General features: G+C 65.0%; 58 protein-coding genes and 1 tRNA gene (2 of these 59 cut by a window edge). 33 read left to right on the top strand and 26 right to left on the bottom strand.

Annotation, left to right across the window (positions count from 1 at the left end; translation table 11 throughout):
• On the top strand, positions 1-2,108 hold the 3' portion of the coding sequence (locus CXR43_RS10495; protein ID WP_246831339.1) for a ComEC/Rec2 family competence protein. Its footprint begins 10 nt before the window's first position; the window shows 2,108 of its 2,118 coding nt (coding positions 11-2,118); its start codon lies beyond the left edge, outside the window; it ends in the stop codon at positions 2,106-2,108.
• Here CXR43_RS10495 and lexA read toward each other — a convergent pair.
• From lexA to CXR43_RS10465, 6 genes are all read right to left on the bottom strand, one after another.
• Positions 2,102-2,791 carry a transcriptional repressor LexA gene (lexA, locus tag CXR43_RS10490; RefSeq protein ID WP_103333877.1) on the bottom strand — a complete coding sequence of 230 codons (690 nt, stop codon included), beginning with the start codon at positions 2,789-2,791 and terminating at the stop codon, positions 2,102-2,104. The two genes, CXR43_RS10495 and lexA, sit on opposite strands and share 7 nt — an antisense overlap.
• 89 nt (positions 2,792-2,880) lie before the next feature.
• Complete coding sequence (locus tag CXR43_RS10485) at positions 2,881-4,065, bottom strand: molybdopterin molybdotransferase MoeA (protein WP_103333876.1); 1,185 nt, start codon at positions 4,063-4,065, stop codon at positions 2,881-2,883.
• Entirely contained in the window at positions 4,062-4,559 is a 498-nt protein-coding gene (gene moaC, locus CXR43_RS10480; RefSeq protein ID WP_103333875.1) for a cyclic pyranopterin monophosphate synthase MoaC, read from the bottom strand. Before moaC ends, CXR43_RS10485 begins: the two co-directional genes overlap by 4 nt.
• Entirely contained in the window at positions 4,556-5,368 is an 813-nt protein-coding gene (trpC, locus tag CXR43_RS10475) for an indole-3-glycerol phosphate synthase TrpC (protein ID WP_103333874.1), read from the bottom strand. Before trpC ends, moaC begins: the two co-directional genes overlap by 4 nt.
• A 26-nt stretch (positions 5,369-5,394) precedes the next feature.
• Complete coding sequence (gene trpD, locus CXR43_RS10470) at positions 5,395-6,408, bottom strand: anthranilate phosphoribosyltransferase (protein WP_103333873.1); 1,014 nt, start codon at positions 6,406-6,408, stop codon at positions 5,395-5,397.
• Entirely contained in the window at positions 6,405-7,004 is a 600-nt protein-coding gene (locus CXR43_RS10465) for an anthranilate synthase component II (protein WP_103333872.1), read from the bottom strand. The genes trpD and CXR43_RS10465 overlap by 4 nt, the downstream gene beginning before the upstream one ends.
• A 142-nt stretch (positions 7,005-7,146) precedes the next feature.
• On the opposite strand from CXR43_RS10465, the gene CXR43_RS10460 reads away from it, so the two are divergent.
• Positions 7,147-8,805 carry a divergent polysaccharide deacetylase family protein gene (locus CXR43_RS10460; RefSeq protein WP_246831338.1) on the top strand — a complete coding sequence of 553 codons (1,659 nt, stop codon included), beginning with the start codon at positions 7,147-7,149 and terminating at the stop codon, positions 8,803-8,805.
• Positions 8,806-8,808: 3 nt separating this feature from the next.
• Here CXR43_RS10460 and CXR43_RS10455 read toward each other — a convergent pair whose 3' ends face one another.
• Both CXR43_RS10455 and tldD read right to left on the bottom strand, forming a co-directional pair.
• Positions 8,809-9,234 carry a hypothetical protein gene (locus tag CXR43_RS10455; RefSeq protein WP_103333870.1) on the bottom strand — a complete coding sequence of 142 codons (426 nt, stop codon included), beginning with the start codon at positions 9,232-9,234 and terminating at the stop codon, positions 8,809-8,811.
• Positions 9,231-10,652: a metalloprotease TldD gene (tldD, locus tag CXR43_RS10450; protein WP_103333869.1), complete on the bottom strand. Its 1,422-nt coding sequence runs from the start codon at positions 10,650-10,652 to the stop codon at positions 9,231-9,233. Before tldD ends, CXR43_RS10455 begins: the two co-directional genes overlap by 4 nt.
• 183 nt (positions 10,653-10,835) lie before the next feature.
• On the opposite strand from tldD, the gene coxB reads away from it, so the two are divergent.
• The 11 genes from coxB to CXR43_RS10395 all read left to right on the top strand — a co-directional run bounded on the left by coxB (position 10,836) and on the right by CXR43_RS10395 (position 20,805).
• Positions 10,836-11,783: a cytochrome c oxidase subunit II gene (gene coxB, locus CXR43_RS10445; RefSeq protein ID WP_168219800.1), complete on the top strand. Its 948-nt coding sequence runs from the start codon at positions 10,836-10,838 to the stop codon at positions 11,781-11,783.
• A 72-nt stretch (positions 11,784-11,855) separates the two neighbouring features.
• Entirely contained in the window at positions 11,856-12,791 is a 936-nt protein-coding gene (gene cyoE, locus CXR43_RS10440; protein WP_103333868.1) for a heme o synthase, read from the top strand.
• Entirely contained in the window at positions 12,788-13,003 is a 216-nt protein-coding gene (locus tag CXR43_RS10435; protein WP_103333867.1) for a cytochrome c oxidase system small membrane protein, read from the top strand. Before cyoE ends, CXR43_RS10435 begins: the two co-directional genes overlap by 4 nt.
• Positions 13,000-13,569 carry a cytochrome c oxidase assembly protein gene (locus CXR43_RS10430; RefSeq protein WP_103333866.1) on the top strand — a complete coding sequence of 190 codons (570 nt, stop codon included), beginning with the start codon at positions 13,000-13,002 and terminating at the stop codon, positions 13,567-13,569. Before CXR43_RS10435 ends, CXR43_RS10430 begins: the two co-directional genes overlap by 4 nt.
• 25 nt (positions 13,570-13,594) lie before the next feature.
• Positions 13,595-14,395, top strand: coding sequence for a cytochrome c oxidase subunit 3 (locus CXR43_RS10425; protein ID WP_103333865.1), 801 nt, complete (start codon positions 13,595-13,597; stop codon positions 14,393-14,395).
• 84 nt (positions 14,396-14,479) lie between these two features.
• Positions 14,480-15,157, top strand: coding sequence for an SURF1 family protein (locus tag CXR43_RS10420; protein WP_103333864.1), 678 nt, complete (start codon positions 14,480-14,482; stop codon positions 15,155-15,157).
• A 14-nt stretch (positions 15,158-15,171) separates the two neighbouring features.
• Entirely contained in the window at positions 15,172-16,557 is a 1,386-nt protein-coding gene (thrC, locus tag CXR43_RS10415) for a threonine synthase (protein WP_103334192.1), read from the top strand.
• Positions 16,554-17,813: a M16 family metallopeptidase gene (locus tag CXR43_RS10410; protein ID WP_103333863.1), complete on the top strand. Its 1,260-nt coding sequence runs from the start codon at positions 16,554-16,556 to the stop codon at positions 17,811-17,813. The genes thrC and CXR43_RS10410 overlap by 4 nt, the downstream gene beginning before the upstream one ends.
• Positions 17,813-18,397, top strand: a complete 585-nt coding sequence (locus CXR43_RS10405; protein ID WP_103333862.1) for a GNAT family N-acetyltransferase — start codon at positions 17,813-17,815, stop codon at positions 18,395-18,397. Before CXR43_RS10410 ends, CXR43_RS10405 begins: the two co-directional genes overlap by 1 nt.
• An 85-nt stretch (positions 18,398-18,482) precedes the next feature.
• Complete coding sequence (locus CXR43_RS10400) at positions 18,483-19,292, top strand: MBL fold metallo-hydrolase (RefSeq protein ID WP_103333861.1); 810 nt, start codon at positions 18,483-18,485, stop codon at positions 19,290-19,292.
• Between the two features lie 103 nt (positions 19,293-19,395).
• Positions 19,396-20,805 (top strand): FAD-binding oxidoreductase, encoded by a 1,410-nt coding sequence (locus tag CXR43_RS10395; protein WP_103333860.1) that lies wholly within the window; start codon positions 19,396-19,398, stop codon positions 20,803-20,805.
• A 33-nt stretch (positions 20,806-20,838) separates the two neighbouring features.
• Here the strand turns inward: CXR43_RS10395 and CXR43_RS10390 are convergent, their stop codons facing one another.
• The gene (locus tag CXR43_RS10390) at positions 20,839-22,218 is read right to left on the bottom strand and encodes an L-serine ammonia-lyase (RefSeq protein ID WP_103334191.1); all 1,380 of its coding nucleotides are present in this window, start codon (positions 22,216-22,218) and stop codon (positions 20,839-20,841) included.
• A 244-nt stretch (positions 22,219-22,462) separates the two neighbouring features.
• On the opposite strand from CXR43_RS10390, the gene rpiA reads away from it, so the two are divergent.
• The 5 genes from rpiA (at position 22,463) to CXR43_RS10365 (ending at position 27,054) form a co-directional block, all read left to right on the top strand.
• Positions 22,463-23,248 (top strand): ribose-5-phosphate isomerase RpiA, encoded by a 786-nt coding sequence (gene rpiA / locus CXR43_RS10385; RefSeq protein WP_103333859.1) that lies wholly within the window; start codon positions 22,463-22,465, stop codon positions 23,246-23,248.
• Entirely contained in the window at positions 23,248-24,684 is a 1,437-nt protein-coding gene (locus CXR43_RS10380; protein WP_210402077.1) for an FAD-dependent oxidoreductase, read from the top strand. Before rpiA ends, CXR43_RS10380 begins: the two co-directional genes overlap by 1 nt.
• 71 nt (positions 24,685-24,755) lie before the next feature.
• Entirely contained in the window at positions 24,756-25,940 is a 1,185-nt protein-coding gene (gene hflK / locus CXR43_RS10375; protein WP_103333857.1) for an FtsH protease activity modulator HflK, read from the top strand.
• Complete coding sequence (gene hflC, locus CXR43_RS10370; RefSeq protein ID WP_103333856.1) at positions 25,937-26,863, top strand: protease modulator HflC; 927 nt, start codon at positions 25,937-25,939, stop codon at positions 26,861-26,863. Before hflK ends, hflC begins: the two co-directional genes overlap by 4 nt.
• Positions 26,860-27,054 carry a DUF2065 family protein gene (locus CXR43_RS10365; protein ID WP_103333855.1) on the top strand — a complete coding sequence of 65 codons (195 nt, stop codon included), beginning with the start codon at positions 26,860-26,862 and terminating at the stop codon, positions 27,052-27,054. Before hflC ends, CXR43_RS10365 begins: the two co-directional genes overlap by 4 nt.
• Here the strand turns inward: CXR43_RS10365 and CXR43_RS10360 are convergent.
• Together CXR43_RS10360 and CXR43_RS10355 are read right to left on the bottom strand one after the other, a co-directional pair.
• On the bottom strand, positions 27,051-27,734 hold the full coding sequence (locus CXR43_RS10360) for an FG-GAP repeat domain-containing protein (RefSeq protein WP_103333854.1): 684 nt from the start codon (positions 27,732-27,734) through the stop codon (positions 27,051-27,053). The two genes, CXR43_RS10365 and CXR43_RS10360, sit on opposite strands and share 4 nt — an antisense overlap.
• Positions 27,734-28,057 carry a 2Fe-2S iron-sulfur cluster-binding protein gene (locus tag CXR43_RS10355; protein ID WP_103333853.1) on the bottom strand — a complete coding sequence of 108 codons (324 nt, stop codon included), beginning with the start codon at positions 28,055-28,057 and terminating at the stop codon, positions 27,734-27,736. The genes CXR43_RS10360 and CXR43_RS10355 overlap by 1 nt, the downstream gene beginning before the upstream one ends.
• 230 nt (positions 28,058-28,287) lie before the next feature.
• Here CXR43_RS10355 and CXR43_RS10350 point away from each other — a divergent pair, with 230 nt between their 5' ends.
• Both CXR43_RS10350 and CXR43_RS10345 read left to right on the top strand, forming a co-directional pair.
• The gene (locus tag CXR43_RS10350) at positions 28,288-28,830 is read left to right on the top strand and encodes a peptidoglycan-binding domain-containing protein (RefSeq protein WP_246831337.1); all 543 of its coding nucleotides are present in this window, start codon (positions 28,288-28,290) and stop codon (positions 28,828-28,830) included.
• Entirely contained in the window at positions 28,827-29,480 is a 654-nt protein-coding gene (locus CXR43_RS10345) for an HD domain-containing protein (RefSeq protein ID WP_103333852.1), read from the top strand. Before CXR43_RS10350 ends, CXR43_RS10345 begins: the two co-directional genes overlap by 4 nt.
• A gap of 100 nt (positions 29,481-29,580) precedes the next feature.
• Here CXR43_RS10345 and CXR43_RS10340 read toward each other — a convergent pair whose 3' ends face one another.
• The 7 genes from CXR43_RS10340 to fabI form a co-directional block, all read right to left on the bottom strand.
• A complete protein-coding gene (locus CXR43_RS10340; protein ID WP_103333851.1) occupies positions 29,581-31,059 on the bottom strand; it encodes a DegQ family serine endoprotease in 1,479 nt (492 codons plus the stop codon).
• A 159-nt stretch (positions 31,060-31,218) separates the two neighbouring features.
• Positions 31,219-32,727 carry an anthranilate synthase component I gene (trpE, locus tag CXR43_RS10335; RefSeq protein ID WP_103333850.1) on the bottom strand — a complete coding sequence of 503 codons (1,509 nt, stop codon included), beginning with the start codon at positions 32,725-32,727 and terminating at the stop codon, positions 31,219-31,221.
• A 43-nt stretch (positions 32,728-32,770) separates the two neighbouring features.
• Positions 32,771-34,639, bottom strand: coding sequence for a peptidylprolyl isomerase (locus tag CXR43_RS10330; RefSeq protein ID WP_103334189.1), 1,869 nt, complete (start codon positions 34,637-34,639; stop codon positions 32,771-32,773).
• Positions 34,640-34,705: 66 nt separating this feature from the next.
• Positions 34,706-35,899, bottom strand: coding sequence for an aminotransferase (locus CXR43_RS10325; RefSeq protein WP_103333849.1), 1,194 nt, complete (start codon positions 35,897-35,899; stop codon positions 34,706-34,708).
• Between the two features lie 98 nt (positions 35,900-35,997).
• Entirely contained in the window at positions 35,998-36,501 is a 504-nt protein-coding gene (gene gpt, locus CXR43_RS10320; RefSeq protein ID WP_103333848.1) for a xanthine phosphoribosyltransferase, read from the bottom strand.
• Positions 36,502-36,512: 11 nt separating this feature from the next.
• On the bottom strand, positions 36,513-37,124 hold the full coding sequence (locus CXR43_RS10315; RefSeq protein WP_103333847.1) for a LysE family translocator: 612 nt from the start codon (positions 37,122-37,124) through the stop codon (positions 36,513-36,515).
• 18 nt (positions 37,125-37,142) lie between these two features.
• Entirely contained in the window at positions 37,143-37,964 is an 822-nt protein-coding gene (gene fabI / locus CXR43_RS10310) for an enoyl-ACP reductase FabI (RefSeq protein ID WP_103334188.1), read from the bottom strand.
• Between the two features lie 110 nt (positions 37,965-38,074).
• Here fabI and pdxH point away from each other — a divergent pair, with 110 nt between their 5' ends.
• From pdxH to CXR43_RS10290, 4 genes are all read left to right on the top strand, one after another.
• Positions 38,075-38,677 (top strand): pyridoxamine 5'-phosphate oxidase, encoded by a 603-nt coding sequence (pdxH, locus tag CXR43_RS10305; RefSeq protein ID WP_103333846.1) that lies wholly within the window; start codon positions 38,075-38,077, stop codon positions 38,675-38,677.
• A 113-nt stretch (positions 38,678-38,790) separates the two neighbouring features.
• Complete coding sequence (locus CXR43_RS10300; RefSeq protein WP_103333845.1) at positions 38,791-39,324, top strand: cold-shock protein; 534 nt, start codon at positions 38,791-38,793, stop codon at positions 39,322-39,324.
• Positions 39,294-39,776 carry a DUF192 domain-containing protein gene (locus CXR43_RS10295; RefSeq protein WP_103333844.1) on the top strand — a complete coding sequence of 161 codons (483 nt, stop codon included), beginning with the start codon at positions 39,294-39,296 and terminating at the stop codon, positions 39,774-39,776. The genes CXR43_RS10300 and CXR43_RS10295 overlap by 31 nt, the downstream gene beginning before the upstream one ends.
• Positions 39,777-39,818: 42 nt before the next feature.
• Positions 39,819-39,895, top strand: a tRNA-Pro gene (locus CXR43_RS10290).
• Between the two features lie 38 nt (positions 39,896-39,933).
• Here CXR43_RS10290 and CXR43_RS10285 read toward each other — a convergent pair.
• Positions 39,934-40,980: a LacI family DNA-binding transcriptional regulator gene (locus tag CXR43_RS10285; protein WP_103333843.1), complete on the bottom strand. Its 1,047-nt coding sequence runs from the start codon at positions 40,978-40,980 to the stop codon at positions 39,934-39,936.
• Positions 40,981-41,092: 112 nt separating this feature from the next.
• Here CXR43_RS10285 and bglB point away from each other — a divergent pair, with 112 nt between their 5' ends.
• The 7 genes from bglB to CXR43_RS10250 are packed head-to-tail and all read left to right on the top strand — an operon-like array spanning position 41,093 to position 49,941.
• On the top strand, positions 41,093-42,193 hold the full coding sequence (gene bglB, locus CXR43_RS10280) for a beta-galactosidase BglB (RefSeq protein WP_103334187.1): 1,101 nt from the start codon (positions 41,093-41,095) through the stop codon (positions 42,191-42,193).
• Positions 42,190-43,023: a 5-dehydro-4-deoxy-D-glucuronate isomerase gene (gene kduI, locus CXR43_RS10275; protein ID WP_103333842.1), complete on the top strand. Its 834-nt coding sequence runs from the start codon at positions 42,190-42,192 to the stop codon at positions 43,021-43,023. Before bglB ends, kduI begins: the two co-directional genes overlap by 4 nt.
• A gap of 9 nt (positions 43,024-43,032) precedes the next feature.
• On the top strand, positions 43,033-45,504 hold the full coding sequence (locus tag CXR43_RS10270; protein WP_103333841.1) for a hypothetical protein: 2,472 nt from the start codon (positions 43,033-43,035) through the stop codon (positions 45,502-45,504).
• Between the two features lie 46 nt (positions 45,505-45,550).
• A complete protein-coding gene (locus CXR43_RS10265) occupies positions 45,551-46,813 on the top strand; it encodes an ABC transporter substrate-binding protein (protein WP_103333840.1) in 1,263 nt (420 codons plus the stop codon).
• Between the two features lie 3 nt (positions 46,814-46,816).
• Positions 46,817-47,830 (top strand): carbohydrate ABC transporter permease, encoded by a 1,014-nt coding sequence (locus tag CXR43_RS10260; protein ID WP_103333839.1) that lies wholly within the window; start codon positions 46,817-46,819, stop codon positions 47,828-47,830.
• The gene (locus CXR43_RS10255) at positions 47,827-48,876 is read left to right on the top strand and encodes a carbohydrate ABC transporter permease (protein ID WP_103333838.1); all 1,050 of its coding nucleotides are present in this window, start codon (positions 47,827-47,829) and stop codon (positions 48,874-48,876) included. Before CXR43_RS10260 ends, CXR43_RS10255 begins: the two co-directional genes overlap by 4 nt.
• Before the next feature lie 9 nt (positions 48,877-48,885).
• The gene (locus CXR43_RS10250) at positions 48,886-49,941 is read left to right on the top strand and encodes an ABC transporter ATP-binding protein (RefSeq protein WP_103333837.1); all 1,056 of its coding nucleotides are present in this window, start codon (positions 48,886-48,888) and stop codon (positions 49,939-49,941) included.
• On the opposite strand, the gene CXR43_RS10245 is transcribed toward CXR43_RS10250, so the two are convergent.
• Positions 49,938-50,834, bottom strand: a complete 897-nt coding sequence (locus CXR43_RS10245; protein WP_103333836.1) for an alpha/beta hydrolase family protein — start codon at positions 50,832-50,834, stop codon at positions 49,938-49,940. The two genes, CXR43_RS10250 and CXR43_RS10245, sit on opposite strands and share 4 nt — an antisense overlap.
• Before the next feature lie 143 nt (positions 50,835-50,977).
• Between CXR43_RS10245 and CXR43_RS17910 the strand changes: the two genes are divergently transcribed.
• Positions 50,978-51,385, top strand: coding sequence for a hypothetical protein (locus tag CXR43_RS17910; protein WP_168219799.1), 408 nt, complete (start codon positions 50,978-50,980; stop codon positions 51,383-51,385).
• Positions 51,386-51,542: 157 nt separating this feature from the next.
• Positions 51,543-52,013 carry a Dps family protein gene (locus CXR43_RS10235; RefSeq protein ID WP_103333834.1) on the top strand — a complete coding sequence of 157 codons (471 nt, stop codon included), beginning with the start codon at positions 51,543-51,545 and terminating at the stop codon, positions 52,011-52,013.
• A gap of 16 nt (positions 52,014-52,029) precedes the next feature.
• Here CXR43_RS10235 and CXR43_RS10230 read toward each other — a convergent pair whose 3' ends face one another.
• The 6 genes from CXR43_RS10230 to CXR43_RS10205 all read right to left on the bottom strand — a co-directional run.
• Complete coding sequence (locus tag CXR43_RS10230) at positions 52,030-52,269, bottom strand: DUF1289 domain-containing protein (protein WP_103333833.1); 240 nt, start codon at positions 52,267-52,269, stop codon at positions 52,030-52,032.
• 37 nt (positions 52,270-52,306) lie between these two features.
• On the bottom strand, positions 52,307-52,486 hold the full coding sequence (gene hemP / locus CXR43_RS10225) for a hemin uptake protein HemP (RefSeq protein WP_435530796.1): 180 nt from the start codon (positions 52,484-52,486) through the stop codon (positions 52,307-52,309).
• 128 nt (positions 52,487-52,614) lie between these two features.
• Positions 52,615-53,535, bottom strand: coding sequence for an energy transducer TonB family protein (locus CXR43_RS10220; RefSeq protein ID WP_103333831.1), 921 nt, complete (start codon positions 53,533-53,535; stop codon positions 52,615-52,617).
• Entirely contained in the window at positions 53,532-53,924 is a 393-nt protein-coding gene (locus CXR43_RS10215) for an ExbD/TolR family protein (RefSeq protein ID WP_354001009.1), read from the bottom strand. Before CXR43_RS10215 ends, CXR43_RS10220 begins: the two co-directional genes overlap by 4 nt.
• A complete protein-coding gene (locus CXR43_RS10210; protein WP_246831336.1) occupies positions 53,921-54,295 on the bottom strand; it encodes a biopolymer transporter ExbD in 375 nt (124 codons plus the stop codon). The genes CXR43_RS10215 and CXR43_RS10210 overlap by 4 nt, the downstream gene beginning before the upstream one ends.
• A protein-coding gene (locus tag CXR43_RS10205) for a MotA/TolQ/ExbB proton channel family protein (protein ID WP_103333828.1) crosses the window boundary here: on the bottom strand, positions 54,282-54,918 show its 3' portion. The gene runs 35 nt beyond the window's last position; the window shows 637 of its 672 coding nt (coding positions 36-672); the start codon falls outside the window, past its right edge; the stop codon is at positions 54,282-54,284. Before CXR43_RS10205 ends, CXR43_RS10210 begins: the two co-directional genes overlap by 14 nt.

The raw sequence follows: 54,918 nt of genomic DNA, 5'->3' as shown, positions 1-54,918 counted from the left end.
TGACTGGCTGGCTGGCCCGGCCTTTTGTGGCGGTGGCCATGGCGCGCGGCACGCTGTTTCCCTGGGTGCCACTGTTCATGGGGCTGGGCATCTGGGGCTGGTTTTCGCTGCCATGGGAGCCGGGGGCGCCGGTTTACATCGGGGCGGCGGCGGTGCTTGCGCTGGCCGCCGGTGTGCGGATGCTGGCGCCGGAGGTGCTGCACCCTTGGGCAATCGCGCTGGGCGCGGTGGCGGTGGGGGTGCTGGCCTGCGGGCTGCGGGTGCAGGCGGTGCAGGCCCCGATGCTGGAGTTTCGCTATTATGGCCCGGTGACCGGCCGGGTGGTCTGGATCGACCGCAGCCAGACCGACGCCTTGCGCATCACGCTGGACCGGGTGCAGCTGGACCGGGTGGCCCCTGCGCGCCTGCCCGAAAAGGTGCGCATTGCCCTGCGGAGCAAAACCCCCGGCCACGCGCCGTTTCCCGGTGAGGTGGTGATGACCACCGCCCATCTGGCCGCCCCCAATGGCCCGGTGGAGCCGGGAAGTTTCGACTTTCGCCGCATGGCCTTCTTTGATGGGCTGGGGGCGGTTGGCTATACCACCGCGCCCATCGTGTTGTGGTCGGCGCCAGAGCCGGGGGCGCGCCCGGTGGATCAGATGCGCAGCGCGCTGGCCAATGCGATGCGCGACGCCATGCCCAGCCAGGCCGGGGCCTATGCGGCGGGGGCGATGACCGGTGACCGGTCGGGCATCACCGAAGAGACGGTCAAGGCGCTGCGCGACAGTTCGCTGGCGCATCTGCTGGCGATTTCGGGGATGAATCTGGCCTTTCTGATCGCCTTTGTCTTCGGGCTGTTCCGCTATGGGCTGGCGCTGATTCCCTATGTGGCGCTGCGGGTGAACAGCAAGAAGGTGGCGGCGCTGGCCTCGCTGGGGGTGGCGGCCTTCTATCTGGCGCTGTCGGGGGCCAATGTGGCGACGGAACGCGCCTTTATCATGGTGGCGGTCATGCTGGGGGCGGTGCTTCTGGACCGCAAGGCCCTGACCCTGCGCTCGGTGGCGATTGCCGGGGTGATCTTGCTGGCCTGGAAGCCTGAAAGCCTGATGGAGCCGGGATTCCAGATGTCTTTTGCCGCGACGGTGGCCCTGATTGCGGGCTTTCGCGAGGTGGACCGGCGGGTGGTGGCCGGCCGGCTGCCGCGCTGGGCGATGCCGCTGTTCACGCTGCTGTTGTCGAGCGTGATCGGGGGTCTTGCCACGGCACCCTATGCGGCGGCGACGTTCAACCGCTATGCCGATTACGGGCTGATCGCCAATCTGCTGACGGTGCCGGTAATGGGGTCTGTGGTGATGCCGGCCGGGGCCATGGCGGCGCTGCTGGCCCCGTTCGGGCTGGCCGCGCCGGCCCTGTGGGTGATGGAACGGGGCAGCGCCTGGATCCTGTGGGTCGCGCATTGGGTGGCCGGGTGGGACGGATCGGTGACCGCGATCCCCGCTCCGGGGCCATGGGTTATTCCTTTGATCACGCTGGCCGGGGCCTGGGTGATCCTGTGGCGCGGCTGGGTGCGGGCGGTGTCGCTGGGGCCTGCGGTGCTGGCCCTGGCGCTGTGGGTCGGGGTGGAGCGGCCGCTGGTGCTGATCTCGTCTGATGGCGGGCTGGTGGGTGTGCTGGGGCCAGAGGGGCGGGCGCTGTCAGCCCCGCGCGGGGCGGGGTTTGCCGCGCAGAACTGGCTGGCCAATGATGGCGATCTGGCCGCGCAAGAGGCGGCGGCGGCGCGGCCCGGCATGTCAGGTGACGCGGGGGCGCGGCAGTTTCAGGCGGGAGGCGTGACCGGCGTGGCGCTCAAGGGCAAGGGCGCGGCTGACCGGCTGGCCGCGGCCTGCGCGCAGGCCGATCTGGTGGTGATTTCGGTGCCGGTGGATCAGCCCCCCGCTGGCTGTGTGGTGCTGGATGAGGCGCTGCTGAGCCGTGCGGGCGGGCTTGCGCTTTATCCCGAGGGGCAGGGGCTGCGGGTGGTGGCCACCTCGGCCACCCGGCGGGTCTGGTCTTCACCGCGCCGGGCCGAGGATCTGGTGGCCGTCATCCGGCCGCGCGCGCCGCAAGGGGCGGTGGCGGCGCGTCAGTAGCTGCGGATCAACCCCACGAGCCGGCCCTGCACCTTGACCTGATGATCGGGCAGCATGCGGGTTTCATAGGCCGGATTTGCCGCCTCAAGCGCGATCATATTGCCCTTGCGGCGGAAGCGTTTCAGCGTGGCTTCGGCATCATCCACCAGCGCCACCACGATATCGCCATTCTCGGCCGTGGATTGTTCGCGGATCACCACGATATCGCCGTCGTTGATCCCGGCCTCGATCATCGAGTCGCCCTTGACCTCCAGCGCGTAGTGGTTGCCCTGACCCGAGAGCATCGAGCCGGGGACGGCGACGTGATGCGACACTTCGGAAATCGCCTCGATCGGGACACCGGCGGCGATGCGGCCCATGACCGGCAGTTCCATCGCATGCACGGCCTCGAGCGGCATGGCACCGCGCGGCGGGGCTGCGGGCCGGTCCCCTTCGATCACGCGGGGGGTGAAGGCGGGCTTTTCCGCCACATCCGGCATCTTGATGATGTCCAGCGCGCGGGCGCGATGCGCCAGACGGCGGATGAAGCCACGTTCTTCCAGCGCGGTGATCAGCCGGTGAATGCCGGATTTCGACCGCAGGTCCAGCGCATCCTTCATCTCGTCAAAGGACGGTGGAACGCCGTCCACATCCATGCGGGCCTTGATGAACGTCAGAAGTTCCAGCTGTTTGCGCGTAAGCATGCCCCACCCTGATCTGCCTTCGTTAGCGCTATGTTCTGCCCGTGTTCCCTTTTTGTGTCAAGGGCAAAGCGCCGCAGAGGTGAGGCATCTCAGAGCGGCAGATAGGTGACGCTGTCGCCGGCACGGCGCGGGCCATCGCCTGCGGGGCGGATCAGCAGGGCATCCGCCGAGGACAGGATCGACAGCAGCGAGCTGTCCTGCCGGTCAAACGGGGTGATCTGCGGCAGGCTGCCGGTCTGGGTCAGCCGCGCGCGCATGTAATGGGCGCGCGGGCCGGTCGGGCCGGTGTCTTGTGTCAGAATGGCCGGGCGGGGTTTGGGGGCGATGGCGTCTTCAGGCAGGCCCAGGCTTGCGCGGATCATCGGCAGCAGGAACAGATGCGCACAGACCACCGCAGACACCGGGTTGCCGGGCAAGCCCAGCAGGGCAGCCCTGCCCAGACGACCGGCCATCAGCGGCTTGCCGGGGCGCATGGCGATTTTCCAGAACGCGCGCTGCAGGCCCAGATTTCCTGCGACCTGCGCCACAAGGTCATGGTCGCCCACCGAGGCGCCGCCCGTGGTGACGATGATCTCGGCATCCTGTGCCAGACCCAGAACATAGGTGAGCGAGTCCACACTGTCCCGCGCGATGGGCAGCAGGCGAACCTCTGCACCAGCTTCTTCGGCCAAGGCCTTGAGCGTAAAGGAGTTCGAGGCAATGATCTGATCGGGGCCGGGGGTGTCTCCCGGCATCACCAGTTCGTCCCCGGTGGCGATGATCGCCACCACCGGGCGGCGGGTGACGGGGACTTTGGCGATGTTCATTGCGGCCAGCAGCGCCAGATCGTTCGGGCGCAGGAGGCGCGGCGACAGCGTGTCACCGGCGCGGAAATCCTGCCCGGCGGGGCGGATATGGGTATTGGTATCGGCCCCTTCGGACAGGGTGATGATGTCACCGTCGCGCGTGACATCTTCCTGAAGGAGGACGCGCGTGGCCCCTGCGGGCAGCGGTGCCCCGGTGAAGATGCGCGCGGCCTGCAACGGGCCGAGGGTGCCCTGCCAGGCATGGCCTGCCCCCGCTTCGCCCACCACGGTAAAGCGGTCCCCGGGGGCTGGGTCGCCCTGGACCGCATAGCCATCCATGGCCGAGGCGGCAAAGGGCGGCTGGTCGCGCATGGCGCGGGCGGGCTGCGGCATGTAGCGCCCGCAGGCCTGTGCGAAGGGCACGTTTTCCACCGGCAAGGGGGCGACGAGGGCAAGGCATTCGGCCAGGGCCTGTTCGACCGAAATCATGCCCGCTCACCCGGTGCTGTATAGCGGCCCGATTTGCCACCTTCTTTAAGAACCAGATGTATCCCCTCGATCCGCATGGATTTTTCGACGGCTTTCACCATGTCATAGATCGTGAGGCAAGCCACCGATACGGCGGTCAGCGCCTCCATCTCTACCCCGGTCTGGCCGCCGGTCTTGACCGTCGCCTCGACCACCACGCCGGGCAGGGCCGGGTCTGGGGTCAGAGTCAGCGCGACCTTGGTGATCGGCAAAGGGTGGCACAGCGGGATCAGATCGGCGGTCTTCTTGGCCGCCATGATCCCCGCCAGCCGCGCCACGCCCAGCACATCGCCCTTGGTCGCCTGACCAGAGGTGATCAGTGCCAGTGTCTGGGCCGTCATCACCACCGATCCGCGCGCCACGGCCACGCGATGCGTCACCGGCTTGTCCGACACATCGACCATATGGGCGGCACCGGACGCGTCAAAGTGGGTCAGGCCAGAGGGGTCGGTCATACGCCACCCTGCGCCGTCAGCGGGCGGGACAGGATGGCGCGGGTGGCGGCGGCCACATCTTCCTGCCGCATCAGCGCTTCGCCGATCAGAAAGCAGCGCGCGCCATATTGCGCCAGATCGGCCAGATCGGCGGGGGTGTGAAGCCCGGATTCCGACACGATCAGCCGGTCTTCTGGCACGCGGCGGGCCAGATCGCGGGTGGTGTCGAGCGAGACATCAAAGGTGTGCAGGCTGCGGTTGTTGATGCCCAGAAGGGGCGATTTGAGCAGGGTCGCCCGCTCCAGCTCTGCCCGGTCATGCACTTCGATCAGCACATCCATGCCCCAGTCGGTCGCTGCGGCCTCCAGCTCGGCGGCCTGTTCATCCGACAGGCTGGCCATGATCAGCAGGATGCAATCGGCCTGCAGGGCGCGGGCCTCGGCCACCTGATAGGGATCATACATGAAATCCTTGCGCAGGCAGGGCAGGTCGGTGGCCTGTGCGGCCTGCGTCAGAAACGCGTCTTCCCCCTGAAACGAGGGGGTATCGGTCAGCACCGACAGGCAGGTGGCGCCGCCTTCGGCATAGGCCCTGGCCAGCTCTGGCGGGTCGAAATCGGCGCGGATCAGGCCTTTGGAGGGGCTGGCCTTCTTGATCTCGGCAATCAGCCCATAGCCGGTGCCCGCCGCCACCGACAGCGCCTTGGCAAAGCCGCGCGGGGCGGGGGCGACGCGGGCCGCAGCCTCGACCTCGGCCAGCGGGCGGGCGGCCTTGCGGGCGGCGATCTCTTCCAGCTTGTAGGTTTTGATGCGGTCGAGGATCGTGGTCATGCGTGTTTTCCTTGCCCCATGGGCTGTCAGGCGTTGGTCAGGCGGGCCAGGGCCGTGATCTTGCCCTTGGCGGCACCGGAATCGATGGACTGGCGGGCCATCTCGACCCCTTCGGTCAGGCTGGTGGCCTTGTCAGCCACAACCAGAGCGGCGGCCGAATTGAGCAGCACCGCATCGCGGTAAGCCCCCGGCGCACCCTCCAGCAGCGCGCGCAGGGCCGCGGCGTTTTCCGCCGGCGTGCCGCCCATGATGGTCTCGAACGGGTGATAGGGCAGGCCCGCATCTTCGGGATGCAGGGTGAATTCGCGGATATGGCCATGTTCGACCGCCGCCACCTGGGTGGGGGCGGCGATGGAAATTTCATCGGTGCCGTCGCCGCCATGCACCAGCCAAGCCTTGATGGAGCCAAGCGCCAGCAGGGTTTCGGCCATCGGGCGGATCAGGTCGGCGGAAAACGCACCGGTCAACTGGCGTTTCACCCCCGCCGGGTTGGTCAGCGGACCAAGGATGTTGAAGATGGTGCGCGTGCCCAGTTCCTGCCGGACCGGCATGACATGGCGGATCGCGGGGTGGTGCATCGGCGCCATCATGAAGCCGATGCCCGCTTCGGCCAGGCATTTTTCCACCAGGGCCGGGCCGACCATCACGTTCAGGCCGATTTCGGTCAGCGCATCGGCGGCCCCCGATTTGGATGACAGGTTGCGGTTGCCGTGCTTGGCCACCACCACACCCGCCCCCGCCACCACAAAGGCCGTGGCGGTCGAGATGTTGAGCGTGCCCTTGCCATCGCCGCCGGTGCCGACGATGTCCATGGCCCCCTCTGGCGCCCTGACCTTGTGGCATTTGGCGCGCATCACGGTGGCGGCGGCGGCGTATTCATCCACCGTTTCGCCACGCGTGCGCAGCGCCATAAGAAAGCCCCCCATCTGGGCCGGGGTGCCCTGACCTTCAAACAGCGCGCCGAAGGCCGCTTCGGCCTCGGCCCGGGTCAGCGGGCGCGTCGCGGCAAGGCCGATCAGCGGGCGGAGGATTTCGCTCATGCGGGCACCGTGGCGGGCACCCTGACGCCGGCCTCATCGAGAAAATTGCGCAAAAGCTGGTGGCCATGTTCGGAGGCGATGGATTCGGGGTGGAACTGCACACCCTCGATCAGATGGGTCTTGTGGCGCAGGCCCATGATGGTGCCATCCTCCAGCCAGGCGGTTACGTCCAGACAGTCGGGCAGGGTGTCGCGCTCGACGATCAGAGAGTGATAGCGGGTGGCGAGGAAAGGTGAGGGCAGGTCACGGAACACGCCCGCGCCCGCATGATGCATGGCGCCCATCTTGCCATGCACGATTTCATGGCAGCGGATCACCTTGCCACCGAACGCCTCACCAATGGTCTGATGGCCAAGGCAGACACCCAGCAGCGGAATCTTCGCCTCATAGGCGGCTGTAGTCAGTGGCAGGCAGATGCCCGCAGCTGCCGGATCGCAGGGGCCGGGCGACAGGATGATGGCCTGCGGGGCCATGGCCAGCACATCCTGCACCGTCAGCGCATCATTGCGTTTTACAACGACATCTGCCCCCAATTCGCCAAAGTAATGCACGAGATTGTAAGTAAAGCTGTCGTAGTTGTCGATCAGAAGCAGCATCTTGCTTGGGCCTGTCGGATAGGGGATGAAGCCCGGAGCGGGTCGGGCTATAGATGGTCAGACCGGGGCAGGGGCGTCAAGACCGCTTGATCACATGGCCGGGACGGGCACAATGTCCGGCAACGAAAAAAGGGGCAAGGCAGTGCGCGGGTTCTTTCGGGGCGTTTTGTGGGGAAGTCTGGCGGCCGCAGGCGGTCTGGTCGTGGTGTCGCAGGTTGCAGGACCAGTGGGGCCAGAGCGCGCCGATCTGGGGCCAGGCAACATGCAGCCCGTGGCGGTGCCCGCGGAGCCTGCGGCAGAGGGCGCGGCCCCGGTGGCGGTTGAGACTGGGCCGGTTGAGACTGGGCCGGTGGAGCCCGAGCCGTCGGACCCTGAACTGGCGGAAACCCCGATGATCTCTGACCCCGTGACTTTGCCGCCTGAGCCGGAGCCTGATGCGGCGGCGGGTTTGGAGGAAGCGCCCACGCCCGATACCCCGGCCAGTGCCGGTACGGCCCAAGCCCCCTCGGCCCCCGTGGTGATGCCGGGCGCGGCGGATGCGCCCCTGGCGGAGCTGTCCGACCCAGGTGACGTTGCGGCCCAGCCCGGGGCAGCCCCTCCGGCCGAGACGCCCGCCCTGCCGCAAGCGGAGTCTGTAACGGCGCCCGCCCCATCAGCGCCACCCGCCCCTCCGCCGACAGAGGCCCCGACCGAACGGATGGCCGGTTTGGGGCAGGTCAATCCCTTGCCGGAGGCCCCTGCACCGGGTGATGGGCCGATGACGACTGTTCCACCCGTGGCACCCGGCCTGCCGCTGGCCGAGGGGGCTCCGCTGCCTGCCGATCTGCCGCCGCCCCCACCGCTGACGCCGCAGGAAGAGGCCTTGTTGCTGCCGCTGCCGGAGGCGGCAGAGAGCGGGGAAGGGGCCGCCTTGAGCGACCCGACACCCGAGCCGATGCCGATGCCGATGCCAGAGGCGAACCCCACACCGGCAACGCCGCCACAGGGCAGCCTGACCCCGTCGCAAGCGCTTGAAGATCAGGCCACGGGCGTGGTGACCGGGCGATTGCCCCGCATCGGGGCCGAGCCTGCGCCGGGCGCTGCCAGTGACCCTGAAGCGCAGACGGATGCGGCGGGCGTGGAGGACGCCACACCGCTGCGTCTTTATGCGCGGCCCTTTGACAATGCGGCGCAAAAGCCGCTGTTCGCGATTCTGTTGCAGGATGATGGCGACACGGCTGTGAATCGTGCCGAACTGGCCGCCCTCGACATGCCGCTGTCCATCGTGATCGATCCGCTGTCCGAGGGGGCGGCGGCGCGCGCCGCGATCTGGCGGGCGGGCGGTCAGGAGGTGGTGATGGCGGGCACCGGCATTCCGGAAGGGGCCGGACCCGGTGATCTGGAACAGAGCTTTCAGGTGCTGGCCAGCCGCCTGCCCGAAGCGGTGGCGGTGATCGATGCCGATGGCACGGCGTTTCAGAATGACCGCCCTCGGGCGGCACAGGTGGTGCCGATCCTGGCCGAACAGGGCCGGGGGCTGGTGACATTCGACCAAGGGCTGAATGCCGCCGATCAGGTCGCCCGGCGCGAGGGGCTGCCGGCGGCCATGATCTTTCGTCGCATTGATGGGGAGGGCGAGGACAGCCCGGTGATCCGCCGCTATCTGGACCGGGCGGCGTTCAAGGCGGCGCAGGAAGGCCGGGTGATTGTGATCGGCACGCTGCGACCCGAAACGGTGGCAGGCGTGATGGAATGGGCGATTGAGGGGCGGGCGTCCACCGTGACGCTGGCACCGATTTCCGCGATGCTGCAGGTGAACTGAGGGCTACGGCCCTGCCTGCGGCGCGCCCATCGGGCGCAGCAGGCCAAGGGTGGCGCGCAGGATCAGCACGATTGCGGCCCCGGCCAGGGCACCGGGCGCAAAATCCATCATCGCGCCGATGACCGCGCCCAGCACCGCGCCGGTGGCGGCAGCGGGCAGCCAGCCGAACCAGCCCAGCCGGATCAGCAAAGATGCCACCGGCAGGGTCAGGATCATCCCTGCAAGGCTGAGGAGCGGCGACAGCAGGAATGCGGTGCCGATCACCCAGAGCGAAACCCCGGCGCCAGCGGGCAGATAGGGTTGCGCAAGCCTGACCAGCCCAAGACACAGCAGGCCCAAGGCCGAAGGCAGGATCACTGCCACCACCGCCGCCGCAAGCAGATCGCGCCAAGGCGTCTGCATCTGCTCGGGCGAGCGGATCAGGCTCATGCCGCCGAACCGCCCACCGTCAGCCCGCCGATCATCAGCGTGGGCTGGCCGACGCCGACCGGCACCCACTGCCCGGCCTTGCCGCAATTGCCGATGCCGGGATCGAGCGCCAGATCATTGCCGATGGCGCGGATCTGTTTCAGCGCGGTGGCCCCGTCGCCGATCAGCGTGGCTCCTTTGACAGGCGCGCCGACCACGCCGTTCTGCACCCGGTAGGCCTCGGTGCAGGAGAACACGAATTTGCCGTTGGTGATATCGACCTGCCCGCCTCCGAAGCCCACGGCATAGATACCATCCTTGAGACCCGCCAGAATATCCTTCGGGTCATCCGGGCCCGCCAGCATATAGGTATTGGTCATGCGCGGCATCGGGATATGGGCATGGCTTTCGCGCCGACCATTGCCGGTGGGGGCCACGCCCATCAGCCGCGCATTCTGGCGGTCTTGCATGTAGCCCACCAGAATTCCGTCCTCGATCAGCACGTTGCGGGCCGAGGCTGTGCCTTCGTCATCAATGGAAATGCTGCCGCGACGGTCTGGAATCGTGCCGTCATCCAGCACCGTGACCCCGCGCGCCGCGATCTGCTGGCCCATCAACCCGGCGAAGGCAGAGGTTTTTTTGCGGTTGAAATCGCCCTCCAGCCCGTGGCCAATCGCCTCGTGCAGCAAGATGCCCGGCCAGCCGGGGCCGAGGACCACATCCATCACGCCCGCCGGGGCCGCGACGGCATCAAGGTTGACCAGCGCAATCCGCAGCGCCTCGCGCACCATGGGTTGCCAGCGGCCGGGTTGCATCAGCGCGGCCAGACCGTGCCGCCCGCCGCCGCCCATGCCGCCCTGTTCGCGCCGCCCGTTCTGTTCCACGATCACCGAGACGTTCAGCCGCGCCATCGGGCGGATGTCGCGCAGGCGCAGCCCTTCGGGGCGCAGGATCTCTACCTCCTGATAGGACGCCGATACGGTGGCCGAGACCTGGATCACCCGAGGGTCAAGGTCGCGGGCAAAGGCATCAATCTCGCGCAGCATGTCGATCTTGATGGCAAACGTGGCATCGGCCATCGGATCGGCGTCGCCATAGAGCCTTGCATTGGTGCCCTGCGGCGGGGCCGCCATCACGCCGCCGCCGCTGCCCACCGCCAGCCGAGCGGTTTCCGACGCGCGGATCAGGGCCTGTTCGCTGATCTCGGTCGCATGGGCATAGCCTGCCACCTCCCCGCGCACCGCGCGCAGGCCGAAACCTTCGGAGGCATCGTAAGAGGCGGTCTTGATGCGCCCGTCATCCAGCACGATCGCCTCGGAGCGGCGGCGTTCCAGATACAGCTCGCCATCATCTGCCCCCAGGGTTGCCGCGCGCAGGACCGCCAGTGCCGCCGCCTCGTCCAGATGGGTTTCAAACGGGCGGAAGGGCTGATCGGTCATGGAAGATGTCCTTGATCTGAGTCAAATGGCGCTGCTTTGTCGCAACGGTTTCTCTTGTGGCAGAGGCCCTAATATGGTTTCAAGACAGCCGGAAACAACGGGATTCTGCCGCGTGCGCACCATGCGATACGGGCGGGACTCTGACAAGCGGCACCCAAGCCGTAAGGATAACGGGAACAGAACATGCGTCTTTGGAACCAAATCGGCGGGTTTGCCGCCAGTGTTGCGGGCTTGATGTCAGGCAGTGCTGCGCTTGCGCAAGGTCTTGAAATTGTCGGAAGACCTGTTGACGGGGGGACCGGTTTCCAGCCCGCGGCGACCGAATTGGCCCGCGATCTGCAGGGACTTGACTGGATGCTTCTGGTGATCATCACCGTGATCACCATCTTTGTGACCGGCCTGCTGATCTGGGTGATCATCCGCTACAACGAAAAGCGAAACGCCAAACCGGCGACCTTTACCCATAATTCGCCGCTGGAAGTGGGCTGGACCGTGGTGCCGATCCTGATCCTGGTGTTCATCGGCGCGTTCTCGCTGCCGGTGTTGTTCAAGCAACAGGAAATTCCGGTGGGCGACATCACCATCAAGGTGACCGGATACCAGTGGTACTGGGGCTATGAATATGTGGACGACGGCATCAACGAGCCGAATGCCGAAGGGGCAACCCCGGTGGCGTTTGACAGCTTCATGATCGGTGCCCCGGCCACGGGCGGTGACAACCGCCTGACGCCGGAAGTGTCGGCGCAACTGGCGGCCGCCGGGTACACGGATCAGGATTTCCTGCTGGCGACCGACACTGCGGTGGTCGTGCCGGTTGGCCGCACGGTGGTGATGCAGGTCACCGCTGCCGATGTGATCCACTCCTGGACGATCCCGGCCTTCGGGGTGAAGCAGGACGCCGTGCCAGGCCGTCTGGCGCAGCTGTGGTTCAACGCCGAGCGGGAAGGCATCTATTTCGGCCAGTGTTCGGAACTTTGTGGCATTGCCCATGCTTATATGCCCATCACGGTCAAGGTCGTGTCGGAAGAGGTGTATGCCCAATGGCTGGCCGCCGCGCAGGCCGGGGACGTGGTGTTGTCTGACGCCGATATCGAGGCCTATTCGGCAACCCGTCTGGCCGCGAACAACTGATCCCGTTCCGACGGGAAAGCGATGTGGATGGCCCCGTGTCCCGGGGCCATTTCCCTAAGCCAAGGAAATACAATGAGCGATGTTCAGGCCTACCCCGACAGCGGAGAGGCGCAGTTTGGCGATTACGTCGCGCTGCTGAAGCCGCGTGTGATGTCGCTGGTTGTGTTCACGGCGCTGGTGGGGCTGCTGGTGGCACCGGTGGGCGTGCATCCGGTGGTGGGCTTTGCCGCGATCCTGTTCATCGCGCTTGGGGCGGGGGCCTCGGGTGCCTTGAACATGTGGTGGGACGCCGATATCGACGCGGTGATGAAGCGCACCCAAAGCCGCCCGGTGCCTGCCGGCAAGGTGCAGGCGGGGGAGGCTCTGGGTCTGGGGCTGGCCCTGTCCGGCATTGCCGTGGTGATGCTCGCGCTTTCGGCCAATCTGGTGGCGGCCGGGCTGCTGGCGTTCACGATCTTTTTCTATGCCGTGGTCTATTCGATGTGGCTCAAGCGCCTGACGCCGCAGAACATCGTGATCGGCGGGGCGGCGGGGGCCTTTCCGCCGATGATCGGCTGGGCGGTGGCCACGGGTGGCGTATCGCTGGAATCGGCGCTGATGTTCGGGCTGATCTTCATGTGGACCCCGCCGCATTTCTGGGCGTTGGCTCTGTTCATGAAGGAAGATTACCACAAGGCCGGGGTGCCGATGCTGACGGTCACGCATGGCCGCAAGGAAACCCGGCGGCAGATCTTGATCTACACGGTGCTGCTGGCTCCGGTGTCGATCTGGTCGGCGCTGACATCCATCGGCGGGCCGGTCACGCTGGCGACCGCCCTGGTGCTGAACGCGATCTTCCTGAAAGGTGCCTATGACATCTGGAAACGCCCCGAGGCGCAGGCAGAGGGTGACAAATATGCGGTTGAAAAGCGGGTGTTCAAATTCTCGCTCGCCTATCTGTTCCTGCACTTTGCCGCGTTTCTGGTGGAAGCGTTGCTGAAGGTTTACGGGCTGGGGGGCTGGGCATGAGCTTTCGCCCGGACCATGAGCTGCACCGCCGTCGCTTTTCGCGCAACGTGGGCCTTGGCGTGACGCTGGTGGCCTTTGTGGCGCTGGTGTTTGCGCTGACCGTGGTGAAGGTCACGCGCGGCGACCCGATGCAGGGCTTTGACCATACCGTGCGGCCTGAACTTCTGCCTGCACAGACCGCAGTTGAACAAACCGGGGGAACGCAGCCATGAACAGCAGCGTAAAGACTGCAGCCAAGCTGGTGGGGGTGGCGGTGACCATGGCGTCGCTGTCCTTTGCCGCCGTGCCGTTCTACGACTGGTTCTGCCGGGTCACCGGCTTTGGCGGCACCACCGCTGTCGCCTCGGCAGCCCCTGACACGATTCTGGACCAGACCATCCAGATCCGGTTCGACGGGTCGACCTCGGGCGGGATGGCCTGGGAGTTCAAGCCGATGCAGCGCACCATGACGGTGCGGATCGGCGAGAATGCCCTTGCGTTCTATGAGGCGCATAATCCGACTGACCAGGTGATCGCGGGCACCGCAAGCTATAATGTGACACCGGATGCCGCGGGCGGGTTTTTCGCCAAGATCGCCTGTTTCTGCTTTACCGAACAGGTGCTGCAGCCAGGGGAAACCGTGCAGATGCCGGTGAGCTTTTTCGTCGACCCTGCCATCGTGACCGACCGCGAAGGCAAGTTCGTCAAAGAGATCACCCTGTCCTACACCTTTTACGAAACAGAGCTGACGTCAGAGCAGGCAGCCCTTGCTGTCGCCCCGGCTGACACTGTAAACTGACAAAAAAGAACCGAGGGAACCGACCATGGCCCACGCCAAGAACCACGATTACCACATCCTGCCGCCGTCGATCTGGCCGTTTCTGGCCGCGCTTGCCGCCTTTGTCATGCTTTACGGCGCTGTGCTGTGGATGCACGGATCGGGCCCCTGGTTGGGTCTGATCGGCTTTGTCGCCGTTTTGTATGTCATGTTCGGCTGGTGGGCGGATGTGGTGAAGGAAAGCCAGGACGGCGATCACACCCCCGTGGTGGTGATCGGCCTGCGCTATGGCTTCATCATGTTCATCATGTCGGAAGTGATGTTCTTCGCGGCATGGTTCTGGTCCTTCTTCAAACACGCCATGTATCCGATGGGGCCGCTGTCGCCCATTCAGGATGGCGTCTGGCCGCCGGCGGGGATTGAAACCTTTGACCCGTGGCACCTGCCGCTGATCAACACGCTGATCCTGCTGTGCTCGGGGGCTGCTGCCACCTGGGCGCACCATGCCCTGGTGCATGAAAACAACCGCAAGGATCTGGTGAACGGGTTGATCCTTGCCATCGTGCTGGGCGTGTTCTTCACCATCCTGCAGGTTTACGAATACACCCACGCCGCCTTTGGCTTTGCCGGCAACATCTATGGCGCGAATTTCTTCATGGCGACCGGCTTTCACGGCTTTCACGTGGTGGTTGGCACCATTTTCCTCGGCGTCTGCCTGATCCGCGCGCTGAAAGGCCATTTCACGCCCGAGCGTCACGTGGGCTTTGAGGCGGCGGCCTGGTACTGGCATTTTGTGGACGTGGTCTGGCTGTTCCTGTTCGCGTCGATCTACGTCTGGGGTCAGTAAGCCCCCGGGGCCTTCTGGCCCCTTCACGGCATCACCGGGCGCGGGCCACTGGGTCCGCGCCTTTCGTTTGGAGAGCTCTTGTCGATGACCACGCTTGCGCGCCGCATGATCCTTCCCCTGCTGTTCGGCCTGATCGGGGCGGCGGTTCTGGCGGGCCTTGGCCTGTGGCAACTGGACCGGCTGGCGTGGAAAGAGGCGGCGCTGGCGGATATTTCGGCCCGGATCGTGGCCGAGCCGGTGCCGCTGCCCGCCGCGCCCCGCCCCGAAGCGGACCGTTATCTGCCGGTCACCGCAACGGGCCGCTACACCGGGGAGTCGCTGGATGTGCTGGTCAGCCGCCGCGAGATCGGGGCGGGCGTGCGGGTGATCGCGGTGTTCGAGACCGCAGGCCGTCGGGTGCTGGTGGACCGCGGCTTCGTCCGAGAGGCCGACCGCGCCGCCCCGCGCGGGGCGGATGCGGCCATGGTGACCGGCAACCTGCATTGGCCCGATGAGGTGGACAGCTTCACCCCAACGCCCGATGCCAGCACTGGCCTGTGGTTCGCCCGCGACGTGCCCGCGATGGCCGCTGCCTTGGGTTCAGAGCCGCTGCTGATTGTGGCCCGCGCCACAACAGCCCCCGGCATAGAACCGATGCCGGTCGATATTTCCGGCATTCCGAACAACCATCTGGGCTATGCCGTGCAATGGTTCGGCCTCGCTTTGGTGTGGTTGGGGATGACAGCGTATCTTCTGTGGCGTATCAGGCGCAGGACAGTGTGAAGACAGGCTTTGTGATGCAATACATCTCTACGCGCGGCTCCGCCCCGGTTCTTGGCTTTGGCGAAGCGATGATGACCGGCCTTGCCCGCGATGGGGGCCTTTATGTGCCGCAGACCATTCCGACCATGAGCCATGACGAGATCGCGGCGCTTGCGGGTCTGTCCTATGAGGAGATCGCCTTCCGGGTGATGCGCCCCTATCTGGGCGATACCTTTGGGGATGATGAATTCCGTGGCCTGCTGGCGGCGGCCTACAAGCCGTTCGGCCACCTGGCCCGCGCGCCGCTGGTGCAGATGGGGCCGAACCATTTCCTGCTGGAGCTGTTTCACGGCCCGACGCTGGCGTTCAAGGATTTCGCCATGCAGCTGATCGGCCAGATGATGCAGGCGGCATTGGCGAAAACTGGCGCGCGGATCACCATTGTGGGGGCCACATCAGGTGATACCGGATCGGCGGCGATGGAGGCGTTTCGCGGGCTGGCCAATGTGGATCTGTTCATCCTTTACCCGCATGGCCGGGTGTCAGAGGTGCAGCGCCGCCAGATGACCACGGCGGTGGAAGACAATGTGCATGCACTGGCCATGGACGGCGATTTCGATGATTGCCAGGCCCGTGTGAAGGATATGTTCAACGATTTCGCCTTCCGTGATGGCGTGCGGCTGGCGGGGGTGAACAGCATCAACTGGGCGCGGGTTCTGGCGCAGGTGGTCTATTACTTCTCCTCTGCCGTGTCCTTGGGCGCGCCGCACCGCGCTGTCAGCTTTACCGTGCCCACCGGCAATTTCGGCGATATTTTCGCCGGATACATCGCGCGCCAGATGGGCCTGCCGATCGAGCGGCTGGTGGTCGCCACCAACCACAATGACATCCTGCACCGCGCACTGACCTCGGGTGACTACACCAAAGACGGGGTGAAACCCTCGATCAGCCCGTCGATGGACATTCAGGTCAGCTCCAACTTCGAACGCGCGCTGTTTGATGCTTACGGTCGCGATGGCAATGCCGTGGCGCAGCTGATGGACGAATTGAAAGCGGGCGGCTTCCATATTAGCCAAGGGGCGTTGGAAAGCTTGCGTTCCACCTTTGCCTCGGGCCGCTGTTCCGAGGAAGAAACCACCGCCACCATCACCCGCGAATATGTGCGCACCGGCGAGGTGCTTTGCCCGCATTCGGCCGTTGGCGTGAAGGTGGCGAATGACTATCTGGGCAGCACGCCGATGATCACGCTGGCCACGGCGCATCCGGCCAAGTTCCCCGATGCGGTGCTAGATGCCATTGGCCAACGCCCCGCCTTGCCCGCCCGCATGGCCGACCTGTTCGACCGGCGCGAGCGGTTGACCCGTGTGCCCAATGATCTGGCACGTCTTCAATCCCTGATCCGCGAAAGGATCGCATCTTGAGTCTGCAAATCTCGACCCTGCCCAATGGCCTGAAGATCGTCACCGAACATATGCCGGGGCTGCAATCTGCCTCGGTCGGGATCTGGGTCATGGCAGGCGGGCGGCATGAGACCGCCGCCCAGAACGGTATCGCGCATTTTCTGGAACACATGGCATTCAAGGGCACGGCAAAGCGCACGTCCCTGCAGATTGCCGAGGAAATCGAGGATGTGGGCGGCTATATCAATGCCTATACGTCCAAGGAAATGACCGCCTATTACGCCCGCTGTCTGGTGGCCGATGTGCCGCTGGCGCTGGATGTGATTTCCGACATCGTGCTGAATCCGGTGTTTGACCCCAAGGAAATCGAGACCGAACGCCATGTGATCTTGCAGGAAATCGGGCAGGCGCTGGACACGCCCGATGACATCATCTTCGACTGGTTGCAGGAGGTGAGCTACCCTGATCAGCCGTTCGGCCGCACGATTCTGGGGCCGTCCGAGCGGGTGAGCAGCTTTACTGCCGAAGATCTGCGCGGCTTTGTCGGCCAGCATTACGCGCCCGATCAGATGATCTTGTCGGCTTCGGGCGGGGTGGATCACGAGTCGATCGTGCATCAGGCGCGTGAGATTTTCGGCCATCTGGCGGCCCGCGGCATCAGCGTGGTGGAACCCGCCGCCTTTATCGGCGGCGAGCGGCGCGAGGTGAAAAAACTGGAACAGGTGCATTTCGCCCTGTCGCTGGAAGCGCCTGGCTATCGCCACCCTGACGTTTATACCGCGCAGGTCTATGCGATGACGATGGGGGGGGGCATGTCCAGCCGCCTGTTCCAGAAGATCCGCGAAGAGCGGGGGTTGTGCTATTCGATCTTTGCGCAATCGGGGGCCTATGAAGATACCGGGTCGATCACGATCTATGCCGGGACCTCAAAGGAGGAGATCGCGGCGCTGACCCAGCTGACCGTGGATGAGATGAAGCGCGCCGCCGAAGACATGACCGAGGCCGAGGTGGCCCGCGCCCGCGCGCAGCTGAAAGCCGGGTTGCTGATGGGGCTGGAGAGCCCGTCGAACCGGGCCGAGCGCAATGCGCGGCTGCTGGCGGTCTGGGGCCGGGTGCCGACGCCCGAAGAGGCGGTGGCCAGGATCGACGCGGTCAACATGGCCGATGTGCGCCGCTTTGCCGCCGAGTTGGCGGGCGCGAAGACGGCGCTGGCCATGTATGGTCCGGTGGCAAAGGCCCCCGGTCTGGAGGCCCTGCGCGACCGGCTTGCCGCCTGATGTTGCCGTTCCGCCGGCGCCCCAAGCTGGAGACAGAGCGCATGACCCTGCGCCTGCCCGCGCATGGCGATTGGCGGGCCTGGGCGGACCTGCGCGAAAGCAGTGCGGGGTTCCTGACCCCGTGGGAGCCGGTCTGGTCCGCCGACCATCTGTCGCGGCGGTCGTTCACCAACCGGGTCTACTGGGCGCAGCGGGCCGAGGCGCAGGGCACGGCGGTGCCCTTCCTGCTGATCCGGCGCCAGGACCAGCAATTGCTGGGCGCAATCACGCTGGACAATATCCGGCGCGGCCCGGCGCAATGCGCCACCATCGGCTATTGGGTGGGCGAGCCGTTCAGCCGCCGCGGCTATATGCGCGAAGCGATTCTGGCGGTGGTGCACCATGCCTTTGCCACGCTGGACCTGAGCCGGGTGGAAGCCGCCTGCCTGCCGGAAAATGCGGCCTCGCGCGGGGTGCTGGAAAAGACCGGCTTCAAATATGAGGGCGTCGCGCAAAGCTATCTGCAGATCAACGGGCGCTGGCGCAATCATGTGCTGTATTCGGCCCTGCGCGCTGACCGGCGCGGCCGGACCGATGTGGGCTGACCGCCTGACGAAAGCGTGAACATGCGCCAAGGCTGACGCAGCGGCAAGCCGTGCTACCATTAGGGTTCAACCCCGGAGGTGCCCGATGCGTTTGCCGATCCTGCCCGCCTTGCTGTTGGTGACGACCGCTGTGCCCGCGCTGGCACAAGAGCGCATCCCGTCGCATTGCTTTGCCGTGGCGCAAGGGATTGCCCAGGTGATGCCCGCCAGCTTTGCCCCCGATCTGGCGCAGGATCAGGTGCGCATTCATTACATCGCCCATTCCAGTTTCGCGATTGCCTCGGGCGGCAAGACGGCGGTGACCGATTTCACCGGCTACACCGGCATGGCCGATTGGGTGCCTGATGTGGTGACGATGAACAATGCCCATTCCAGCCATTGGACCGCCAACCCCGATCCGCGCATTCCCAACGTGTTGCAGGGCTGGGCCGATGCAGCGGGACCGGCGCAGCACGAGCTGGATCTGGGGGCCATGCTGGTGCGCAATGTGCCCACCGATGTGCGGTCGCGCTGGGGCGACGGCGCGCGGGCGAATGGCAATTCGATCTTTGTGTTCGAGGCCGGGGGGCTGTGCATCGGCCATCTGGGCCATCTGCACCATGCCCCTGACGAGGCGCAATACGCCAGCATCGGGCGGTTGGATGTGGTGATGGTGCCAGTGGATGGTGGCTATACCATGGCCGTGTCGGAGATGAGCGAAGTGGTGCGGCGCTTGCGCTCGTCCATCGTGATTCCGATGCACTGGTTTTCGGGGGCCTCGCTGGCGGGGTTTCTGGACACGATGAAAACCGAATTCGAGGTTGTGGAAACCGGGATGTCCTCGCTGGACGTGTCGCTGCGCAATCTGCCGGGGCGGCCCACGATCATGGTTCTGTTGCCCGAGGGGATCAACTGACGCGCCGCGGTGCGGGCGGCGGTCATGAGGGTGGCGCGCTGGCGGCAAGAGCGGGTTTTCTTGCGCCGCGCGCTGTCGTAGACCGGGGGCAAAGGAGCCGTCCATGCTGAACCCCTGCACCCCCGATCTGTTGTCTGCGCTGGACATGGCGCATCCCGGCCTGCTGCGCGCCGTGGCCCCGCAGGATGTGGAAGAACCGCGCGGGCGCTGGCGTGGGCAGGCGGGGGCGGTGGCCTGCCCCCGCAGCACCAGCGAAGTGGCTGCCATTGTGGCCGCTTGCGCGCAGGCCCGCATCGGCATTGTTCCCATGGGCGGCGGCACCGGGCTGGTGGGCGGGCAGGTGATGGCGCAGGGCCCCGCCCCGCTAATCCTGTCGCTGGAGCGGATGAACCGGGTGCGGGGGGCTTATGGCGCCGAAAATGTGCTGGTGGTCGAGGCCGGGATGATCCTTGCGGAGGTTCAGGCACAGGCCGACCGGCTGGGCCGGATCTTTCCTTTGTCGCTGGCATCGGAAGGCTCGGCCCGGATTGGCGGCAATCTGGCGGCAAATGCGGGCGGGCTGAACGTCTTGCGCTACGGCAATGCGCGCGACCTGTGTCTGGGGCTGGAGGCGGTGCTGCCCGATGGCAGTGTTTTCAACGGCTTGAAGCGGCTGCGCAAGGACAACACCGGCTATGACCTGCGCCATCTGCTGATCGGGTCCGAGGGGACTTTGGGTGTGATCACCGCCGCCAGCTTGCGCCTGTTTCCCAAACCCGCCGCCTGCGTGGTGGCGCTGCTGGCGGTGCCCTCGCCGCAGGCGGCGCTGGAGTTGCTGGCCTTGGCCGAAGGCGAGCTGGCGGGGCTGATCTCGGCCTTCGAGCTGATCCACCGGATGGGCTATGATTTTCTGGCGCAGACACTGCCCGAGGTGACGGTGCCGCTCTCACCCATTCCGGACTGGTCAGTGCTGATCGAGCTGGGCCTGCCGCAGGGCGTGGCCCCGGAAGAGGCGATGGCGGGCCTTTACGCGCAGGCGGCAGAGGCGGGGCTGGTGCTGGACGGGGTGATCGCCACATCGGCGGCGCAGGCCGCCAGCCTATGGCGCATCCGCGAAAGCATTCCCGAAGCCAACCGCCGCATTGGGGCCGTGTCGAGCCATGACATCAGCCTGCCGCTGTCGGAGGTTCCCGGCTTCATCCCACGCGCACACGCGGCCCTGGCAAAGCTGGGCGACTGGCGGATCAACTGCTTTGGCCATCTGGGCGATGGCAACCTGCATTTCAACGTCTTCCCGATGCCGGGCCGTACGCGGCGCGACCATGATCATCAGCGTGACGCGATCAAGGCCTGCGTGCATGACATCGTGCATGACCTTGGCGGATCGGTCAGCGCCGAACATGGCATCGGGCGGCTGAAGGTCGCTGATCTGGAACGCTATGGCGATCCGGCCAAGCTGGCGGCAATGCGGGCGATCAAGGCTGCGCTGGACCCTCTGGGCATCATGAACCCCGGCGCAGTGCTGCGCGGCTGAGGGCAGAGGGGGGCGAGGCCCCCCGCGCCCCGCCTAGCAGTTGGGCACGTTCACCGCCAGCCCGCCCAGCGAGGTTTCCTTGTACTTCTCATGCATGTCGCGGCCGGTCTGGCGCATGGTCTCGATACAGGCATCAAGGCTGACCAGATGCTGCCCGTCGCCGCGCATCGACAGCGAGGCGGCAGAGACCGCCTTGATGGCACCCAGCCCATTGCGTTCGATGCAGGGCACCTGCACCAGCCCCTTGACCGGGTCACAGGTCATGCCAAGGTGATGTTCCAGCGCGATTTCGGCCGCGTTTTCCACCTGTTCCGGGGTGCCGCCCAGCACGGCGCACAGGCCGGCCGCGCCCATGGCGGCGGCGCTGCCCACCTCGGCCTGACAGCCGCATTCCGCGCCCGAGATGCTGGCGTTGTGCTTGCAGAGGCCACCGATGGCGGCGGCGGTCAGCAGGAAATCGGCGATGCGCGACGGGGATGCCCCCGGCACATGGTCCAGCCAGTAGCGGATCACCGCAGGCACCACGCCTGCCGCGCCATTGGTGGGGGCGGTGACCACCTGGCCCCCGGCGGCGTTTTCCTCATTCACCGCCATGGCGTACAGGCTCATCCAGTCGTTGATCGTGTGCGGGGCCTGCATGTTCAGCCCGCGTTCGGCCAGAAGCTGGTCATGGATGCCCTTGGCGCGGCGGCGCACCTTGAGCCCGCCGGGCAGAATGCCGCTGCCTGCCATGCCGCGGTCGATACAGGCACTCATCACCTCCCACAGTCGGACGATGCCACGGTCAAGCTCTGCGGCGGAGCGGAAACGCAGCTCATTGGCGCGTTTCATCCCGGCGATGGACAGACCGCTGTCCTTGGCCATGGCCAGCATTTCGGCGGCGGTCTCGAACGGGTAGGGCACGTCGGCACGGGGCTTTTTCTTGTCAGAGGCATTGGCGGCAAGTTCCTCTGCCGTCAGGACAAAGCCGCCGCCGATGGAATAATAGGTTTCCTGCAGGATCACATCGCCTTGCGCATCGGTGGCGCGCAGGATCAGGCCATTGGCATGGCCGGGCAGGGCAGGGCCGTAGTCGAAGGCCAGATCCGCGCCAGGGTCGAAGTGCAGCGCCGTCAGGCCGGGCGGGGTGATCTGGTGGCTTTGCCTGATCGCGTCCAGCGTGGCGTCAGCCCGTTCTGCATCATAGGTTTCGGGCACAAACCCCGCGAGGCCCAGGATGGTGGCGCGATCTGTCGCATGGCCCACGCCGGTAAAGGCCAGACTGCCATGCAGCGAGGCGCGCAGCCCATGTGCCTGAAACGGCGAGGCGCGCAAACGGTCCAGAAACCGCGCCGCCGCCACCATCGGGCCCATGGTATGGCTGCTGGACGGGCCGATCCCCACCTTGAACATATCAAAGACCGACAAGAACATGCGCCATCCCTTTGCACTGATGCGGCATTGTGCGCCGGAATGCCCGCGTTTCACCAGACGAAAGCGACATTGCGCGCGCGTCTGCGGCATGGGCCAGCGGTGGTGGCGGCAGGGTGATGCGCGCGGGATCTGCGCCGCCTGCGCCGGGATTGTGGCAGGCTGGCGGGCAATTCACCCTCGCACCTGCGGGCCGCTTTCCCTATAACGCGGGCAGTTGCCCCGCTTCATTCACAGGGAATCGCCCATGGCTGCCGACCTCTCGCCCATTGACAAGGCCAAATTTCTGGCCGCCAAGCGCGCCACCGATTTTGTCGAGGACGGGATGAAACTGGGGCTTGGCACCGGGTCGACCGCGGCCTGGATGGTGCGCTGCCTGGCCGAACGCATCCGCGAAGAAGGCTTGCGCGTGGTGGGTGTGCCGACATCCAGCCGGACGGCGCAGCTTGCCACGCAGCTGGGCGTGCCGATCACCACGCTGGATGAGGCGAAGTGGCTGGATCTGACCATTGACGGCGCGGATGAATTTGACGGCAATCTGAACCTGATCAAGGGTGGCGGGGCGGCGCTGTTGCAGGAAAAGATCGTCGCCACCGCGTCGGATCAGATGATCGTCATTGCGGATGCCGCCAAGGATGTCACCCAGCTGGGCGCCTTTCCCCTGCCGGTCGAGGTGATCCCGTTCGGCTGGCAGACCACCAAGGCCTTGGTCGAAGAAACCCTGGTCTCGCTCGATGTGCTGAACCGCGACGTGACCTTGCGGATGAACGGGGCGGCACCGCTGGTGACGGATGAGTCGAATTACATTCTTGACCTGCATCTGAAACGGATCGGCAATCCGCGCCAGTTGGCGCTGGTGTTGAATCAGATCCCGGGTGTCGTGGAAAATGGGTTGTTCATCGACATCTGCGACATCGTGGTGATCGGCCATGCCGATGGCCGGGTGACGGTGCGCGACGTCAACTCGGGAGAGATCGAGGAAGATCGCGTGGAATTCGTGCCAACCTCAAACATATTCGCGGATCTCGACTGATGGCTTTTGATGTAGACCTGTTTGTCATTGGCGGGGGCTCTGGCGGCGTGCGCGCGGCGCGGATGGCAGCGGCCACCGGGGCATCGGTCGCGCTGGCCGAGGACAGCCGCCTTGGCGGCACTTGCGTGATCCGGGGCTGTGTGCCCAAAAAGCTGATGGTTTTTGCCTCCGGCTTCCGGGAGATGCCGGCTGAAGCGCGGGCCTATGGCTGGGATATTGCCGATGGCACCTTTGACTGGTCCATGTTCCGCACAACCCTGCACACGGAGCTTGACCGGCTGGAAGGCGTGTATCGCCGGTTGCTGGAAGGGTCGGGCGTGCGGGTGCATGATGCCCGGGCCCGGCTGACCGACGCGCATAGCGTTGTGCTGTCCAGCGGTGAAACGGTCACCGCCAGGCATATTCTGGTCGCCACGGGTGGCTGGCCCGAGCGGCCGGACCTGCCCAATGCGCAGCTTGGGCTGGTGTCGGATGACATTTTCGAACTGGAGACCTTGCCCAAGTCCATGCTGATCGTCGGCGGGGGTTTCATCGCCTGCGAGATGGCCTGCATTCTGGCCGGTCTGGGCGTCAAGGTGACGCAATTCTATCGCGGGGCGCAGATCCTGCGCGGCTTTGACGATGAAGCGCGCGGGCTGATTGCTGAATCGATGAAGGCGCAGGGGATCGAGCTGCATCTGGGTACCAATGTGGTGGAAATGGCCGAAGCTTCGGCGATGACCGATGAGGCCAGCAAGATGGGGGCAGGCGTGGAGTCGGCTGCGGATCTGTTGCCACAGTCGGGCAAGCGCGGCTGTCCGGTCTGGGTCAAGGCCACGAATGGCATGGAACAGACCTTCGACTCGGTGCTGTTTGCCACCGGGCGCCGCCCGACCACAGCTGATATGGGGCTTGAAGATCTTGGCGTAACCCTTGGGCGGCGCGGGGAAATCGTGGTGGATGACTACAGCCAGACCGCGGTGCCTTCGATCTATGCCATTGGCGATGTGACCAACCGTGTCAACCTGACCCCGGTCGCGATCCGCGAAGGCATGGCCTTTGTGCGCACCGTGTTTGAGGGGGAGCCGACGGCGGTGGATCATGATCTGATCCCCAGTGCGGTGTTCACCCAGCCGGAACTGGGCACCGTGGGCCTGACCGAAGAGGCCGCGCGCGAGCAGGAACCGATCGAGGTCTATTGCACCAGCTTTCGCCCGATGCGCAGCGCCTTTGCTGGCAGCGATGCAAGGGTGCTGATGAAGTTGATTGTCAGTCAGGCGACGCGCAAGGTTCTGGGATGTCACATCGTCGCACCCGACGCCGGCGAAATGATCCAGTTGGCGGCAATTGCCGTCAAAATGGGGGCCACGAAGGAAGATTTTGACCGAACAGTGGCGGTTCACCCGACAATGGCCGAAGAACTGGTCACGATGCGGACAGCAACGCGCAAGGCATGACCGGATTTGCTTGATTTTCGGGCCGGAATGACCAGTTAAAAGACACAAGCGAACAAGAAGGGTTTCAGCGAATGGCAAGTGGAGGTCCCTGGGGGGGCGGTGGCGGATCGGGCGGCGATGATCGTGGCAATGGACGGGATGATGAGCGCAAGACGCCGGGCCGCAGGCCGGAAAACGCGGGACCACAAATTCCCGAAATCGACCAGATCGTCAAAAAGGGCCAGGAACAGCTGCGTGTTCTGATGGGCGGACGCGGCAAGGGTGGCGCGAATGGCGGTGGCGGCGGTCGTGGCCCGTCTTCGCCACGGGTGACCAAGCAGGGGATCGTGCTGGGTGGGCTGGCTCTTGTCGCGCTTTGGTCCTACATGTCATTTTACACGGTGCGGCCGGAAGAACGCTCGGTCGAGCTGTTTTTGGGTGAATTTTCCACCGTGGGTGGCCCCGGTCTTAACTTTGCGCCTTGGCCTATCGTAACGGCCGAGATCGTGCAGGTCACCAACGAACGGACGACCGATGTCGGTGTCGGCCGGACCGGTGAAGACGCCAGCCTGATGCTGACCCGTGACCAGAACATCGTCGACATCGGTTTTCAGGTGGTCTGGAACATCCAGGACCCCGCGAAATACCTGTTCAACCTGGCCGACCCGGCGGACACAATCCGCGCGGTGTCTGAATCGGCGATGCGCGACATCATCGCGCGGTCGGAACTGGCCCCTGTGCTGAACCGGGACCGCGGCCTGATTGCAAGCGACCTTCTGGCGGCGGTGCAGGGCACGTTGGACAGTTATGATGCGGGCTTGAATGTGGTCCGGGTCAACTTTGAAAAAGCCGATCCCCCGCGTGAGGTGATTGATGCCTTCCGCTCGGTCCAGGCCGCCCAGCAGGAACGCGAACGGCTGCAGAATGAGGCTGATGCCTATGCCAACCGTGTCACCGCCGGAGCCCGCGGTGAAGCGGCGCGTCTGGTCGAGGAGGCCGAAGCCTATCGCGCGCAGGTCGTCAACGACGCCTCGGGTGAGGCAAGCCGTTTCCTGTCGGTCTATGAGGAATATGTGAAGGCGCCGGATGTCACCCGCAAGCGGATGTATCTGGAAACCATGGAACGGGTGCTGGGCAGCATGAACAAAGTCATTCTGGACGGCGTTCAGGGCGGCGAGAACGGTCAGGGCGTCGTGCCCTTCCTGCCGTTGAACGAACTGGGTCGCCAGACACCTGTTGCCGCCCCGGCTGCAGCATCGACCGGAGGAAACAACTGATGAAAGCGCAACTTATTCTGCCGGTCGTGGCAGTGATTGCCGTGGCCGCTTTTTCGTCGATCTTTATCGTGGACGAGCGTGAAAAGGCGCTGGTGCTGCAATTCGGTCAGGTCAAGCAGGTCAAGGAAACTCCCGGACTGGGGTTCAAGATCCCGTTGATCCAGGAAGTCGTCACCTATGATGACCGGATTCTGGGCCTGCCGACGCAACCGCTGGAAGTCACCCCGCTGGATGACCGCCGGTTGATCGTGGATGCCTTTGCCCGGTGGCGGATCAATGATCTGATCGAATTCCGCGAAGCCGTGGGCGCGGGTGGGGTCGATTCGGCCCAGACCCGTCTGGACCGGATTTTGAACGCGGCCATCCGGGAAGTGTTGGGTTCGGTTCCTTCGGGCCGGGTGCTGTCAGAAGACCGGACCGTGCTGATGAACCAGATCCGGGACCGGGCACGGGTAGAATCGCGGGCCTTGGGCATTGAGGTGATCGACGTGCGTCTGACGCGCACGGACTTGCCCGAACAGAACCTTGCCGCCACCTTTGCCCGGATGCGGGCAGAACGGGAACGTGAAGCCGCGGATGAAATCGCGCGTGGTGGTGAAGCTGCACAACGGGTGCGGGCTGCCGCAGACCGGACTGTGGTGGAACTGACCTCGGATGCGCGCCGCATGGCCGAGGTGACCCGAGGTGAGGCCGATGCCGAACGCAATGGCATCTATGCCGAGGCCTTTGGCCGCGACCCTGAATTCTTTGCCTTCACCCGCTCGCTGACCTCCTATGAGCGCTCGTTGCAAGCTGGGAATTCGTCGATCGTGATGCAGCCGGACAGCGAGTTCTTTACCTATCTGCGCAGCGATATCGCCCCGGGTGATCGCCCGGGGGTGACAGATCAACCCGTCGGGACCACCGCAGCATCGGCCCCATGATCTGGGTTGTGCTGGCCGTCGGGCTGGTTGCCATTGCCGAGGGGCTGGTGCTTGCACTGGCCCCTTCGCGTCTGGAACAGGTGCTGGCCCTGATGGTGCGCCTGTCGATGGAAACCCGGCGTCTGATGGGATTGGTGTCGGTTGCCTGCGGTGCCACGCTCATCGCATTGGCGCGTTGGATCGGGTTTTAGCGGCAGGTCAGATCTGGGCCCTGTGTCGGCCAGGGGCCGCTGTCGCGCGCCTGCACCCCGTCGGGGCCGAGCGTCACCGTCAGTTTGCGTGACCAGTCTGCCGAGGCAATCACCAGCATGTCGCGCCCCTGACAGCGAAGGGTGCCACCGGCGATGCTGCTGTCCCCGATGCGATGATTGGTGAACCCCTGCGCGCGGGCGCGTTCCACAAGCCGGTCGCCCTCCAGCCGCACAAACACCAGATTGCGCGCCAGATGCGGGCGGTCGACATAGGCAATGTCGATACGGCCGTCGCCATCAAAATCGCCCCATCCGGCCGGGGCCAGCCAGCGGTTTGGCTGACCGATATAGGCTGTGGCGGCCCGTCTGCCATTGATGTCGTAGATGGCAAGCGCGGCCCCTTGCGTGAGAGAGGTTTCCACCACCATCACTTCATCGCGGCCATCGCCGTCAAAATCACCCAGCCGCGCGGTGATGTCTTCAAACACATGACTTTCCGGCAGGGTGAAGCGCAGGCGGCGGGCATCAGACAGCACAAGCTCCAGCCCGCCCCATTCCAGCGCGTCGCCCAGCACCGCATGGGCGTAGCGGTCGGTGGGCGCGACCAACCGGGCCTCTAGAATATCCTGCGCCATGGCGGGGCCGGACAGCCCCATCACAAGCGCAAGCGATAGACGCATCAGATCTGCTTTTCCGGCATCTGCACAACCAACCCGTCCAGCGCGTCGGACACTTTGATCTGGCAGGTCAGGCGGGACCGAACCGGATCGGGCTGGTAGGCGAAATCGAGCATGTCCGCTTCCATACTGTCTTTTTGCGGCAGGCGATCCACCCATTCGGGCGCGACATAGACATGGCAGGTGGAACAGGCGCAGGCCCCGCCGCAATCGGCCTCGATGCCCGGAATGCCGTTGTCGCGGGCCCCTTCCATCACGGTCAGGCCATTGGCCACATCCACGACATGTTCCTTGCCGCCGTATTCCACATATTTGATCTTGGCCATCGTCTGTCCGTGTCCCTTTTCGCAAGCTGGCGCAGTTCCATGGACATAGGCCACAATGGCGGTCTTTGCCAGAGGTGGTGGTAGTGGAAAGGCGGGCAGCGGGGCGGGGTTGCCGGGCTGCAACGCCGCGCCGGTCATCGGGGCAGCGCGGCTAGGCCAGGGCGAGGTGCTGTGCTAGGCTATGGTCCAGAGAGCCGGAGCAACCGGCGCAGGCAGGATGTGATACCCCGATGATGCGCCGCGCGCCTTTGGCCCTGTTGGGGGCTGCCCTGCTGCTTGCTGCCTGCCAGCCGGTCGGCACCCCCAAGGCCCCCGATCGCGCCGATCTGGCAGCAGAGCTGGTGCGGCTGACGGGGTCTGGCCCGCCGACCGGACCGGAGGGCGCATGCTGGGCATCGGACGTGACGCCCATGGTGATAGAGACCGTGACGCAACAGGCGATGGTGTCTGATGCACGGCGCGACAAGGACGGGCGCGTTCTGGCACCCGCCGTGTTCCGCTCGGAAACCCGGCAGAATATCGTGCAGAACCGGGAACAGGTGTGGTTCCGCAGCCCTTGCCCGCAGGACATGACGGTCGAGTTCATCGCCAGCCTGCAACGGGCGCTGAAGGCGCGGGGATTGTATCTGCTGCCGCTGACCGGCCAGATGGATGCTCCAACCCGCGCCGCCTTGCGCCGGTTTCAGGCCGACCGCGGGCTGGAAAGTGACCGCTTGTCGCTTGGGGCCGCGCGTGAGCTGGGGCTGGTAACCATCGATCTGGAGGCAGGATGACCGATCTTGCAACAGCGGCCCGGGCAGAGCTGATCCGGCTTTGGGGCGAGGCGCGGGACGCTGCGCATGACCTTGGCCATATCGACCGGGTCTGGGCCAATGCCAAGGCGATCATGGGGGATGCACCGGGGCTGGACGTTCAGGCGTTACAGATGGCGGTGATCTTTCATGATGCGGTCAACCTGCCCAAGGATGCGCTCGATCGCGCACAAGCCTCCGCGCGCTCGGCTCAGGCGGCGGCGGGCTGGCTGAGGGCGCAGGGCTGGGGGACAGAGCGGATTGCGCTGGTGACCCATGCCATCGAGGCGCACAGCTTTTCCGCCGGTATCACGCCGCAAACCCCCGAGGCGCGGGTGTTGCAGGATGCCGACCGGCTGGAGGCCCTTGGTGCCATCGGTCTTGCGCGCATGTTCGCGGTGGCCGGGTCGATGGGGGGCGCGCTGTTTCACCCGGATGACCCCTTGGCGCAGCACCGCCCGCTAAACGACCGCGCCTATGCGCTGGACCATCTGGAGGTCAAGCTGTTCGGTCTGACCCAGACCATGCAGACGCCCACGGGCCGCGCGATGGCAGAAGAGCGCACCGAATGGATGTTCAGCTTTCGGGCGCGGCTGTTGCGTGAAATCGGCGGTGGCGGGTCGTTCTTCTAGGCCGACCGGCGCATGGTCCGCCCTTTCCTCCCGGCGGGACCAAAAAAACGCGCGGCAATCGGAGGACTGCCGCGCGTTGGATGGTGTTGCCTGCGTGGGATCACTCGATGGCAAGCGCCACAAAGCGGGGGTCACCGGCACGGCGGACCAGAAGCAGGATGGATTTGCGCCCGGCATCACGCGCCTCGGTGATGCGGTCTTCCAGATCCTTGACCCGCAGCACTTGCTGCTGACCGGCCTCGGTGATGATGTCGCCTTCGCGCAGACCCTTGGCATAGGCCTCGGAGGTCTGATCAACCGCGCCCACGACCAGCCCTTCGGCATCATTGGGCAGGCTGAGCTGTTCTTTCATCTCATCGGTCACCGGCGCAAGGGTCATCCCGAGAATTTCGGCTTCGACCGGATCTTCCGGGGTTGCGGCGGCGGGGCGGGTTTCAGCGGCTTCGGCCTCTTCCCGGCGGCCAAGCGTGACCTGCAAGGTTTCGGACCGGCCATCACGCTGAACGATCACCGGCACCGCCTCGCCCACCGGGCTGTCGGCGACACGGCGGGTCAGGTCGCGGGTGTCACGCACCGGCTGGCCATCGAACAGGGTGATCACATCGCCTGCGATGATCCCCGAGTCCTTGGCCGGGCCATCCGGCACATCGGTGACCAGCGCACCCGAGGCCTCGGTCAGACCCATGGCTTCGGCCACATCGGGGGTGACATCCTGAATGCGCACGCCCAGCCAGCCACGACGGGTTTCGCCGAATTCCTTCAGCTGATCCACCACCTTGGTGACAACATTCGATGCCATCGAAAAGCCGATGCCGATCGACCCGCCATTGGGCGACAGGATGGCGGTGTTCACGCCGATCACCTGACCATCCATGTTGAACAGCGGCCCGCCCGAGTTGCCACGGTTGATGGCGGCATCGGTCTGGATGTAGTCGTCATAAGTGCCCGACAGGGCGCGGTTGCGGGCCGAGACGATCCCGGCGCTGACCGAGAAGCCCTGACCCAGCGGGTTGCCCATGGCCACCACCCAATCGCCCACGCGGCTGAGGTCGGAGTTGCCGAAGGTGACGAAGGGCAGGGGGGTGTCGCTTTCCACTTTCAGCAGCGCGATGTCGGTCTTGGGGTCGGTGCCCACCAGTTCCGCCTTGAGCCGCGTGCCCGAGAAAAACTCGATCTCGATCTCATCGGCGTTTTCGATGACATGGTTGTTGGTGACGATATAGCCGTCTTCCGAAATCACGAAGCCGGACCCCAGCGCTTCAGACCGGCGTGGCGTGTTTTCGCCACCGCCCTGACCGTTGCGATCCATGAAATCGCGGAAGAAATCTTCAAAAGGGCTGCCCTCGGGCACCATGGGCCCACCCGATGCCGGGCCCGAGACCACGGCAGAGGTGGTGATGTTGACCACCGAGGGGCTGATCTGCTGCGCAAGGTCAGCGAAACTGTCGGGCGCGCGGGCAAAGGCCCCCTGCGCCTGACCCAGCGCCAGCGCAAGGCCAAGGCCGATGGCCATCAGCGTGGCGCGGCCCCGGGCAAGAACCGCCGGGTGTCTGGAATAGAGTATGGCTTTGGACTGCACTCCCGAACTCCTTATTGTTTGGACGGCAGGCCCAAGGCGCGGATATGCGCGCCGGGTCGCCAGCAGACTGTAACACATCATCAGGTAAGCACGGCCAATTGCAATGCAAACCCTGTTACGTTCCCTCAAAGCCTTGTGATGGCCGCGTGTGGCCCCGGCTCAGCGGTTGCCCTGCCGCGCGAACAGACCCGCATCTTCGGCCGCGCGGCGCAAGGCACGGGATTTGTTGACGGTTTCCTGAAACTCCGCTTCGGGGTCGCTGTCATAGACCACGCCGCCTCCGGCCTGCACATAAAGCGTTTCATCTTTCAAAACGGCGGTGCGCAAGGCGATGCAGAAATCCATTTCACCGTTGGCGGCGAAATAGCCGACGCCGCCGCCATAGATGCCGCGCTTTTCCGGCTCCAGTTCGTCAATGATTTCCATCGCCCGCACCTTGGGCGCGCCAGAGACGGTGCCCGCCGGCAGACCGGCCAGCAGGGCCGACAGGGCGTCTTCGCCTTCCTTGATCTGCCCCACCACGTTGCTGACGATATGCATGACATGGGAATAGCGTTCGATGGTGAATCGTTCGGTCGGGTGCACCGTGCCGATGCGGCTGACACGGCCCACGTCGTTGCGGCCAAGGTCCAGCAACATCAGATGTTCGGCCAGTTCCTTCTGGTCGGCCAGCAGGTCAAGCTCCAGCGCGCGGTCCTCTTCGGGCGTCTCGCCGCGTTTGCGCGTGCCGGCGATGGGGCGGATCGTCACCTCGCCGTCACGCAGGCGCACAAGGATTTCAGGGCTGGCCCCGATGACCTGAAAGCCCCCGAAGTTGAAGAAGAACAGGAAGGGCGACGGGTTGGTGCGGCGCAAGCTGCGATAAAGCGCAAAGGGCGGCAGTTCGAACCGCTGCGCCCAGCGTTGGCTTGGCACCACCTGAAAGATGTCACCGGCGCGTATGTAATCCTTGGCTTTTTGCACCGCTTGCTTGTAGCCGTCATGGGTGAAGTTCGACACTGGCTCACCCACCGGGGCGGCCTCGCCCAGATCGCGCTGCGCCGGGGGCGCGCGGTCCAGATCGCGCAGGGCGTCCATCACCCGTTCCGCTGCCTGCGCATAGGCCGCACGGGCCGACAGGCCGCCTGCGACCCATGCCGGAGAGACGAGGGTGACCTCGCCCTTCACACCGTCCAGCACCGCAATCACGGTGGGGCGCATCAAGACCGCATCGGGCAGGCCGATGGGATCGGGGTTCACATCCGGCAGATGTTCCACCAGCCGGATCATGTCATAACCCAGATAGCCGAACAGCCCGGCCGAAACGGCGGGCAGGCCATCGGGCATATCGATTGCGCATTCGGCGATCAGGTCGCGCAGGGTTTTCAGCGGATGGCCGTCGAGCGGGTGGAACGCCGCCGCATCAAACCGCGCCTCTCGGTTGATTTCCGAGGCTTCGCCGTTGCAGCGCCAGATCAGATCGGGCTTCATCCCGACAATCGAATACCGGCCCCGCACCTCGCCGCCGGTCACCGATTCCAGCATGAACGTGTCGGGCCGGGCCTCGCCCAGCTTCAGCATCAGGCTGACCGGCGTGTCCAGATCGGCGGCCAGACGGGCCCAGATCAGTTGGTTCTTTCCCGCGCTCCAGTTGCGTTCAAACTCTTCAAAACTGGGGGAGAGGATCATCGGTCGGAGCTTTCGGCCTGAGTGTTCGGGCAAATGGGCGCAGTCAGTTGAACTGCGCGTTCACAGCATTGATGGCGTTCTGGTCAAGAAAGATCCCGGCCTCATCGGTCAATGCGCTGGAAAACAGTTGCAGCGCGTCTTGCGCCAGGGCCTGTTCGACCTGCGCTGCGATGGCGGATTTCAGCGCGGCCACCTCTTCGCCCTCTTGGGCGGCAGGCAGCACCTCGTCCAGCCGCACCAGGCCGACAAAGCCCGGCGCTTCGATGACCCGGACCTCGCCCGCTGCCATCGCAAAGACCGCCGTCAAGACTTCGGGCGGGGCCCCTTCGACAAAGCCTTCGCGCGAGATATTGGCGGTGCGCCGCACGATGCCAAAGGCCCCAAGCGATTGGCCCGCCTCGACTTCGGCCTTCACCTCTATGGCACGATCCGCCAGCGCCTTGGCGGTGGCATCGGCGGCATAGGCCGCGCGCACGTCGTCCCGGGCAATTTCAAACGGGATCGGGGCCGCCGGAACCAGTTCGACAAATTCCATCGCCACAACGCCGCCGTCGGCGAGCAACACCGCCTCGGGGAAATCGCCTTCGGCCAAAGCCTCCGCTGCCGTGCGGAAGGCGGGATAGCCGGCAATGCCTTCGGGTGCGGTCTCGGAGGCGACATAATCCACCGTCTCAAGGGTCATCCCCTGATCCTGCGCCACTTCTTCCAGCGTTGATCCTCCGGCCAGCATGTCATCGATCGCTTCGACGCGGTCGGCAATGGCGCGGCGGGCCGCGTCTGTCTGCATTTCGATGGCAAGGTCGGCGCGGGCGTCTTCGAAGGTGATTTCCTGAGCGGAGAGGATCGCGTTCATGCGAAACAGGGCCGGGCCCAGATCGCTGTCGAACGGACCCACCACGCCAGGGCTTTCCAAGGCAAACACGGCGTCACCGGCGGCACCCAGGGTTTCGCGCGACACATCGCCAAGATCGATGTCGTCCAGTTCCAGCCCGCGTTCCGCCACCAGAGTCTCGAACGCCTCACCCGCATCGAGGCGGGCCTTGGCCGCGTCTGCGGCTTCGGCCGAGGGGTAGATCAGCCGTTCGACAAGGCGCCGTTCGGGCTGTACGAATTCGGCGATGCGGGCCTCATACATCCGGCGCAGGGTGTCGTCATCCACTGGCTGGTCAGCGGCGATTTCATCGGGCAGCAGAGCGGCATAGCGGATGCGCTTGGCCTCGGGCGCAGTGAAGGCGTCAATATTTGCCTCATAGAAGGTCTGCAAGGTTGCGTCATCTGCTTCGGCAACCGGGCTGGCAAGATCCTCAGCCGTCAGTTGCAGCAGCGAAAAGCCGCGCCGTTCGCTGATCCAGTTGTACAGGGTGTCGGTCAGCGGGGCCGGGGCCACAAAGCCGCCCGCAATCGCCCCGGTCAGCAACTGGCGGGCGACATCGGCCCGAAGTCCGGCTTCAAAAGCGCTTTCCGTCAGGTTGTTGCGGTCGAGCACAAAGCGATAGCTTTCGCGGTCAAACTGGCCGGAGGTGCCCTGAAACGCCGGGGTCTCGGTGATGCGCTGCGCGATCACCGCATCGCCGACCGACAGGCGAACGCGGTCTGCCTCGTTGTCGAGCGCGGTCTGGGCAACGATGGATTGCAGCACCTGCCGGTCCACCCCAAGGCTTTGGGCCTGTGCAAGGGTGACGTTCTGGCCGAATTGTGCCGTCAGCGCTGCCAGTTCCTGCTGCAGGGCGCGGGCATAGGTGTTGGTGTCGATCTCGCGGTCTCCGACCCGGCCGATGCTGGTCAGGCCGCCGCCAAAATTGCTGACGCCAAAGCCACCAAGGCCGACAACCAACATGGCCATCAGCGCCCAGACCACAATCTGGCTGCCCTTGCCCTTTTTGCGCGGGCTATCGTCGCTGTCTTTGGCCATCATCTGCCCCTTTGGAACCTGCTTTGCGACTGTCTATGCGGTAAGGCAAAGCGGAACAAGAGGATGTCAGGCCCGAAAGGCTTTGAGCCGTGCAAACAGCTGCGTGATCCCTTGCGCATCGACATTGGCAAAGGCGATGCGGATCTGCCGCTTGCCGGCATCCGAGCCCGGCGGCTGGAACATGGTGCCGGGCAGCATCAGCAGCGAGGCTTCGGACACCAGCCGCTTGCACAGCTGATCCGACGGCAGGTCAAAGGGATGTTCGACATAGGCGAAATAGGCGCCGCAGCCCAGAAGCCGCCAGCCGTCCATCTGCGCGAAACCGTCGATCATCGCGCGGCGGCGGCTGAGGATCTCATCGCGTTCGCCCGCGACCCATTGGCCAAGGTTTCGCATGCCCCAAAGAGCCGCAAACTGGCCCAGCTGGCCGGGGCAGATGGCGACGGTGTCGAGGAATTTCTCCACCTCGGCCAGCCGCGCGGTGCTGGCCACAACCGCGCCGACGCGGTGGCCGGTCAGCCGGTAGGCCTTGGAAAAGCTGTAAAGCTGGATCAGGGTGTCAGACCAGTCGGGATCGGCAAACAGATCATGCGGCCGGCCCCCCAGGTCTACCGAGTGACGGCTGTCAAAATCGCGGTAGGTTTCATCGACGATCAGCGCAAGGCCATGAGCACGGCACAGATCGCGGAACGCGGCCAGCGTCTGCGCCGGATATTCCACCCCACCGGGATTGTTGGGCGAAACCAATACGATGGCGCGGGTCTTTGATGTGATCAGCGCCTGTGCCGCCGCGGCATCGGGGATCAGCGTCGGCCCGGTGTTGAGCGCCACCGTGTGCACGCCCTGCATGTCGAACCACATTTTATGATTGAAATACCATGGGGTTGGCAGGATGACTTCATCCCCCGCACCGGCGAGGGTGGACATGACGGCGGTGAAGGCCTGATTGCAGCCTTGGGTGATCGCCACCTCGGCCGCGTCAATGGTGCCGCCATAAAGGGCAGACCATTGCCCCGCGATTTCGGCGCGCAGCTCGGGCAGGCCCAGGACAGGGCCGTAAAGATGTGCGGCATCATTGGTCAGCGCGGCCTCTGCAATCGCCTGGCGCAAAGCCAGCGGCGGCGGCTCGACCGGGGCGGCCTGCGACACGTTGATCAGCGGGCGATCAGCCGGAAAGGTGACCCCCTGCAACCAGCGCCGTGCCTCCATCACCGGGGGGGCTTCGGTGGCGGCCATGGCGGGGTTGAGCGGCTGGGTCATGTCTGCGCCTTTTGGCTTGTGGCGGAACCGGGGGTTTCACACCCCCGGACCCCCGTGGGATATTTGGAAACAGATAATGGCAGGGGGCAGGCGCAAGATCAGTCCGTGCCGCGATAGGGCTGGACATATTGCAGCGCCATGTCCCAGGGGAAGAAGATCCAGGTGTCCTGGCTGACTTCGGTGATATAGGTATCGACCTGCGGGCGGCCCGAGGGTTTGGCGTAGACGGTGGCGAAATGCGCGCGTGGATACAGCTTGCGCACCAGTTCCAGCGTCTTGCCGCTGTCGACCAGATCATCGACGATCAGGATGCCGGTGCCATCGCCCATCAGATCGCCCTGCGGCGATTTGATCACCCGCGCCTCGGTCTGGGCCTGATGGCTGTAGGATTTCACGCTGATGGTATCGACCACGCGGATATCCAGCTCGCGGCTGACGATCATGGCGGGCACCAGGCCGCCGCGGGTGATGCCGACCACGGCCTTCCAGGCCCCATTGTCCGGACCCTTGCCATCCAGCCGCCAGGCCAGCGCACGGGCGTCGCGGTGAATCTGGTCCCAGCTGACGTGAAAGCCTTTTTCATGCGGCAGGCGGTCGTTCATGGCAGGCTCCTTCAGGTGGCGGCGATCTTGGCGCCGAGCAGGGCGAGAAGACCGCCAAAGCAGCGGTCCATGGTGGATTTTGCACCGACATAGGCCCGCCGCGTGGCGGGCAGGGAAAAGATGCGGGCGACGAAGGTGTTCCACAGCGTTTCCACCGTGAACAGAAAGCTCAGCAGGCAGGCGAGCACCCAGAGCGGGGTGTCAGGCGGCACGGTGCCGATGAAGATGGCCGAGAGCACCACGGCGGGTTTGGGGTTCGACAGCTGCGTGACCAGCCCCAGCCGGAAGGCGGACAGCGCAGATCGTGGCGGCAGGCCGGTGGTGTCGGGCAGCGGGTCGGACGCGTGGCGCCACATCTGCAGCGCCATCCAGATCAGATAGAGCCCGCCCACGATCTTGAAGGCCCACAAGAGGGCGGGGGCAATCTTGAACAGCGCCGCCAGACCCGACAGCGCCAAGGCCGCCCAGATCACCGCGCCGAGACCGATGCCCATGGCCAGGAAAAACCCCGTGCGCAGCCCTTCAGTCACCCCGGTGCGCGCCGACATCAGCACGGCCGGGCCGGGGCTGACCGCGCCCATGGTCAGCAAAGCCGCCACCGCCAGGAACGCCGCCAGCGTCATCGCGCCCGCCCTGTGCCCTTAGTCGCCACGGCCTGTCACCACATCGATATCGGGCGCATCGACGGCCTTCATGCCCACCACATGATAGCCTGCATCGACATGCAGGTTTTCGCCCGTGGTGCCGGACCCCAGATCGGAGATCAGGTAAAGGGCCGCCTTGCCGACCTCTTCCTGTGTGACATTGCGGCGCAGCGGGCTGTTCAGCTCATTCCACTTCATGATGTAGCGGAAATCGCCGATGCCGGAGGCGGCCAGCGTCTTGATCGGGCCGGCGCTGATGGCATTGACGCGGATGCCGTCCTTGCCAAGGTCTTCGGCGATGTATTTCACGCTCGCCTCAAGCGCAGCCTTGCACAGGCCCATCACGTTGTAATGCGGCATGACCTTTTCTGCCCCATAATAGGTCAGGGTCAGAAGGCTGCCGCCATTTGGCATCAGCTTTGCGGCGCGCTGGCAGACGGCGGTGAAGGAATAGACCGAAATATCCATCGACATCAGGAAGTTGGCGCGCGAGGTTTCCACATAGCGGCCGCGCAATTCGTTCTTGTCGGAAAAGCCGATGGCATGGACCACGAAGTCGATCGTGCCCCACTGTGCCTCGAGCCAGGCAAAGAGCGCATCCATACTTTCTTCGTTGGCGACGTCGCATTCGTACAGGCGCGGCTCGCCCAGTGAGGCTGCCAGCGGGCCCACGCGCTTTTTCAGCGCCTCACCCTGATAGGAGAACGCCAGTTCGGCGCCGTGGTCGGCAAGGGTCTTGGCGATGCCCCAGGCGATGGACTTGTCATTGGCAAGCCCCATGATCAGCCCGCGCTTGCCCGCCATAAGTCCTGTTGACATCTGTTGCCCCTCGCACATTTCTCGCATTGAGATAGACGTGTAGGCGAAAGGCAAAGCGCGTTCAAGCCAGAGGCTGCGGGCAGCTTTCGCGCAAGGTAAGGACCGATATCATGGACAGAGGCGGAATTTTCGCGGGCGATGACCCGTTTGCCATTGCGAGGGCCTGGATGGCGGAAGCCGAGGCGACAGAGCCGAACGATCCCAATGCCATTGCCCTGTCCACGGTGGACCAGGACGGGATGCCGAATGTGCGCATGGTGTTGTTGAAGGACATCGAGGAGGACGCCTTTGTGTTCTACACCAATTACCAGTCCCGCAAGGCGCAGGAGATCGAGGCCGCGGGCAAGGCGGCCTTTGTGCTGCACTGGAAGTCGCTGCGCCGCCAGATCCGGGTGCGTGGCGTCACCGAACGCGAGGAGGGCCCGAAGGCCGATGCCTATTATGCCAGCCGCAGCCTGAAATCGCGGCTGGGGGCCTGGGCCAGCCAGCAGTCGCAGCCGTTGTCCAGCCGGGAGCATCTGATGGCTGAGGTGGCAAAACTGACGGTAACCAAAGGCACCCATCCGCCGCGCCCATCCTTTTGGGGAGGTTTCCGCCTGCGGCCGGTTGAGATAGAGTTCTGGGCGGACGGGGCCTTCAGGCTGCACGATCGCTTCCGCTGGACACGGCAGACCACGCAGGATACTTGGGCGATCGTGCGCTTGAATCCTTGAGTGTCGACTTTTTCGGCGCAGGGATCGGGCCGGTCTTGCGGAAATGTGCTTGAATCCCGTCCGGGGATAGCGTCTTAACGGCGTTTGGGGTCAATCTGGGGAACGGCTCTGCTATGACTGATGAAGAGACGGCCACGCATATTGTGCATGGCCATGTAAAATGGTTTGACCCTGCGAAGGGGTTTGGGTTCATCGTTTCGAACGAGACTGAAAGCGATATTCTGCTGCATGCCAATGTGCTGCGGAACTATGGTCAGAACTCCGTGTCTGATGGCGCGATGATCAGCGTTCGCGTTCAGCAAAGTCCGCGCGGGGCACAGGCGGTCGAGGTTGTCTCGGTGCAGGCACCGGCAGGGGTGGCCTTGCCACTGGCCGATGAAGGCACTCTGATGTCGGCCGAACAGATCGCCGCGCTTGCGCTGGAACCATCGCGGGTGAAATGGTTCGATAAAGCCAAGGGCTTTGGCTTTGCCAATGTGTTCGGCCACAATGATGATGTGTTCATTCACGTCGAAGTGTTGCGCATGTCGGGCTTTGCCGATCTACAAGCAGGGGAAGCGGTTTGCCTGCGGATCATCGAGGGCAGGCGCGGGCGCATGGCGGTACAGGTGGCATCATGGGAAGCAGCATCGCGCGCAGAGCGCTGATCGGATCTGTCGCGGCACTCGTGCTGATGGTGGGGACCGTCAGCGCAGCCTGCCGTGACGATCAGGTGGAGCTGCGCTGGCCGGGTGGTCAGGCGCGCTTTGCGGTTGAGGTTGCCGATACGGATGCCAAACGCAGCCGCGGCTTGATGTTTGTCGAAGACATGCCGCAATCGGCGGGCATGCTGTTCATTTATGACAGCCCCCGACGGGCAACCTTCTGGATGAAGAACACGCTGATCCCGCTGGATATGATCTTTGCCGATGCCGCGGGCCGGGTGACAAAGGTGCATGCCAATGCCAAGCCACAGGATCTGACCACGATCGATGGCGGCGAGGGGGTCAAGCTGGTGCTCGAAATCAACGGCGGGCTGGCCGCACGCATGGGAATTTCTGCCGGTGCCGAACTGCGCCACCCGTCAATTGCAGATCCGGCATGGTCTTGTGCGGAATAGCCCTTTTCATCCCCCGCGGCATTCGCTAAGACCCCATTCAGTCGGGGCGTAGCGCAGCCTGGTAGCGCGACGGTTTTGGGTACCGTAGGTCGAGAGTTCGAATCCCTCCGCCCCGACCATTTCTTTCTTTAGTCGTTTGACATGCCCTCCGGGCACCCTAACCGGCGACGGCGGCGCAGGATTTGCGTTCCACCAGCCGGCAGGCCAGTTCGATGCGGCGGGCGGGCAGATGCGCCCCAAGGCTCAGGTCGCGCAGCAGATCAACTGCCGCCGATCCGATGTGGCGCATCGGAATTTCCAGAACCGTCAGGGCAGGCGAGAAGAATGCGCCCTGGGCCAGACCGTCCATACCCAGCACCGACACTTGATCGGGGACGCTGATCCCCAGTGAGGCCAGGCCCTGCATTGCCCCAAGCGCCAGACTGTCGCCGGCACACAGCACGGCGGTGAAGTCGAGGCCCTTGGCGCTGACCCTGTCGCGGAGCGCTTTTGCGGCGTGATCAGGCAGCCAGTCTGCCACATCCACCTGCAGTCCCGGATCGAATGCCGCGCCGCCCAGGGTCATTCGGTCTCGCCAGCCTTCGGCCCGCCGTTCAATCGTGCGGCGGCCCCTGCGGCTGAGAAACAGGATGCGGCGGTGCCCCAGCCGCATCAGGTAATCGGTGGCCATGCTGGCGGCAGCCCGGTTTGACGGCGCAACCGACGACAGCTGCATCAGCGGATCATCCCCGTTGACCAGAACCACCGGCTTGCGAAACCTGCGGGCGGCGGTCAGCATGTCTTCGTCGTCCAGTGTCAGGAACAGCAGACCCGTCACGCGCGGGTCGGTCGCGGCCAGTGCGAGGGCCTGTCGTTCCTGTTCCGTCGAGGTGATGGCTTCGGTGATCACCTCGGCCCGTAGCAGGCGGGCGCGTTCCTCGATGCCTTGCATGACATTCAGGGTAAACTGGCTGCGCGCATAGTCTTCCATGGCGGCGCGGCTGGCAAGAATCAGCAAGCGCTGACCGGCAAGGGTCGAGGGCAGGGCGTAGCGAAACTCCTGCGCCTTGCGCTGGATCTTTTCGACCAGGTCGGGCCGGACGCCCGGCGTGCCGGACAGGGCGCGCGACACCGTGGCGATCGACACATCGCAAGCCTTCGCAAGATCGTCCAGCCTGATGCGGCGGCTGGGTTTGCCGCTTTTCCCGGGGGGAATCGGTGCCATTGGGGTTTTTCCATTTTGCTGTCTGACTATGCAAAAAATTTTCAGGTTGTGCAAAAATTTTGCACTGCCATGCTTCAACGATCGACCAAATGCCGATGCCCGGGGAGGGGACATGCGACCACAGGTGGATCAGATCAGGCTGAAACTGGGTCAATTGGTGCGGGGCCTGACCGATCTGCGCCATGATGGCCAGTTTGACGAACCGAATCTTGACGGGACGGCGGGCGACTACATCAGCTTTGACAGCTGGGAATGGCCGCAGGGTGTGGGCCTTTATGGTCTGGCCCAGTTGTGGCGGCGCCAGGGGGATCCGGCGTTGCGCGAGATGCTTGAGGGCTGGTATGCGCGGCATCTGGCGGCGGGCCTGCCCGATTTGAACATCAACACCACGGCACCGATGCTGGCGCTGTCGATGCTCTGGGCCGAGACAGGCGATCCGCGTTGGCGGCCGGTGCTGGACGACTGGGCCAACCGTCTGATGACGGATGCGCCGCGCACCCAGGAGGCGGGGCTGCAGCATGATGTGTCCGACAAGGTGAATCCCGGCGAATTGTGGGATGACACGCTGTTCATGGCGGGGTTGTTTCTGGCCCGGTATGGCCATGCTTCGGGCCGGACCGAGCTGGTGGATGAGGCGATCCGCCAGTTTCTGGTGCATGCGCGCTATTTGTCGGATCCGGACACCGGGCTTTGGTTTCATGGCTGGACCTTTGACGGGCGGCATAATTTTGCCCGCGCCCGCTGGGCACGCGGCAATGCCTGGATCACGGCCTGCATTCTGGACCTGTTCGAGGTGCCGGATCTGCCGGGGTCGGTCAGGTTGTATCTGACCGAAGTGCTCAAGGCGCAGGTGCAGGCGCTGCTGCCGTTGCAGACGCAAAGCGGCGCGTGGCGGACGCTGCTGGATGATCCGTCGAGCTATGAGGAGATCAGCGCCACGGCGGGCTTTGCGTACGGGCTGCTGAAGGCCGCGCGGCAAGGGATCGGCGGGCCCGACTGGGCCGAGGCCGGGTGGCGCGGCGTGGCGGCGGTGATGGCGAATATCGATGAGGGGGGCACGGTGCAGAACGTCTCTTACGGCACCCGCATGGGGCATGATCTGCAGTTCTACCGCGATATTCCGCTGCAACCCACCGGCTATGGGCAGGCCTTGGCGATCCTGTGTCTGGTCGAGGCCGAGGGCCAGGTTTCGGCGCAGGAGGTGGCGGCATGATGGATGTGCGATACGGCGGCAACCCCGCCGATGTGATGACCGCGACAAGCGACCGGCTGCGCAGCGATTACATGGTGGAAGGGGCCTTTGCGCCGGGGGCCTTGCGGCTGACCTATACCCATGTGGACCGGATGATCCTTGGCGGCGCGGTGCCGGTGGATGGCCCGCTGAGCTTTGGCGACGGGGCCGAACTGGGAACCGAGTTCTTCTTTTCTGCCCGTGAGGCGGGGCTGGCCAATCTGGGCGGGCCGGGGGTGGTGACGGTGGATGGCACCGATTACGCCATGGGCAACCGCGATATCCTGTATATCGGACGCGGGGTACGGCAGGTGGACATGCGCAGCACTGATGCGGCCAATCCGGCGTGGTTTTATGTGAACTCCGTGCCTGCGGGCACCGATCATCCGACGCGGCTGATCCGGCGTGATCAGGCCAAGCGCATCCAGCTGGGGGATGCGGCAAAGGCGAATGCGCGGTCGCTTGCAATGTACATTCACCCCGAAGTCTCGCCCTCTTGCCTGCTGTTGATGGGCATCACCGATCCGGCCCCCGGCAGCATGTGGAACACCATGCCGCCGCATCTGCACGAACGGCGGATGGAGGCCTATTGTTATTTTGACATGGGTGCCGAGGACCGGGTGATGCATTTCATGGGCCGCCCCGACCAGACCCGGCATTTGGTGGTGGCCAATGGCGATATGGTGCTGTCGCCCGCCTGGTCCATTCACATGGGGGCCGGGACCGGGCCTTATGCCTTTGTCTGGGGCATGACCGGCGAAAACCAGGCCTATACCGACTTTACCCCCGTTTCCGTGTCCTCTCTTAGGTAATCCCCTGACATGCAAGGCTTTCTGTCCCATCCCCTGACCTCCGGCACGGCTCTTGGCTATTGGCGTCTTGGCCAGACGGTCGAAGCGCGCTTTGATCTGCCCGACCTACCGATGAAGGGGGAAATGGACCCGTTCTTTTTCCTGACCAAGGACAAGAACTTCATCCCGCACGAATATCCCTGCCGCACCCAGTTCGCGGCGGACCGCCGCGACCGGCGGCCACAGGCTGCGGGCGGGTTTGAACCGGCGCGCAACTGGCTGCCCTTCGGCGCGCCCCGGCTGGATCTGTCGGGGTTCTGGTTCCGGCCGACCCATATCGCGACCTGGGCGCAAACGGTGATCCGCACGCAGGCGGCAGGGGCCGCGCGGCTGCGCCTGCGCACCTGCGGCGGGGCGGTGTTGTTCGTGAATGGGGCCGAAGCGGGTTGGATGGCCCCCTACAAGCGCAATGCCGAAACAGCGGCAGAGTTCGAGGTGGCGCTGACTGCGGGCGACAACCGGATCGAGGTGTTCTTCGACGATCTGGCCGAGCGGGACGCCCGCTATTACATTCAGGCCGACTGGCTGGACGGGCCACAGGCCGAGGCGGGCATTCCCACAGGGTGCAGCACAGACATCGCCCGCGCGATGGAAACTGCACTGGCCACCATGCATTTCGACCAGCCCGCCTATACCGGGGGAGAGGTGGCTTTGGTGCTGCCGCATCCCATGCCGGTGGATACGGATGTGGCGATCCGGGTGGAGGGCGATTTCATGTCGCACCACCCGGCCGCGTTGCAGCGCCATCTGCCGGCCGGGGCCAGACGGCTGGTCATTGACCGCGCCGAAAACCTGCCTGGCGATTTCCGGCATTTCATTCCGACGCTGACCGCGGATGGCTTTGCCGCCACCCGCACCTTCGGCGTGGAGGTCTGCGATCTGGCGGCGCAGGGCGAGGCCCCAGCGAGCTTGGAAGCGCGGATCGACGAGGCGCTGACCTGGGTCGCCACCCGCGCCGAACCTGACACAGTGGCGGCACTGGCACGGCTGGCGCAGGGGCTTTCCGGCCCCCAGACCGAGGCAATGATCGACGCGACCCTCCCCGCGATCGAGGATTGCTGGGATTGCGCCGATTTCGCGCTGGTGCCGCTGCTCTGGGGGCGCACCCGGTTCGGACATCTGTTGTCCGACCGGGTGCGCGACCGGATCGACGCAGCGATCCTTGGCTATCGCTACTGGATGGACGAGCCGGGCAATGATGTGCAGTGGTATTTCAGCGAAAACCACGCGCTTTTGTTCCACACTTCGGCCTATCTGGCAGGGCACCTGCTGCCGGAGGCCACCTTCCGCAGGTCGGGGCGTAGCGGGGCGGAACAATCGGCTACCGGGCGTGAGCGGGTGCGGGCCTGGCTGGATCATTTCGAGGAATGGGAAATGGCCGAGTTCAACTCTGCCCCCTATTTCCCGATTGACCTGAAAGGGTTGACTGCCCTTTACGCGCTGGCCCCCGATGCCGATATCCGCGACCGGGCCGGCCGCGCCGTGGTGCGGCTGGTGGAGGTGGTGGCCAATTCGGCGCATCACGGGGTGATCACCGCCGCCCAAGGGCGCAGCTATGAACACACCTTGCGCGCGGGGCGCACGCTGGAATTGTCGGCCATCACCCGGATGCTGTGGGGCATGGGCCATTTGGGCGCGCGCTTCCATTGTCTTCCGGGGCTGGCGCTGGCGCTGCGCGATCATGACTTGCACCTGGATGCCGGGCTGGCGGCGCGTGCCAGTTTGCAAGCGGGAGAACAGGAATGGATGTTTGCACAAGGGCAGGGGCGGTTTGCTGCCCTGTATCATGCGAAGACGCCTGACTGGGCCATGGGCACCACCGCCGCCTATCGCTGGTTCGACTGGGGCTATCAGGAAACGCTGCTGCACGCCCGGCTGGGGACCAATCCCGATGCGCAGATCTGGATCAACCATCCGGGCGAGGTGATCCACTCCGGCTATGGCCGCCCGTCCTATTGGGGTGGCTCGGCCTCGGTGCCACGGGTTCAGCAATATCGCGGGCTGGCGCTGGTCTGGTTTGAGGGCCAGCCGGAACAACCCGATTTTACCCATTGCTGGTTTCCGGCGGTGGCTTTTGACACAATCCACCAGCACGGCAATCTGGCGGCGGCAAGCGTGGGAGAGGGTGCCATGCTGATCCGTGCCTCTGGTCCTTTGGAGATGGTGACCGATGGCCCGACAGCAGGCTGCGAATTGCGGCTGGCGGGGCGGCAGGGCTGGTGGATCGTGCGGATGGGAGCCGCGCGGCAGGGGCTGGATGCCTTTGTTGCGCAATGCGCGCAACTTGCGCCTGACTCGGCAGATCCACATGCTACAGTCACGGTGGTGGACCCCGAATACGGCCCGGTGCAGTTTCATGCCGATGGCCGGATCGGGGCGGAGGGTCGGATCATGAATCCGAAGGACTGGACGGTCGCGGGGCACAGAACCCTGCACCGGTAAAGACGACCCCGGCGGGAGGCCGGGACAACACATGGAGGAGACTGCAATGAAAAACACGATGATCGCCCTGGCGCTTGGGGCCAGCCTGATGGGCACCACAGCCCTTGCCGGTGATGTGCGCCTGATGTGGTATTCCGATGGGGTAGAGGGCGAGGTGATGAAAGACCTCGTCGCCCGGTTCAATGCCGAAAACCCCGGCATCAACGTCATTCTGGACGAGGTGGCCTATAAGGTGGTGCAGGAACAGCTGCAGATCCAGCTGGAGGCCGGGTCGGGCCCCGACATCGCCCGCGTCACCAACATCAAGACGCTGGCCCCGCATTGGCTGGACCTGACGCCGCATCTGACCGACCCTGAATATTGGCGCACCAATTTTGGGGCCCATGCCGACTGGATGCGCGAAGATGGCAGCGAGGCGATCACCGGTTTCATGACCCAGCTGACGCTGACCGGCGGTTTCGCCAATGCGACCCTGTTCGAGCAGGCCGGTGTGGCCCTGCCGGGTGAGGGGGCAACCTGGGATGACTGGGTGAATGCCGCCGATCAGGTCGCCAAGTCGCAGGGCACTGCCGCCGCCTTTGCCATCGACCGTTCCGGCCACCGGATTTCCGGGCCGGCCGTGTCTTATGGCGCGAATTACATTGCGGCAGACGGCATGCCTGCGCCGGTGGATGACGGCACCAAGGCTTTTGCCGAAAAGCTGGTGGCCTGGGTCGAAGGCGGGCAGATGCTGCGCGACACCTGGGTTGCGGCGTCAGGCTCCACCTACCGTGCGGCGGCAGATGATTTCATCAATGCGGCCATCCCGTTCTACTATTCCGGCAGCTGGCAGATTGCCAACCTGTCGACCAAGATCGGCGACGGGTTTGACTGGGTCGCCACCGGGTCGCCTTGCGGCACGGCCGGATGCTCTGGCCTTGCTGGCGGGGCGGCGCTTGTGGCGGTGAAATACACCCAGAACGCCGAGGAAGTGGCGAAAGTCATGGAGTATTTTGCCCGCGAGGACATCGTGAAAGAGTTTTCGGAGCGGACCCTGTTCCTGCCCGCCCATGCCGGTGTGGTGGCGGCTGGCGGCATGAACTGGCAGACCGAGGACAAGAATGTGGGTGCCGCCCTTGATGCCTATATCGCGGCGGCGGGCGATATCCTGCCCGGTGCCGATGCGCTGCCCGCGTGGAAATGGGCAACGCCCTATTATGGCGCGCTGGTCAACCGGATCAGCCAGGTGATGGCGGGCGAGTTGACGCTGGACGACGCCTATGCCCGCATCGACCAGGACATCACCGAAGCGGTCGCGGCGGCGCAATAAGCCATGACTGGGGTAAAGGGAGTGTTGGGGGCCGTTGTGGCGGCCCCCCTGGGCTGGCTCGCCCGTCTGCTGGAGGCGCCTTTGCGTCTTTGGCAGCGGCTGGCCGGGCAGACTGGCATGGTGGCGTTTTTCCTGCTGCCGAACATGGCGATTTTCACCGTGTTTGTCCTGGTGCCACTGGTGATCAACATCGCCTATTCGATGACCACCGGCGCGGCCCTCTTTTTGCCTGAGCGGACCTTTGTGGGTGCGGCGCAGTTTGAACGGCTGCTGCGCTGCACTGACTACACCGATCTGATGACCTGCCAGGAAGACCAGTTCTGGATCGCCCTGCGCAACACCGGCACCTTTGTGGTGCTGCAAGTGTCGTTGCTGATCGTCGCCGCGACGATCACCGCGCTGATCCTGAACAGGGCACTGCGCGCGCTCAGCTTCTGGCGGGCGGTGTTCTTTTTTCCCGTCCTGTTGTCGCCCGTTGTGGTTGGCCTGATCTGGCGCTGGATCCTGGACCGCAACGGTGTGCTGAATGCGGCGCTGGTGGGCATGGGGATGGACCCGGTGAACTGGCTGCTGGAGCGCAACTATGCTTTTTCCGCTGCGATCGGCGTCACGATCTGGGCGCATCTGGGGTTTTTCGCGCTGATCCTGCTGGCCGGGCTGCAGGCCATTCCGCGTGATCTTTATGAAGCCGCCGAGATGGATGGCACCAAACCCGCCCGCGTGTTCTGGCGCATCACGCTGCCGCTGTTGATGCCCAATATGCTGGTGGTGATCGTGCTGGCGCTGATCCGCGCGGTGCAGGTGTTTGACGAGGCCTATGTTCTGACCGGCGGTGGGCCGGGCACGGCCACGCTTTTCCTCACGCAGTATATCTACGAAGTGGGCTTTGCCTCGCTGCTGAAAAACCCCGGACTTGCCGCTGCGGCATCGATCCTGATGGGCGGGGTGCTGATCGTGCTGACATTGCTGCAACTTGCCTTGGGCAAGCGCAACGAGCGGAGAGGAAAGCTGAAATGAGCCGCGCCATCGGGTTTCTGACCCGCCGCAAGGGCGGCACCGGCTGGGATTGGACCGATGTGTTCACCTTCGTCTGGCTGGGCGCTGCCGTGATCATCATGTTCGGGCCGGCGTTCTGGCTGGTGATGTCCTCGTTCAAATCACCGGCGCAACTGTCGGAATTTCCGCCAACCTTGCTGCCCTATGAGGCGCAGGCGGTGGTGGTGGAGGGCTATGACCGACCCTTGCCGCTGTTTTCCGTTACCGATGACGCAGGCACCCGCACCCTGGCCGAGGTGCGGCGCGTGGGCACGGTGGCGCAGATGGTGGACCCCGAGAACCCCGGCGAGGTGCAGCGCATCAACATCGCCAACCGCACCCCGGTGCGCAAGGTGGGGTTTTCCTGGGACAATTACCTGGACCCGTTTCTGCGCTTTGATTTCCTGACCTATACGAAAAACTCGATCTTCGTGACGGTGGTGGCCACGCTGATCACCTTGTTGACCAATTCGATGGCTGCCTTTGCCCTGTCGAAGTACGAGTTCCGCGGCCGTGGGTTTGTGGTGGTGCTGATCATCGCCACGCTGATGATTCCGTTGTCGGTGATCCTTGTGCCGCTTTACTCGATCGTGTCGGGGGTGGGGCTGATCAACTCGCTTTGGGGCGTGATCCTGCCGACCGTGGCCACGCCGACAGGGGTATTCCTGCTGCGGCAGTACATGCTTACGATCCCGGATGAGCTGCTGGAGGCTGCCCGGATGGATCATGCCAGCGAATGGCAGATCTACTGGCGGATCGTGCTGCCGCTGACCGCACCCGCGCTGGCGGTGCTGGCGATCTTTTCCGTGGTCTGGCGCTGGAATGATTTCCTGTGGCCGCTGATCGTGCTGAGCCGCCAAGAGGTCTATACGCTGCAAGTCGGCCTGAACGCCTATGCGGGCGAGCTGAACGTGCAATGGCACTATCTGCTGGCGATGACCGTCATCACCATGATCCCGGTCGTTCTGGTCTTCATCTTCCTGCAACGGTTCATCACGGCGGGCATCGCCGGAACCGGGTTGAAATAGGATATCCCCATGGGTCGCATACAGTTGCACGACATCCGCAAGAGCTTTGGCGCCGTTGATGTGCTCAAGGGCATTGATCTGACCATAGATGAGGGCGAGCTGGTGGTCTTTGTCGGACCCTCGGGCTGTGGCAAATCCACGCTGCTGCGCATGATTGCCGGGCTGGACAAGCCGACGGCCGGGCGGGTGGAGATTGACGGCGCGGATGTGACCGCGCGTTCGGCAGCGGATCGGGGGCTGGCGATGGTGTTCCAGTCCTACGCCCTGTATCCACACATGACCGTGCGGGCCAACATGGCCTTTGGATTGCAGAATACCCGGATGCCGAAGGCCGAGATCGACAGCCGCATCGCCGAGGCGGCAAGGATGCTGGAGATCGAGCCGCTGCTGGACAGGCGCCCGGGCCAGTTGTCGGGCGGGCAGCGTCAGCGCGTGGCGATCGGCCGGGCCATCGTGCGCCGCCCGACGGCCTTTCTGCTCGATGAACCGCTGTCCAATCTGGATGCCGAACTGCGGGTCTCCATGCGGGCCGAATTGTCGGCGCTGCATGACCGGCTGGGCGCCACGATGATCCATGTGACGCATGATCAGGTCGAGGCGATGACGATGGCCGACCGGATCGTGGTGTTGCGGGCCGGCAAGGTCGAACAGGTGGACACTCCGTTGAACCTGTTCAACCGGCCCGCCAATCTGTTCGTGGCCGGTTTCATCGGTGCGCCGGGGATGAACCTGTGGGCGGGCCAGGCCAGGGACGGATCGGTGCACCTGGACAATGGCGCGCTCTTGCCCTTGCCAGTGGGGCTGCATGTGCCCGATGGGGCTGTGACCCTCGGCATCCGCCCGCAACACCTGCGACCCCAGACCGGGGGGCCGCTGCGGGCCAAGGTGCGGTTGATCGAGGCGCTTGGGCCGGAAAGCGTGGTGCATGCCGATCTGGGAGCGGAGCATGGCCTGCTTGCCGTGCTGCCCGGCCAGCCGGATCTGGCACGCGGCGCGGTGCTGGATCTGGGCTATGATCCGCAATCGGTGCATGTCTTCGGCGCAGACGGGCAGCGGCTGGGCTAGGCCAGTGCATCGGTCATGAAATCGAGCATGGCCGCGTGCATTGCGGGCGTCTCGACATGGCCTGACGCCGGTTCGCGGTGGATCAGCAACCGACCTCCGTTGCGGGCATAGGCCGCCCGAACCTCGGCCAGGGCCGGGTCAACGGCGGCGGGGGGCGTGAGCGGGTCCAGATCGCCCAGACCGATGAACTGTGCCCGGGGCGCGACCATCCCGGCAATCTGCCCGTTCGAGGCATGGGCCAGAAGTCCCGGCACAGTCAGGTAAATCCCGTGCAGATCATGCTGGCCAAGGGCGATCAATCTGCGAAAATCAGCAAAGCAGCACTCCTGCGCCACCGCGCGCAGGCGCGGGTCAAGCGCTGCCAGCCAATAGGCCAGCGTGGCCCCCATCGACAGGCCGAACACACCCAGCCGCGCGGGGTCGATGCCGGGCTGCGCCGACAGCCAGTCGAGGGCGGCAAGGTTGTCGCACAGCATCTGCCCGGCCAGCGACCGGCCCTCCCACAGCAGGGCCTTCGCCGTCGCGCTTTCGCTTTGCCCGGCGCGGCTGCCAAAACAGGGCATGTCAAGACAGAGCGAGGCGATGCCACGCCTGGCCAGGGCAGGCCCGGTCGGTGTGTGCAGCGCGGGCCGTCCGTGAACCATCTCGGCGGCGCCGATATCATAGCGATTGCCATGCGCGTGCAGGATCAGCACGGCTGGAACGGGACCAGCCAGATCGCGCGGGCGGCACCAGAACGCCCGGATGTCATCGCCGCCCTCTGCGCGCAGACGCAATTCCTCCGCCCTGCATTCGGCTGTCTGCAGCACGGTGGTGACCCGACGGACGGACAGAGGCGGGACCGGCAGCGTGACGCCGAAGGCCGCCAGAAGCCTGTCGCGCGGTGTCCTCATGAGGCCCCCCTAAGCGTTCGTGCAGTCGGTACTGTGACGCGCGGCACAGGTCTGGTCCAGTCCCGGATTTTGCGGGCCGGCGGATCTGAACTGGACGGCAGGTATTTTTCTGACTATAACACTCAGGTTAATGGAGCAGACCGATGCAGGCCGTCGCAAGAACACCGTCCGTTTTCAGCCCAAGCGTCGAGATTCCGGCGGCCGTAGCGGCTTTGCGGCGACTTGCCCCGCGCTGCCAGGCCGGCGCGCGGCTGGATTTGTTCCGGGCCTGTGCGATGCTGTCTGCGCATGCCGATGTTGCGGCCCGGGCCTATGCCGAGGCGCTGTTGCGGGGCTTGGCCGGTGTTCTTGGCCGCGCGCCGGTGCTGCATCAGCCGGGCGCGGCGGAGCTGTCCTTTGACGAAGCCTGGATCGCCAGCCTGCTGGCCGCTGCCCGGCGTGGCGATGCGGGCAGCGTGCAGTTCCTGCTGGCGTCGCGCTTGCCGCGCCATGCCTGGCGCCAGATCGGCTGGCTGGCCGCGCAGCTGGCACAGCGGCAAGACCAGATCTGACGCTGGATGTGACTGACTGATTTTGTCGGATTTAGAATTATTCTAAATAGGGCTTGTCCTGGCCCGAGCTTGCCCCTAGGTTGTACGGGCGGGCAGCCAGCCGAGGTGCAAGCCAGTCCCGCCCCAGAATTCCAAACGTCATTTCAGGAGGTCAGGCATGGCGCAAGCTTCAGCCCAAATCAGCCCATCAGCGCGCGAAGCCGTGTGCGAAGCACTCAATCAAGGCGTCGCCGAAACCGTCGTTGCGACGATGTTGGCGCAAAATTTCCACTGGAACGTGACCGGCATGGGCTTTGGCCCGCTGCATGCGCTGTTCCAGACCATGTATGAAGATCACTTCGTCGCGCAAGACGACCTGGCCGAACGGATCAAGGCGCTGGACGGCCATGCCGAAGGACAGTTGTCGGCGATGTTGGCGCGGTCAAAGATTGCCGAGCATGACGGACATGCCAAGGCCGAAACCATGGTTTCGACCCTGTTGGCGGCACAGGAAACGCTGGCCGCCACGATGGCGGGCATTTCTGCGGTGGCCGAGGAAAACGGCGATCTGTTGACGCAGGATCTGGCCATCGGTCGCGCGCGCACGCATGAGAAATTCGCCTGGATGCTGCGCGCCCATCTGCGCTGACAGTCTGCCGCGCGGCCTAAAGCGGGCTTTTGACATCCCGCTTTTCGCAGCGTTTTGCGTAAGCGGGCGCCCAGTGGCGGTAGCGCCCCAGGTCATTCTGCTGATGCACCAGCATGTCGATAAAGGCGTGCTGGTGTTTTTCTTTCTTGAGTTTCTTGAACAGGTCTTTCTGGGCCTTGGTCATCGAACACCCGATGCAATGGCCTTCGCGTCTGAATTTGCAGACACTGATGCAGGGAGAGGGCAGTTTGGTCATGGCGTCCTTGCAGGGCTGCTGGGCCCTTTGGCTGGGGTCATTTGGTCAGGATCAGCTTTCCGGCGCGGGTGATGCGCAAGGTATACACTTGCCCCTCCAGAATAATATGCGCGACCGGGCCGCCCTTGGTCAGCGCCATCGCTTCATGGGCGGGGCTGCGGCACGGTCTTGCGCTGAGTTCTGAACAGGGGGGGGCGGCGTGTGTTGCATGATGGATCAGGTTGGATGTGATGTCTTCAGGCCCGCGGCCCGTCTTTCGATGGTTGAGCGTTTTTATCGGGAAAGTCAATCCTGAGTATTTTACTCGGTCGTCTGCGGCGGCACGATCGCCCCGTGCCGCGCCGGTCAGCGGCGTCCGACGAATTCAAATCTGAAATCGGTCTCTGCCCCCGCAGGTGGCGGCGGGAAGGGGGCCGCGCGGCGGATGTGGTCAAGCGCGGTCCGCTCCAGCGCGGGGTCGCCCGACGACCGCACCACCTGCGCCGAGGCCAGACCGCCAGAGGGCGCGACGCGGAACGCCACAACCACGCTGCCGCGTGCCCGGCTTGCGGGCTTGCGGGTCCGCTCGATCTTGCGCAGCACAACAGCGGGATAGGTGGCACGCGCGGCATTGCCCGCTTGTGCGGCCTGGGCCCCTGATCCTGCGGCGGTGGCAGAGGCGGGGGCTGCGTCCTGCCCTGACTGTGCGCCCTTGCGGGCATTGCGGTCGGCATTGCCAGCGGCGACCGGGGTGGACTGCGCCTCGGCCCGCTTTTCGACGGGCCTGGCGGGCGCTGGGGCCGCGGCGCGCGCAAGGGGCCGGGGAGAGGCTTCGGGCGCCGAAGATGCGGGGTCTATCGCGGTGGCATGCTCTGCCGGGGCCGCAACAGCAGCGGCCGACACGGCAGCAGACCCTTGCGGCGAGGCTTCGGAATGCGCGGCTGGTGCAGGGTCAACGGTTGGTACAGCGGCCAGATCCGCGGTGTCGGACGAAGGCAGCGCCAGCGGCGGGGCCGGGGGTGCGGCCATCGGTGGTGGGAGGGCGGCCACCCGTGTTGCCACCGGCACGGCGGCCAGAGGCGGCGCGGGCGGGGCTTCGGTCGGGGCGACAGGCGTGGCCCCTTGCGCCAGATCTTCAAAGGACTCGCCCAGCAGGGCGACGGTGGCGGCACCACCGCCTTCGACCGCAAGCGTATCCGGCTGCGGTGCGATGGCAATCGCAGCGGCGGCGTGAAGTGCGCCCGACAGGGCGAGCGCAATTGCAAAGGGCAGGCGGGCCTGGGTCATGGCGCGGACCTTTCGGTGACCAGCCGCACCTCTGACGCGCCTGCCAGACGCAGGGCGGTGGCGATACGCACCAGATCGCGTGCGGGCAGATCGCGGGCCGGGACAAGCCGCAGCACATCGGCACCCTCTGCGATCCGGGCGGCGGCAAAGGCTTCGGGGGAAATCGGCTCATCCCGCCACAGCGTCGTGCCATTGCGGCGCACGGCCAAGGCATCATCCGGGGCGCGGGTCGCGAGGGCGGCGGCGTCGATCAGTTGAATATCGCGGTCAACCGGGGCGGCGACTTGTCCGGCCACAAGAAAGAAGATCAGCATCAGAAACACCACATTGATCAGGGTGATCGTGGGTTCCGAAGGCTGGCGGGGCTTGGCGGCAAGGCGCATTGTCATCCTCCGATCACACGCAGGGTCACGCCCGGCAGATCGCGCAACACGTTGAGCGCATCGACCAGACGCTGGGCTGTCACCCCTTCGCCGGGGGCCACGATCACCAGCACCGGTGCGCGCGCCAGAAGGGCGGCGGGCAGGGCGGCGAGGTCAGCCGCATCGGTGTCCAGCGTCAGGCTGTCGGGCAGCAGCCGCAGAAACGCGGGGGCTTCGGCCTGCGCCACCGCCCCGCCCGAAGCGGTGGTCAGGGGCAGGTCACCAAAGCGGGTGAAGGTCGAGGACAGCATGAAAAACAGCAGCAAAAGGAAGATCACGTCGATGAGCGAGGTCATCGACAAGGCCCGCCGTCGCGCGGGTTTCCTAAGCCGGGACATATGCCCTGTCCGTCTGCACCTGTTGGCCGGCGATGGCGCGCAATCCGGGGCACAGGGCGGCCTCGATCACCGTGCCTGCCATCCGGCGTTCCGCAGCCATGCGCGATTCAAGCAAAGCCAGCAGGGCCGACACGGGCATCGCCACCGCAAGCCCGGCTGCCGTGGTCATCAGCGCCACCCAGATGCCGCCGGCCAACACCGAAGGGTCCACCGCCGCCCCTGCACCCTGCATCGCGCGAAAGGCGTCAATCATGCCCAGTACCGTGCCGAACAGTCCCAGCAGCGGCGCGGTCTGCGCCACGGTATCCAACAGGCGAAAGCCGGACTCCAGGCGCGCCAGCCGCTCTTCGGCCAGCGTGTACAGCCGGTCGCGCGTGTCCGGGTCGCGCGCCTGCAAGGCTTCGACGAGCAGCGGGGCCAGATGGCTGGGCGAGGCTTCGGCCAAGGCGCGGGCGCGGCTGTGCTGGCCCGCATCATGGGCGGTGATGGCCGCGTGCAGCCCGGCCTGCCGCCCGACACCTGCCGCGCGGAACTGCCACAGTTTCCACAGCACCACCGCACCGGCCAAGACGGACAGCGCAAGGATCAGCGCCACCACCGGCCCGCCTAGGGCGATCAACCCG

Source organism: Pseudotabrizicola formosa (genome assembly GCF_002900965.1).
GTDB classification, from domain to species: Bacteria; Pseudomonadota; Alphaproteobacteria; order Rhodobacterales; family Rhodobacteraceae; genus Pseudotabrizicola; species Pseudotabrizicola formosa.
Note: the sequence above shows the minus strand (reverse complement) of the source record. Positions and strands in the feature narration are given on the sequence as shown.

Excerpts from the sequence above, each read along its gene's own strand:
- lexA (WP_103333877.1), bottom strand. The coding sequence starts at position 2,791 with ATGCTTACGCGCAAACAGCTGGAACTTCTGACGTTCATCAAGGCCCGC.
- CXR43_RS10485 (WP_103333876.1), bottom strand. The coding sequence starts at position 4,065 with ATGATTTCGGTCGAACAGGCCCTGGCCGAATGCCTTGCCCTCGTCGCC.
- moaC (WP_103333875.1), bottom strand. The coding sequence starts at position 4,559 with ATGACCGACCCCTCTGGCCTGACCCACTTTGACGCGTCCGGTGCCGCC.
- trpC (WP_103333874.1), bottom strand. The coding sequence starts at position 5,368 with ATGACCACGATCCTCGACCGCATCAAAACCTACAAGCTGGAAGAGATC.
- trpD (WP_103333873.1), bottom strand. The coding sequence starts at position 6,408 with ATGAGCGAAATCCTCCGCCCGCTGATCGGCCTTGCCGCGACGCGCCCG.
- CXR43_RS10465 (WP_103333872.1), bottom strand. The coding sequence starts at position 7,004 with ATGCTGCTTCTGATCGACAACTACGACAGCTTTACTTACAATCTCGTG.
- CXR43_RS10455 (WP_103333870.1), bottom strand. The coding sequence starts at position 9,234 with ATGAGCCTGATCCGCTCGCCCGAGCAGATGCAGACGCCTTGGCGCGAT.
- tldD (WP_103333869.1), bottom strand. The coding sequence starts at position 10,652 with ATGACCGATCAGCCCTTCCGCCCGTTTGAAACCCATCTGGACGAGGCG.
- coxB (WP_168219800.1), top strand. The coding sequence starts at position 10,836 with ATGCGTCTTTGGAACCAAATCGGCGGGTTTGCCGCCAGTGTTGCGGGC.
- cyoE (WP_103333868.1), top strand. The coding sequence starts at position 11,856 with ATGAGCGATGTTCAGGCCTACCCCGACAGCGGAGAGGCGCAGTTTGGC.
- CXR43_RS10435 (WP_103333867.1), top strand. The coding sequence starts at position 12,788 with ATGAGCTTTCGCCCGGACCATGAGCTGCACCGCCGTCGCTTTTCGCGC.
- CXR43_RS10430 (WP_103333866.1), top strand. The coding sequence starts at position 13,000 with ATGAACAGCAGCGTAAAGACTGCAGCCAAGCTGGTGGGGGTGGCGGTG.
- CXR43_RS10425 (WP_103333865.1), top strand. The coding sequence starts at position 13,595 with ATGGCCCACGCCAAGAACCACGATTACCACATCCTGCCGCCGTCGATC.
- CXR43_RS10420 (WP_103333864.1), top strand. The coding sequence starts at position 14,480 with ATGACCACGCTTGCGCGCCGCATGATCCTTCCCCTGCTGTTCGGCCTG.
- thrC (WP_103334192.1), top strand. The coding sequence starts at position 15,172 with ATGCAATACATCTCTACGCGCGGCTCCGCCCCGGTTCTTGGCTTTGGC.
- CXR43_RS10405 (WP_103333862.1), top strand. The coding sequence starts at position 17,813 with ATGTTGCCGTTCCGCCGGCGCCCCAAGCTGGAGACAGAGCGCATGACC.
- CXR43_RS10400 (WP_103333861.1), top strand. The coding sequence starts at position 18,483 with ATGCGTTTGCCGATCCTGCCCGCCTTGCTGTTGGTGACGACCGCTGTG.
- CXR43_RS10395 (WP_103333860.1), top strand. The coding sequence starts at position 19,396 with ATGCTGAACCCCTGCACCCCCGATCTGTTGTCTGCGCTGGACATGGCG.
- CXR43_RS10390 (WP_103334191.1), bottom strand. The coding sequence starts at position 22,218 with ATGTTCTTGTCGGTCTTTGATATGTTCAAGGTGGGGATCGGCCCGTCC.
- rpiA (WP_103333859.1), top strand. The coding sequence starts at position 22,463 with ATGGCTGCCGACCTCTCGCCCATTGACAAGGCCAAATTTCTGGCCGCC.
- CXR43_RS10380 (WP_210402077.1), top strand. The coding sequence starts at position 23,248 with ATGGCTTTTGATGTAGACCTGTTTGTCATTGGCGGGGGCTCTGGCGGC.
- hflK (WP_103333857.1), top strand. The coding sequence starts at position 24,756 with ATGGCAAGTGGAGGTCCCTGGGGGGGCGGTGGCGGATCGGGCGGCGAT.
- CXR43_RS10365 (WP_103333855.1), top strand. The coding sequence starts at position 26,860 with ATGATCTGGGTTGTGCTGGCCGTCGGGCTGGTTGCCATTGCCGAGGGG.
- CXR43_RS10360 (WP_103333854.1), bottom strand. The coding sequence starts at position 27,734 with ATGCGTCTATCGCTTGCGCTTGTGATGGGGCTGTCCGGCCCCGCCATG.
- CXR43_RS10355 (WP_103333853.1), bottom strand. The coding sequence starts at position 28,057 with ATGGCCAAGATCAAATATGTGGAATACGGCGGCAAGGAACATGTCGTG.
- CXR43_RS10350 (WP_246831337.1), top strand. The coding sequence starts at position 28,288 with ATGATGCGCCGCGCGCCTTTGGCCCTGTTGGGGGCTGCCCTGCTGCTT.
- CXR43_RS10345 (WP_103333852.1), top strand. The coding sequence starts at position 28,827 with ATGACCGATCTTGCAACAGCGGCCCGGGCAGAGCTGATCCGGCTTTGG.
- trpE (WP_103333850.1), bottom strand. The coding sequence starts at position 32,727 with ATGATCCTCTCCCCCAGTTTTGAAGAGTTTGAACGCAACTGGAGCGCG.
- CXR43_RS10330 (WP_103334189.1), bottom strand. The coding sequence starts at position 34,639 with ATGGCCAAAGACAGCGACGATAGCCCGCGCAAAAAGGGCAAGGGCAGC.
- CXR43_RS10325 (WP_103333849.1), bottom strand. The coding sequence starts at position 35,899 with ATGACCCAGCCGCTCAACCCCGCCATGGCCGCCACCGAAGCCCCCCCG.
- gpt (WP_103333848.1), bottom strand. The coding sequence starts at position 36,501 with ATGAACGACCGCCTGCCGCATGAAAAAGGCTTTCACGTCAGCTGGGAC.
- CXR43_RS10315 (WP_103333847.1), bottom strand. The coding sequence starts at position 37,124 with ATGACGCTGGCGGCGTTCCTGGCGGTGGCGGCTTTGCTGACCATGGGC.
- fabI (WP_103334188.1), bottom strand. The coding sequence starts at position 37,964 with ATGTCAACAGGACTTATGGCGGGCAAGCGCGGGCTGATCATGGGGCTT.
- pdxH (WP_103333846.1), top strand. The coding sequence starts at position 38,075 with ATGGACAGAGGCGGAATTTTCGCGGGCGATGACCCGTTTGCCATTGCG.
- CXR43_RS10300 (WP_103333845.1), top strand. The coding sequence starts at position 38,791 with ATGACTGATGAAGAGACGGCCACGCATATTGTGCATGGCCATGTAAAA.
- CXR43_RS10295 (WP_103333844.1), top strand. The coding sequence starts at position 39,294 with ATGGGAAGCAGCATCGCGCGCAGAGCGCTGATCGGATCTGTCGCGGCA.
- CXR43_RS10285 (WP_103333843.1), bottom strand. The coding sequence starts at position 40,980 with ATGGCACCGATTCCCCCCGGGAAAAGCGGCAAACCCAGCCGCCGCATC.
- bglB (WP_103334187.1), top strand. The coding sequence starts at position 41,093 with ATGCGACCACAGGTGGATCAGATCAGGCTGAAACTGGGTCAATTGGTG.
- kduI (WP_103333842.1), top strand. The coding sequence starts at position 42,190 with ATGATGGATGTGCGATACGGCGGCAACCCCGCCGATGTGATGACCGCG.
- CXR43_RS10270 (WP_103333841.1), top strand. The coding sequence starts at position 43,033 with ATGCAAGGCTTTCTGTCCCATCCCCTGACCTCCGGCACGGCTCTTGGC.
- CXR43_RS10265 (WP_103333840.1), top strand. The coding sequence starts at position 45,551 with ATGAAAAACACGATGATCGCCCTGGCGCTTGGGGCCAGCCTGATGGGC.
- CXR43_RS10260 (WP_103333839.1), top strand. The coding sequence starts at position 46,817 with ATGACTGGGGTAAAGGGAGTGTTGGGGGCCGTTGTGGCGGCCCCCCTG.
- CXR43_RS10255 (WP_103333838.1), top strand. The coding sequence starts at position 47,827 with ATGAGCCGCGCCATCGGGTTTCTGACCCGCCGCAAGGGCGGCACCGGC.
- CXR43_RS10250 (WP_103333837.1), top strand. The coding sequence starts at position 48,886 with ATGGGTCGCATACAGTTGCACGACATCCGCAAGAGCTTTGGCGCCGTT.
- CXR43_RS10245 (WP_103333836.1), bottom strand. The coding sequence starts at position 50,834 with ATGAGGACACCGCGCGACAGGCTTCTGGCGGCCTTCGGCGTCACGCTG.
- CXR43_RS17910 (WP_168219799.1), top strand. The coding sequence starts at position 50,978 with ATGCAGGCCGTCGCAAGAACACCGTCCGTTTTCAGCCCAAGCGTCGAG.
- CXR43_RS10235 (WP_103333834.1), top strand. The coding sequence starts at position 51,543 with ATGGCGCAAGCTTCAGCCCAAATCAGCCCATCAGCGCGCGAAGCCGTG.
- CXR43_RS10230 (WP_103333833.1), bottom strand. The coding sequence starts at position 52,269 with ATGACCAAACTGCCCTCTCCCTGCATCAGTGTCTGCAAATTCAGACGC.
- CXR43_RS10220 (WP_103333831.1), bottom strand. The coding sequence starts at position 53,535 with ATGACCCAGGCCCGCCTGCCCTTTGCAATTGCGCTCGCCCTGTCGGGC.
- CXR43_RS10215 (WP_354001009.1), bottom strand. The coding sequence starts at position 53,924 with ATGACAATGCGCCTTGCCGCCAAGCCCCGCCAGCCTTCGGAACCCACG.
- CXR43_RS10210 (WP_246831336.1), bottom strand. The coding sequence starts at position 54,295 with ATGTCCCGGCTTAGGAAACCCGCGCGACGGCGGGCCTTGTCGATGACC.